This is a genomic window from Anaerostipes faecalis, from assembly GCF_018982945.1.
Taxonomy (GTDB): domain Bacteria; phylum Bacillota; class Clostridia; order Lachnospirales; family Lachnospiraceae; genus Anaerostipes; species Anaerostipes faecalis.
In genome coordinates, this window is the sequence record NZ_JABRXE010000003.1 from 57,672 (window position 1) to 115,342 (window position 57,671).

Below are 57,671 nucleotides of genomic sequence, written 5' to 3' on the forward strand. Positions count from 1 at the left end.
ATGTCTGATTATCTGCATAGGTTGATTGGAGAAAACGACCTTCACTCAGTCCTGATACAAAATCATTCAAATTATAAACTTTGGCAAAAGGCAATTTTTGGGCATTAATATATGTGCCCCGTTCTTCCATATATTCATCATAATCATACATAAACAATACAATCGGTTTTCTTGTAATCGAAAAATCAAAGAAAATACTTGAATAATCTGTAATCAATACATCTGTACAATTAATAAATTCATATTTAGGAATATTATTCGGAAAAGGTCTAATATGCTTAAATAATGAGTAGTCTACTGCAGCTCCAACATTCGGATGAAGATTTACAAAAAATATTTGATCATCAGTCAAAACTCCATCCACTTTTACAAGAATTTCCTGAATATCGTCTATATAATCTGCACCTATTCCCTGATAACTATTTTTCCCTCTCCACGTTGGCATATAAGTATACAGAGTTTTATCTTCATATCCTAATTCTTTTTTCAACTGTTCTCCAGCATCCTTATTCATAAAAATACTGTTTCTAGGATAACCACAAATCATAGTTTTTCCAGTAAATAATTCATTTAGGTTATAATCTTCCATCATATGCCTTTTTGTAAACTCATTTGGAAACAATAAATAATCAGATTGCAAAAAATTATGTTGAATATTGTGCATAGATTCAATACCTTTTTTCATATTTTTCCCTAAGGTTTTCAATGGAGTTCCATGCCATGTATTAATGCAAAGCTGGTTGTTTCTTTTTATAAAATACGGTGGAAAAGATACATTATTTACCAAATATTGTGCCGTTGCCAATATCTTCTGATATTTAAACGATTTTAGTGGAACTAAATGAACATCCATATGATTTTCTTCAACAAATTTCTTATGTTCTTTGTAATTATTTGTAGTTATATATATAGTATATTCTTTTTTCTCTTTTAATAGTTCCTGTAACATTGCTAAAGGAGAATCAGAAATGTCTTTTCCATGGAACGATTCAAACAACACTGTATTCTTCTTTACTGGTAAATATTTTCTGATCAATACATAATAATACCGATATAAATTTTTTCGCTTGTAGAGATGCTTATCTATCTTTTCTCCAAATTTTATCCAGGATAAAGGCATCAATGCCACTCCATACCAGTACCAGCTTTTTTTGTAAAGTTCTCTCTTTTTTACTCTATCCTTCGGTAAAGTAAAGTTCAAAAAATATCCTGAGTTTTCGCGCCAATCCGGAAAATATTTTTTCAACTGACGAAATGCTCTGTAGATAAATTTAAATTGAAATCCTCTCTTTTTATATTTATCAAACTCTTTAAATCGATAATAGGTATGTCGTAAATTTAAAGTAACCAGTTCATCATGGAAATTTTCAAATTCTCCCGCTTCTCTAAAACGTTTATTCAACAATTGAAATGAATCTAGCATCTGCATTTTTTTTGGAGAATAAACATTCATAATAGAACCTTCTCTCTCCTCAATATAATAATACAATTCCTCATCAACTTTTGAGACTTTATTGCAATAAAGAAGCAGGGGATACATAGTACAAATATCTTCAAAAATTATCCCTTTGGGAAAGAGGATCCCTGTCTTCTCAAAGATACTACGACGAATCATTTTATTCCATGCATATGGAGCCATTGTAATCAGCATGGTCGGATTATCACAGATATTTTTCCCATACAAATGCATTGTTCCCTTTTGCGCACTCTTTCTAGTCTGTTTTCTTTCATTTACCTTGAAATAAGCACAAGTCACTGCATCCGCATTTTCTTCCATAGCTTTATTATATAATTTTTCATACATAGTAATATCTACATAATCATCACTATCTACAAAAGCAATATATTCTCCCTTTGCATATTGCAGCCCATAATTTCTTGCATCTGACAGTCCACCATTTTCTTTCTGATATCCATATACTAATCCTGGATATCTTTTTACATAATCATCAATGATCTCCTGACTGTTATCTGGACTTCCATCATTTACTACGATAATTTCAATATCCTTTAACGTCTGATTAACCAGTGAGTCTAAACATCTTGCTAACCATCGTTCAACCCCATAAACGGGAACAATAATACTTACCTTCTTATTCAACATCATACCTCCATTTACTCCATATTCATAAACATATCATATTTAATTTTAAAAACTCTCTGGAATAATAAGAATGTCCTTTTTTCTGACAAAAGCACTAAAACAATTGCCGATACTATAACACAAAATACAAGTAATCCAACCCCTCCAACTGGAAGCAAATCATATATATTATAGTGCGAAAAGACTTGCCGAATCAATATATGCAATATGTAGATTGATAACGTCCTGCTTCCAATATAAGAAATTGCATTCCTTTTCTTAGGAATTAATGCCATAATTGCAAATGTAATAGTCAATGCCAGAACATACCAGAATAATCGAACCATCATTACTTTACTCTCTGATGCAACAGCATTCAAAATCACATATGGCCGGTTTCCATAAATTAATCCTTGCCATGTGCTGATTGTACCCACCTTAAAAAAAATACCTAGTAACAACACTAACAAAAAGACAACGGCAACATATTTATTTCTTTTTTTAGTTAATGCTTCCTCTTTTCCTTCTGGAAAAAAATATCCCGCCAAAAAAAACGGAAAAAACACAAAAATTCTAGACAAAGCAAAAAACGGACCTATCTGATTTGAAAATCCCACAATCAGTCCAGCACAAATTGCCATGGTCAGTGATACCCATGGTTTAAATTTTGCAAAAAGCGGTAAAAACATGTACCATGCAAACATACCTAACAGATACCATGGAGCTCCACTTTCAGAAAAAATATCAAAAGTTGCTATTTTCCCCTGTAACAGTGAATTCAATCCCCAGAGTAATCCTTTAAATATAATAAATAGAATCAAAAATCCTAATAATTTTGAAACATCAGGTACATTTTTTTTCATATAGTATTTAGCAAAATATCCGGACACAAATATAAAAGCAGGCATGTGAAACAGATAAATAAAATAATATACTGTTTGAATGCTTCTTCCATGATTCACGACTGGAATTAAAAAATGTCCTAGAATCACAAAAAAAATCAGCAGGCATTTTAAATTGTCCCAATAATATATTCGTTCTTTCATTTATTTTCTTACTACCTCGAAAAAACATTATTGTCAGTTTTTGATAATTCTTGCTTCAATATAATATCTCTTTTCCACATGCATGTCCCATGGAAAAAGTTTTTCTTGGAAGAACCCCTCCTGCCATAACACCTGGAAATAACTCCTGTTTTCCATCGTCCATGGCAAATATCATAGGCTTTTCACCAGATTCTTTATATCTGCTGGCTGTAGTTTTCTCATAAACATCTAGTCTCTGTTCTAATGATTCCGCCGCCTGACCTTGTACAAGCCATCCTTCCAATATTCCGGTTGAGATGAAAACTGATTACAGGCAATCACGGCCCATTTTTACATGAAATCTACCTGTGGCATAAGATATCTGCGGCTGAAAAAGCACTCATTTTCAATCTCCTATCATACTTTTGTAATAATTATCTTTCTAATTTAACATATTAACACATTTTTTACATTATGACCACTTAATTTAGAATAAAAGCAAAGCAAATAAGCCTGATTTCAGTTCTCTGTGAAAAAATGAAAAAGGGGAAATCAGCTACCCGTGTTTAGGATTTAGCACTAGCCTAATAATAAAAAAGGTACATATCTACAAATTTACGAAAGTTATTATGATCTGGCACGAAAAGGCGGAGCTCATCGTTCATACAAACCTCTTGGATATATTGGTTCTGAATACGAAAAAATCATTGAAATCTTCAACCATCAGGTCAGACAGAAATATCCGTTGGATACTTCCCAGACCTATTTTGACTGTACTGATTTTTATTTTGAGATCGATTTTCTTGGAAAGGGAGATATAAATAAAGTGCTAAGTCATAGGTTTTAATCTATGGCTTAGCATTACTTTTTTACTTCAACTCCGAAAGTCAGGTTACATTATAACATGTAACGGATAGGAGATGGTTATCGTTAACCATCTTTTTCTCTTTATAGGCATAATTTTAAGGGAGACAGATGACTCGTTCTGAGTCATCTGTCTCCCTTATTTAGAACTGTCATTAACCGACAGCACCTTCTTCTAATTATATATAATTATTATTAGATCCTATTTCATATAACCATCCGGATTCATTGACTGCCATTTCCATGAATCTGCACACATCTCTTTTATTCCTTTTTCTGCAATCCAGCCCAATTCCTCTTTTGCCTTTGTTGCATCACAATAGCATGTAGCAATATCACCAGCTCGTCTAGGCTTGATTTCATATGGAAGTTCTTTTCCACATGCTTCTTCATAAGCATGTAATACATCTAACACACTATATCCTTTTCCGGTTCCCAGATTGTAGATACTAACTGCCGGATCTTCTTCAAATTTCTTCAGAGCTTTCACATGTCCTTTTGCCAGATCCACCACATGGATGTAATCTCTTACCCCTGTTCCGTCCGGTGTATTATAATCATCACCGAATACCCCCAGTTTTTCCAGCTTTCCAACGGCAACCTGTGCGATATACGGAACCAGGTTATTTGGGATTCCTTTTGGATCTTCCCCGATCAATCCACTTTCATGGGCACCAATTGGATTAAAATAACGCAATAAAACAACATTCCATTCCGGATCTGCTACATGAAGGTCGGTAAGGATCTGTTCCAACATGCCTTTTGTCTGACCGTATGGATTTGTGATCTTTCCTTTTGGACATTCTTCTGTAATTGGAATAAATGCCGGATCTCCATATACCGTAGCAGAAGAACTGAAGATAATATTTTTCACTCCGTGGTTTCTCATAACATCGCAAAGGATCAAAGTCCCTGTAATGTTATTATGATAATATTCCAAAGGTTTCTGTACGGATTCTCCTACTGCCTTTAATCCTGCAAAATTAATCACAGATTCAATATTTTCGTTATCAAAAACTTCCTCTAAAGCATTCTTGTCCAAAATATCTGCTTCATAAAATTTTACAGCTTTCCCTGTAATCTGTTCTACCCTTTTTAAGGCTTCCGCACTGGAATTATACAAGTTATCCACTACGACAACTTCATATCCTGCATTTAACAGTTCCACACATGTATGACTGCCAATATATCCGGCACCACCTGCAACTAAAATAGCCATTTTATCTCCCTCCATAACTTTTATGTACTATTTGATCATTCTTGCTTCAATATAATATCTTTTTTCACATGCATGTCCCATGGAAAAAGTTTTTCTAGGCAAAACCCCTCCTGCCATTACACCTGGAAATAATTCCTCTTTTTTCATTGCGGGCAGTATAAATCCTATAGAGTTTTTTTCTGCTGATAACTGTTTTATAACATCTTCTCCATGAATGTAATCAATTTCGCCTGAATTTTCCTTCAAATATTCATCTAAAGCAATCTGCAGTTTTTCTACTGCAAGCTGATTTTTCCTTAGATCTATATGTAGAATACCTTTCTTCTTTCCTGAATACCATTCCAAAGGATATCCATCTTCACTGCAGATTGTCTCTTTTAGATAATCCAGCAATTCTTTCGTATCTACACTTTTTAGTATTCTGTGAATAGCCTCAAATTGCTGAGCCTCATCATGGATATTTTCCAGTTCCACCAATGCATAACGTGCAGGATGGTCAGATAAATCTTCTTCCGGATGATTCCTTTTCAGCCTTTCATAACAGGCCTTTGCCGTTGCAAGAGAATGATTTCCATCGCCCATGGCAAATATCATAGGCTTTTCACCAAATTCTTTATATCTGCTGGCTGTAGTTTTCTCATAAACATCTAGTCTCTGCTCTAATGATTCTGCCGCTTCACCTTGTACAAGCCATCCCGCGATATGACCGCCATTTTTCATCAGGTCAAAATCGTATAACTTTGGTAACTGTTTTTTCGTTTTTGAAATTGGCTCAATCAATGTATGTCTCTGATCATCACATAATAATATTACATGAGGCAGTTCAACTTCTGCATTATACCGGATTTTCATTCTTGGCGGAATCCGTTCCATAACAGTCTTTTCTGTGGCACGAATTTTTGCATCCTCACCAACAGTATAACTGTAGGCTTCTAAATCCACCACACCTACTATTCCTTTACGAATAAGTCCATTCTGCAAGGTTCTTTCTACATATATAAACGCATGATGATATGCTTTAAATAATTTATCCTGCCGATATTTATTCATGGACTTTTGAATCTTCTCAATATGTTCTGCTTCCTGCTCTGTTCCCAATTCAACTTCTGGTAAAATCAAATTTAATGCTGATGGTTCTTTGCCGACTATTCTTCGGACATCCTCCCAATATTCCGGTTGAGATGAAAACTGATCACAGGCAATCACGGCCCATTTTTCCATGGAATCTACCTGTGGCACTAAGATATCTGCGGCTGAAAAAGCACTCATTTTCAATCTCCTATCATACTTTTGTAATAATTATCTTTCTAATTTAACATATTAACACATTTTTTACATTATGACCACTTAATTTAGAATAAAAGCAAAGCAAATAAGCCTGATTTCAGTTCTCTGTGTAAAAAGGAAAAAGGACATTTAACATGTCCTTTCATCTCACTGTTTTTAATCGAAATCAAATGCCTGTATCGTAATTTCTTCGTCTGTCAGCATTCCTATCCACTTATGAAAAATATTATCTAATTGGTCTTTCGTCATATTCCTCATTCTTTCATTGGTTTGCCATGGTATAACTGCAGGAAAATAAATGATTTCATAATCATCATTACAACATAATTCCAGACCTTCTTTTTCGTTGATCATGGCAGTAATAAGTGCCGCCAGTCCATGGTGATTTCCTATCTGAAAATATCCCTTTATCCATTCTTCAAAGTTTACCTCTGTTTCCTCTAATCCTGTTTTCCTCAGATAATCTTTAAACGGTTCATACAATCCTGTCAGTTGTTTTGCAAGATTTACTACACGCATTTCTCCTTTGATGTCTGAAATCTTAAATCCGTATGCGTTCATTTGTTTTCTCCTTTTCTTCAAGTTTTTCATTCAAGTGATTTTATTATACTTCTTTTCTCCGTAAAGAATCTGACAAGATTGTCATTTTTACCACCATTCCAACAAATATAATCCATCCTGCGATTGAAATCCACATTCCTGTCCATAGACCTGGTGTCGTATAATGAAGCTCTATGTGATGGTTTCCTTTATCCACCATAACTCCCATGAACATTCCATTTGCCTTCTGGATAGGAGTCTTTCTGCCATCTACGGTTGCTTCCCATCCTCTTGAATAAGGAATTGCTATGCATACCGCCTGATCTTTTTCTCCCTGCACGTCACCGGAAAATGTATTGCCATCATATAAAATATTTTTTAATCCATGTTTTTTCAGACTGTTGATTTTCTCAATGGTCTGCTTTTTATCAGCCACTACCAGATAAAAATTATCAAATTTGTAGTTCCCGCGAGAAAGAAATCTCATCCTGATCTGCTCTTTGCCTTTCGTACCCCGGCAATCTACTTTCACCATATAATCTTTTCTGCCAAAATAATACGGGCTGAACTTACTTTGAATAAATATTTTTTTACTCAGCTCTTTTTGATCAATAATAATACCTTTGGTACTCTTCTTTCCTGAAAGAAATACATTTTCTGTACTGACTTTTGAATCATCATACTCGAGATTTTTAAAATACAGATATATTTCTTTTTTGGAATTAACCGGTACTGTTATCTCTGCATATTTTTCTCCCTTCGGAGAAGAAATTCTCTTTTCAGATAAAGGAATCGTTGAAACCTTAGGCTGATTATATACTTTTTCATGTTTCAGCTTTGTTCTTTTTGGTTCCTTTTCTAATACAATATTTCCAAGCATTGCCTGCTCACGTCCAACGCCATTTAATGCATTATACTGATTCTTTGTTATGAAAGATTCATATCCATATGCCATAGGAAGGCAATATGGGTTCTCATACAAAGTTATCCTGCCATTGGTTTTAAGTTTTTTAAAGCCGTATGGAACATCACCTTTTGATCTGTTCTTTTCATCAATGAACCCGTTTCCTGAAATTGTTACATATTTCACCCCTGCCAGTGACATGAGACCTGTCCTTTGATCCAATCCATGATATTTGTCCGCATACTGCATTCCCAATGTCTCATAACTGTTTACTGTTTTTGTAACATCTCCAGCGGTAATGCTGTAATAACCGCTGATAGTATTAAGATCATTGATCAGTCCATAATTTTTATATTTAAATTCTTCTGCATGGACACGATACAGGGAGGAATCTTTTACTGATTTCAGCATTTCTATTTCCTTTGGACACAAACGCTTTAATGCTGTATTCTGATCTAAAAACTGCTTTGTATAAGCACTTTGTTTTTCACTAAAACGATAATATCCATGTGTTCCTGCAGATATAATCAATAAGCATCCGATCACTACCTTTGTAATCGTCATTCTGCCATTGTATCCCTTTTTCTGAAACCACAAAAAACAGAAATAGAAAATCCAAAGGAGCCCGCATGCTGTATAAACTCCTCTGCTTTCAAACATCTTGCTGTCATATAATCCGGCACCTATGGCTAATAACTGATATAACAGAATTCCTGCTGCAATCCCGATTTTCTGCCTTTTTGTCATAATAAAAAATCTTGGATACATTTCTGCAGTTAATAACGCCACAATAAAGCTCAATACAAAACTCCAGCGATTGCTGGCATATGAGAAACCATTAAATGCAAATCCGAAGATCGGGAAAGCCAGTGCAATCAGCGAGGTGATATATGCCATTTTATATTTTCTATGTTTCATTCGATCTGAAAACAATGTAAACAGTACAGCAATTCCGGCTATTGGCAAAAATCCTGCGTTGGTATTATTTCCTATATTGCCATAACCAACAGAATTTTCTATAAACAAAACATAATATTTCACCGGATAAATAATCAAAGTTATCCAGTCAACTCCCACACCATTTCTTCCGTTTCCAAGAAATCCTATAACAGATGGAAGCAGGATTACTGCAGACATTGCAATACCCAGCATATAATATCCTGCAAATTTTCCAACAACCTGAAAGAACCGTTTGATACCCTGTCCTTTTTCATATTTGTAAAACCGAATCCATGCATAGATAACGGAAAATATCGTCAACATGTACAGGAAGTAATAATTACTTAATGCTGAAAGGCAAACTGCCAGCACAAACAAAAACGGCTTTTCCTTTTTAAATATTTTCTCTATCCCAAGATACAGAAGCGGAAAATAGATCATTGGATTTAAGAAAAATGGATGTCTTAGTCCTAATCTGAGGGTAAAGCCACAAAAAACATATACCACTGCCCCTATAATCGCTCCCTCATCACGCTTTTTCATCTTTCTGCTATACATAATAAATATAATTCCAGCCAGATACATTCGCAGAATAATCATAAAGTGATACATAATTTCCGTGTATTTTTCAGGGACAAATCCATACAGCAAATTCAATGGATCACCAATAGCGTAATAATTTAAGGTCTGGATAATATCTGCACCATAACCAATACTCATCTCCCACATTGGTATTTTAAACTCTCCAGCCAAAAAGCTGCCTGCCAGTTTTCTTAACCATTCTCCATAATATGCCAGAGCAGAAAAATGCTGACTTAACCCGTCTTCTACCCCAGCTGCCCAGATAAAACTTTTTCCTTCAATGATAAATGGAAGAAAAGTAACTGTACACAGGATAATAAACATTCCTGTATATATCCCATAACATTGGATTTTCTTTCGTTTCATCATAAAACTCCTCTAACTTTCTATACTAGAGGAATTATACCACAATATCAGTTGAAAAATTCTGAATAATGTCTTAAGATATTGGTTGAATGTAAAATGAAGGGAGTATTTTATGTTAAATTTTATTGGAAAGTTATATAAGGATTCTCGTATCCGCTATTTATTTTTTGGCGGTCTTACCACCCTTGTGAATATGGGGTTATTTGCTCTGCTAAAGGGCCCTGCAGGAATTGATTATAAAATCAGCAATTTTCTATCCGTTGCCGCTGCTATCTGTTTTGCTTTTATCGTAAATAAATTATTTGTATTTCAGTCAAAAACAACATCCTGGTCAGAAACTTTTCGGGAGTTTTGTAAATTCGTTCTTGGCAGGCTGGTTACAATGGCTGTGGAAGTTGGAGGCGTTCCTTTTTGTGTGGAAATCATAGGGCAGCCTGAGATGCTTTCAAAACTGGAGACACAGATTATTGTCACCGTGGTCAATTATTTTATCAGCAAACTTCTCGTATTTAAATCCGTAGACAAAAGCAAATAACCGGAAAAACCTTTACAGGTTTTCCCGGTTTTATTATTTTTCTGATTCAATTACTTTTGAAATAATATATCTTGGTCTCATTTTTACTTCGTCATATATCTTTGAAATATAGTATCCTATAACTCCAAGACTAAACATCAATATACTTCCAATCAATAACAGCAGAAGTATTACTGTAGTGAATCCTTCCATGGCATGTCCCGCGGCATACATATACAATGATTGAATTCCAAACACTACGGCAAACACAAAAAATATGATTCCACATACAGTTACAATCTGCATAGGTGCCGCACTGAAAGATGCAATATTTCTAATTGCATATCGAACCAGTGACTGGAAAGACCATTTAGAGTTTCCAGCTTCTCTTTCATGAACATCGAACTCTACATAAGTGGTCCTAAAGCCCACCCAGGATGATAAAGCACGAAAAAATACATTTCTCTCCGGCATCTTCAGATATTCATCTACCGCCTGTCGATCAAGAAGCTTAAAATCTGATGCTCTGGACATATCAATTCCCGTTGCATCACTGATAAGTTTATAAAATGTCTTTGCAAAAATTTTATGCATAAAACTTTCTTTCCCACGAGATGCTTTTACACCTTCAACAACCTGATATCCTTTTTCCCATAACCGATACATGGTCACCAGTGTTTCAGGAGGATGCTGCAGATCACAATCCATAACTGCCACACAGGCACCATCTGCCTGAGCCAGACCTGCTGAAACTGCAGCTTCCTTTCCAAAGTTTCTGGAAAAACATACTCCTTTGATATGCATATCTTTCTCTCTAATCTGTTTTATCTTCTCCCAGGTATCATCTGATGAACCATCATTTACAAAAACGATTTCGTAGGGAATATTTTCTTTTCTTAAAAGTCCTGTAATAACATTTGCTGTTTTTTCGATCATCTGCTCTTCATTATAAGCAGGAAGCACAACAGATAATGTCTTATCCATAGTAAGCCGCATCTCCTTATTCTACTGTTATTTTCACGCTGACGTTGTCTTCTATCGACATATTTTTAATCTTTGTAAGCTGTACCTGAACAGTATGAGTTCCCGGTTCATATATCTCCATATTAATTTTAGGATTCAAATCTTTTGCAACAATCTTATCCACCACAGATTTTAATCCGCTAATCTTCACTTCAAATACATCTTCATCAAATGTGACATCATAATTTTTCGTATTATTGATCAGGGTAATCTGATTGGTATTAATCGTTAAAGTCCTTTGTTTCCTTTTCTCAATACTGGCACGAATTACAATATCTCCGATTTCATCAGTTGATTTAACAAAATTGATACCTTCTGGAAGATTCACATCTGATGCTTTGATGGTCTTTTCAATACTTTTTGTACTTCCATCAATATCCAGACTTGCCAGATTAATCTGTTTAATTTTATCCAGCTGATCTTCATCACCCGTAATCTCTATTTCTTTAGGCTGATAATCAATACTTCCAAGAGCATATCCTTTTGCTGGTGTTCCTTTTGTCTTTACATGAAATGGAACTGTTTTAGTCTTAGATAAGCCAATCTTCACTTTTATTGTCTTTGTATCCAGTTTGATTCGATCCTGACTGACAATATCACCATCTGCATCATAACATTTTGCCGTTTTAGTCATGGTGACATCCTTGCTGAGTCCGGTTACATCCACTGTTGCCACTATCTGTTTGATCTGGCTGATCACACTCTTAGGTCCTGATACGGAAATAAGATTCGGTGTTGCTGTTTTGCTGCTGACTGTATATCCTTTCGCTGGTGTTCCTTCAACCTCCACAACAACCGGTATCTGATCATTCTTCAAATCCTCCAGTACAACTTTTACTGTTGCCCCGCCTGTATCAATATCCAGTTGTCCTTTATATCTCAAAGGTTCTACCTTGACTATGATTGCATGAACATTTGACATAGACGAAACATCTGCTGTTGCACGAAAATCTGTTTTTTTCAAACGATCAACAACGCTTTTTTTCCCTTTAACCGTAAAACTTACCGTATCTCCATCTTCGATCTTATATGTCTGATTTAAATCATCCAGCACCTGCTCATTAAGCATATCAACCGGTACATCAGAAAAAGTCTTCTTAATTACCGGATTATCAATATTTATTACAAATAACCAGAGCATAAATGCAAAAACAACGGAAAATATCTTCAATAGTAAATCATTCTCTATTTTTTCTCTCATTTCGATTCAGCCCTTTCCACAATTTAAATTTCCTGCTGGTAGTATTTTCTTCTCTCAATACGGAAAGTTCATCTCTAAGTCCCTGTGGATCCAGATTGTGAATAATCTTTCCACTTTTGGCAATTGAAATGGCACCTGTTTCTTCGGATACAATAACCGTAATACTGTCAGATACCTCACTGATTCCAACAGCCGCTCTGTGCCTTGTACCTAATTCTTTCCCGATTTCCACACTATCACTTAATGGAAGATAGCATGTTGCTGAGACCACTCTATTATTCCTGATGATAACTGCTCCGTCATGCAGCGGAGTATTATGTTCAAAAATATTAATCAGAAGCTGGCTGCTGACTTTTCCATCAATAGGAATCCCGGTACGCTCATATTCCCCTAACATCACTTCTCGTTCCAGTACCATCAAGGCTCCTGTCTTAACCTTTCCCATCTCAATGGCTGCTCTGGAAATCTCCTGAAGAGTTCTCGCTGTATATTCCTCTTCTACACCATTGGTATCTGTAGAAAAAATATTCGAAAACCAGTTTCCTCTTCCCAGCTGTTCCAGGGCATTTCTCAGTTCAGGCTGAAATACAATCAGTACAGCTGTGATTCCCACTCCCATAGTATTAGTCAGAATCCAGCTAATCGTATGAAGCTGCAGCAAAAATGCAACCAGTGCCACACATAGCAGCAATCCAATACCTTTTAATAAAACCCATGCTCTGGTTGTTTTAATCCATTTGATGACCTGATAAATCAATGCACTGACAATCAATATATCAAGCACATCATTATAGTTCATCTTCGGAATAGATGTCCAATATAGATATTTTTCAAGTACGTCTACGATATTATTCAAGATTTCTCTCCCTCGTTGTGATTATCTTTCTTTTTTAAATAAAATCTCCTTGCCGGCATTGTAATCTTCTTTATATTAATATCCTCTTCCTCAACAGAGATTTTTGGTATGGCCTTAACATAATAATAATACTCTTCGTCCTCAAATTCAAAAGTTTCCTGTCTGGTATAATCTATCACGTTATAGAAAAACTGAATGATCATTACAATACAAATGCTAAAGATTATCATAAATATCTGTGAAATAATGTTTATCTGGCTATCTATAAAATATCCCCCGATCATCATAGACAGGAGATATGTCACTCCTCCTGCAAGAATGGCTACATACCATCCATATGCAGTTTGAAGCTTTCGAATACCTGAAACTACTACTGTTACCAGCATAAATACAACAATACACAATAACAATTCTTTATTATTTGCCGTTCCTTCTAAAATCAGACTGTATATGGGACCGCTTACAGTTCCATTATCCATTTGAGTGACTGCATTTTTAATAATAATTGCCAGATAATAATTTACAGTTCCCATTAAAATTGCAGGCAACCCGCCCAGTCCCACAAAAACACCCAGAAAAATAGGCAGCACTGCCGGCACATGGAAAAAGTAAAATATCGGAGTCATTAAAAACAGTACTTTATTTTTAGGAAACATCCACTGATAAATCAAATGATATAATCCCATAATGAATATATACATCAAAGAAACCTCTATGGATATATTCAGCAACTGCAAAATCACAACAAGAAGAAACATCATATAAATAGCTGAAACAGGAACAAACACGCATATAAGTCCCATAATCAAAAGCATAAACGGTTCTCCAATTACACTGGCATAGCCATAGATATTGTTGATTACATAGAATAGAAGCAATCCGCCTGCAAATCTTCCAAAAAACTGAATATATTTTCCCTTTGATGATAAAAATTTCAAAAAACGTTCTCTATAGATTAATATTTTGTCCATCGTTTTCTTCCTCCGGAGCAATTGTAGGACTTACGTCCTCATTTTCCTTTTCTTCGTAGAGTTTCATAAGGTTCTCAAGATAATTATCATAGATCTTAATCCTTGCCTCTACCTCCTGATAATGTTTTACAGCCCTGTTTCTTATAAAATGCAAATATAATAAAAAACCAACCATATACATCACCATGATCAAAGCCAGCGGTGTGATAAAATTTCCTTCTCTGAGCGATGTAATAATCACATCCAGCTGAAAAAAACATAACAGTCCCATAATTCCAAAAAAAGCAACGGTTATTGCTACACTCATCTTCATTGTTTCCAAACGGATATAATCGTTTTCCGTATACTGATTTATTCGAAAATCCTCATTGCCATATTGTTTCTCATATCGTGCCATCTCCGTCATTATCTTAACTTTTTCTTCTGAAATCATGGTGTTCACCTCTATCTATGACTTTTTTACCAATTTTGAATCTATGGCATTCTTAAATTTATTATATCATGTACTTTTTGAAAAAAAAAGATTATAATACTTCTTATTAAATGTTAATCTTAAAATCCGGGAGGAACATCATTGAATCATTTACCGATCGACTATAAAAGTATTATTATGAGATGTGATAATATCAGGCATCAGGCATATAAGAATCTTCCTGAATCTGCGCAACTGGAATTCTATCATACGGGAATGGAATCTGTCTGGAAAGATATTCAAAAAGCATCTGGAGAATTTTCTTCTAAGTCAGATAAAGAGATACTTGATTATTTCCGTAATCGCTTTTGTCAAAATATTCCCCTCTTAGAAAAACAATGCCTGTTTCTGAAAGATAAATATACAAACCAGTATATAGGAACCTGCATGGCATGGGAATCAATGAAAGATAACCAGAAAATTCCTATACTGCACTGGCTGGCCGTTTCAAAACACTTTAGCGGACGTGGATTTGCCAGAATTTTGATCACCCAGATTCTTCAGTTATTTGAAACTTATTATCCTGGCAGAGCTATTTATCTTCATACACAGCCTTCTTCTTTTGCTGCTATTAAACTTTACCATGATTTTGGCTTCAATATCTGCCGGAAGGACACCTATGGAACCGCTGTAAATCAGTTCGAAGATGCTGTAAATATTTTAAAAGATATTATGTTTGAAGATGAATTTAAAGAATTGATTAATGACAGTGTTATATAAACAAAAAAGAAGACTGTTGAGATGACTGAACCAGCTCCCAAAAGTCTTCTTTTTTATTTTACTATTCTTCTTACACATGCAACTGAACGGTAATTTGCAGGTGATGTAATTTTAATCCCTGTCTTTGCACTGCTGGCATGTACTACCTTATTATTTCCAATGTAAATAGCAACATGTCCATAATAACAGATCAGATCTCCTGCTTTTTTACTTGACCAGCTAACCTTTTTTCCCGCACTTCTCTGTGCAGAAGATGTACGTGGAATGCTATATCCAAAATGTCTATATACAGATTGTGTAAATCCAGAGCAATCTGCACCTTTGGTCAGACTTGTTCCTCCATATTTATATGGATTCCCAACAAACTGTGTGGCATAATTGGCTACCTGCTGTCCTTTTGAAGATCCACTGGATGGCTTGCTTTTAGATAAATAACTGGTATATACATAGCAATATCTTCCACTTTTTCTTACCTTTGTCCAGCTTCCTTTGGTGCCATAACAAACAATCTTAGTTCCTCGTTTGTAGGAGCCCATCTTTTTGGACTTGGTGGATGTTGACTTTCGAATAGTCAAAGATGATGCTGTTACATATCGAGAATATGAAGCATATACTTCCTTTTCTTCTCCAATCCCAGTCATACCTGCAATCATCAGTAACGATAAGATTAAAACCACCGCTCTAGTATATAATTTTCGGTCCATCATCGGTTCCTCCCAATCTATTTGTTTCATTAGCTGTTTATAATATACCACACTTATTACGGTTTGTAAATATTTTTGTAACATTTCCGTAATAAATTTTTGGTATTTTAACCAGAATATTCATATTTTTCAAAGAACTAGACTCGTCTCGCTTCACAATATATAATATAATGGTTTATTAGAATTCAATGTTAAAGGAGAACAAAAACATGGATAACCAGAATGTACTGGCAATGGTTGCCGGTGAAGCGATTACTCAGGAAGATTTAGATTCTCTTCTTCGTGCTCTTCCAAAAGAACAGCAGGCTTATGCTGCAAATGAACAGTTTAGACAACAGTGTCTGGATCAGCTTATTACCATTCATTTGTTTGCAAAATTAGGAGAAGATCTGAAACTTGAGGAAACAGAGCCTTTCCAGAAAGCTATGGATCGTACAAAAAAAGAAATTCTTGCTCAGATGGCTATTGCAGAATCTATGAAAGATATTTCTGTTTCAGAAGATGAAGCTAAAGATTATTATAATGCCAATAAAGAACAGTTTATGACAGGTGAAACTGTACAGGCAAAACATATTCTTGTTGCTGAAGAAGACAAGTGTAATGAAATTCTTGAAATGATTACAAATGGTGATTCAACTTTTGAAGATGCTGCGAAAGAATTCTCAACCTGCCCTTCCGGACAAAGCGGAGGAGATCTTGGAGCATTTGGTAAAGGTCAGATGGTAAAAGAATTTGAAGATGCCGCATTTGCTGCAGAAATTGGACATGTGGTAGGACCTGTAAAAACTCAGTTTGGATACCATTTAATTAAAGTTGAACAGAAAAATGATGCTCAGCTATCTGCTTTTGAAGCTGTTGCAGATTCTATCAGGAATAATCTTATTCAGCAGAAACAAAACAATGTGTATACAGAAAAAATAACTGAATTAAAAACTAAATACGTAGAAAAATAACAATAGAAAGTCCGAAGGATATATATGCTTTTCCTTCGGACTTATTTTCATTTAAATATTCTTTTTATCACCTTAAAATGGACCGTATCCTATTTGTACTGCCAGTGTTAATGCTGCAAAAGCAACAATCCACCAGATTATAAACAATGGTATCAGCCATTTTGCCCATTTTCCCCATGGAATTTTAGCCATTGCGCAGGCTGCAAGAAGTTCTCCTCCGGTTGGCGCCATAACATTGGTAAATGCATCTCCCATCTGAAACGCCAGAACAGCGGTCTGTCTGGTAATTCCAATTAGATCCGCCAGTGGAGCCATTAAAGGCATTGTAATTGCCGCCTGTCCGGAACCTGACGGCACCAATACATTAAATAAATCCTGTACTACAAACATCCCACAGGCACTTAATTTTGGCGGAAGCCCATTTAACAGGCCTGCCAGGGCATGAATGACCGTGTCCATAATATTGGCATCTTCCATGATAATAATAGCTGCATTACATAAGCCGATCATCACTCCTGCAAACAGCAGATTCCCACAGCCTTTTAGAAATTCATCTGCAATTTCACCTGGCTTTAAACCGCCAACAAAGCCTGCAATCAAACCTGCAATCAAAAAGAGTGCTGCCAGCTCATCAATATAAAATCCAAATTTGACAATTCCAATCACCATTGCGATCATTACACCCAGCAATGTCAGAAGCACCAGTTTCTGCCTTGTTGTTAAGTTTACATCATCCTCTAATTTTAAATCATGCTTTTTATCTTTATCAAATTCATATACAAGACTCGATTTTGGATTCTTTTTAACCTTTCTTGCATAGAGCATTACGAAAATAATACTAACTGTCATTAATACAACAAAAACACCTGCACGAAAGCCTAATCCTGAGAACATTGGTAATCCTGCAATTCCCTGGGCCACACCAACTGTAAATGCATTGGTCATGGCTCCTGCATATCCTGAAGCTGCAGAACAAAAAATAATTCCGATTGCTGTCAGAGAATCAAATCCCATAGCAATACACACTGATAATACCAAAGGAACAAAAGCTAAAAATTCTTCGAAATTTCCGGCAAAACAGGATCCGCATCCAAAGATGATCATACATACCGGAATCATCAGAAGTTCCTTTCCAGCCATCTTCTTTACAACCAGAGACATCCCGTTATGAATAGCTCCCGTTGCCTCCATAATCTGAAACATTCCGCCGATAATAAACAAAAAGAATATAATATAACCAGCTCTTTGCAGGCCTAATGTAACCGACATAAACAAAGCAAATATTCCAACCGGATTCTGTTTGACATAATGGAATGTATTTGGATCGACAACTTCTCGATTCGTTGCTGCATCCATTACTCTTTCATATTCACCAGCAGGAACAATATAAGTGGCAATTGCACACAAGACAATAATAATCGCCAAAAGCACCATTGGATTTAAAGCTTTTATCTGTATTTTTTTCTTTTTCAAGTTTCTACCTCCCAAATCATACTATAATTTATGATAGGTGAAACAGATTTGTCTGTCAAATATAATTTTACTACATTAGCACTTTATCTTGATAATGTATCAGATTTTCTGATCGGATATTTGTTTAATGATCTTTTTCAATATCTGATACAATCTCTTAGTCGAAGAAACACTTAACCTTTCTTCTGGAGAATGAAGATTCCAGCAGTCAGGCCCTATGGAAATGACATCCAGATCCGGTTTTCCCATGAAAAAACAGCCACATTCCAAACCTGCATGTACACTATGGACTTTCGGTGTCATACTATAAGTCTCCTCAAATACCTGTAATGCTGTATTCCGAAGAAGTGAATCCGCATGATAAGCCCATCCCGGGTATGAAGAATGAATTTTGATACTTCCACCAAGCATTTTCCCAAGTCTTATAATTATATCTGCAATATGGTCCCTGACAGAATCATAGGCTGAACGTATCTCATATACCACACGATATCCATCCTGACTTAAATACATTTCCCCCAGATTATCTGAACTATTGACTGCACCTGTAATATCTGCATTCATTTCCCAAATGCCATCTGGTGAAAATAAAATCAATGAAAGAAAACAATCCATACTGCAGGCTTTATCAAAATGTTTTTTACACGGTTCAAAACGGATATATAAATCTTTTCCTGCACTCTGATACTCCTGTTTTAAATTTTTAAATATTTCCTGAATGATCTTCTTTGCCTGAGCTTCCTTATTTTTAGGAATAACACAGTCACATCTGGCTTCTCTTGAAATCGCCAAACGAAAATTCCCGCCTTTTAAACTACATAACTGAATTTCCATCTGCTTTTCCAGTTCCAGCAGAATTCTTGCCAGTATTCTATTGGCATTCCCGTTTCCTCTGTGAATATCTTCTCCGGAATGACCGCCTTTCAGTCCTCCGATTTCCAGACAATAAACTATCTGGTCAGAAGAAATATCATTCCAGCAGGCATTCAGATTTACTTCAACTGCTTCTCCTCCACAGCTTCCACAGACAATCTCCGTTCCAACTGCATGATCCAGATTAATAAAAAAAGAAGATTGAAGCAATGACGCATCAAATTTTTCTGCCCCTTCCATTGTTTCCTCTTCTGCCACTGTAAATACCACTTCTATCATCGGATGTTTCCAGGATGTTTCTTCTAAAACTGACATGGCAAGTGCCATTCCTATTCCATTATCTGCACCCAGTGTTGTCTCTCCACCAGTACTTAGAATATCTCCCTCCAAAACCCACGGAATCGGATCTTTCAAAAAATCATGGACTGATTCCGGTATTTTTTCACATACCATGTCCATGTGAGCCTGCAAAATAACCCCTTTTTTCTGTTCATATCCCTTTGATGCCTCTTTCCTGATATAGACATTTTTTAGTGAATCCTGTATCACAAACAATCCGCGTTCTTTTGCCCACTGAACCATATAATCACTGATTTGTTCTTCATGATAACTTCCTCGTGGAATCTGACTGATTTTATAAAAATTCTGAAATACTGAATCCTGTAGTAATTGTTTCATCTCTTGTTGTTCTTCCATATCGTTTCCTCTAATTAAACTGCGATTAACTTTTCCAATATCTGATTTTCAGCTACTTTTTGAATACGGTCCCCTGCTGTAAAGCATATATGATTATACATTCTTTTTATAAATCAAAAGTCGTGCTGCAATCTGCACTTTATTTACATTTAATAATTTTCCAGAACACCTTGCAGGTACTCTTTGTATTTCTGTTTTACATGCTCCGGACCTTCGATTCTCATATTCCTTCCAATACCGGTTACCCAGCCAAAAAACTGTGGACTAACAGATACAGTAACATGTGTCCGAAAATGATTTTCATCCATCGGAATAAGCCATACATCATGACCACCGTACATACCAAAGGTTTTCTTGGAAAAAGCTGCCAGATCAAAGTTCCGAAAAGAAACTTCTCCCTTGCGATCTGTTTCAAGAACCTTCATATGCTTCATCTTGTCCACACGATAATGCTTGATCTTACCAGCAACATCATCATAAGCCACCAGATAATAATTCTCGTCATCCCAGGTAAGTGCCCACGGACTGACCAGGTAAAAAGCACCATCCTTCTTCAAATGAAATTCTTTTTTCATGGTCCATTCTGCATACTGGAAGGCAATTTCCTTATTATCATGAATCGCTGTATGAATATAATCTACGTTGTAATAACCTGGATTCTTTCCCTTTTTCTGCTGAATATCCAGACCATACTTTTTCAGAATCTCCATTTCTGTATAGATGGTTCTGCGATCTGTGGTGATACTATGCTCCTGCTCAAGGATACTGCAGAGTTGAGATGCATTTAACATATGATTATCATCTGTACGCTCCAACATAATGTCCATTAGGTAAAGAGTACGGAGTTTCTGATCCAATGATGCCATAAACAATCCTTCCCCCTGTCAAAATAACTATAGAATCAAAAAATATTATCTTCATTATACTGCATCATTGGTTATTTGTGATAAATTGTTTGAATTTCCAAAACTTTTTATGTAGTCTCCAAGATTAAAACTCAAAGGTTCTGCAGATATCATTTTTTCTTTTTCATAACTCTGAATCTGAAATTCTGGATTAAGTTCCAGTTTTTTTATCAGTTTTGCCGTATTTAAAGCGTCACACAGGCCATCATGGAATCTTCCATCGGGATTTAAATCACAGAGCATTAAAGCTTCTTCAAGGCCAACCGGTCTTGAAAACTCATATCGTTTGGCAAAAATATTCTGATAATCAATCCAACGGGCAGGATTCATAAATTCTGCAATTTCAGGGTCGTCGATATTCTTGCTTTTAATTTCATGTTCCAACTGAGACAAATCATTTTTGCTCCAGGCGATTACTTTGTATTCCCTGTCACTTAGCCATGTAATCATATCCTTTAATACTTTCCCAATCAACGGTGCATTCTTCACATTCCTGTTGTTAATTCCTGTGAGATTAGAAGTGATAAAATAATCTATAACCCCAAACTTCGGATGAACATACTGGCTGATTGTTCCAATAGATTTATAATTCTCATCCAGCAGAACAGCTCCTACCTGAATGATTTCATTAGCATATTTGTAGTTTGGGTTAATATATTGTCAAAAATGCGTCTGACAGCCTCTTTATCCAGTTGTCTCATTACACGAATTTCAGACATCTGAATATCCGGAAGTATTCTTTTATTAACAAGCACTCCATAAAAACCGGCAATACTCTGTTCCAAAATATCATTTATGCAAATCTGTTCTATATGGAGTTTTTCATCTTGTATTGCAAGTAACGAACAACTGAATAGTTCTTCCGTAAGGGAACGCATTGAATCTGTACGCTCCCTTATCACATCAAGATACTTCTTCACATTATCACCTGATTCTTCTTGTTCCAACAAGTCAAGATATCCACAGATTGCAGTAAGCGGTGTCCGCAGATCGTGAGAGATATTAGTAACTGCTACTTTTAATTCCTGATTACCATGATTGAGATTTAATTGTTCTCTCCGCAGATCCCACAACTGTCTGTTTATCTGTTCAGCAAATAAACGTATTTTTCGATTTCCAGAAGAAACTGAAATCAGCGTGTTTGTATCCGTGTGAAGTTTCTCCTCCAATCCTTCTGTTATTTCCTGCAGGGAATTCTGAAAAGACAGTAAGTTTCCAAGCAAAATCAATATAACAATTCCCAATACAAGACATAACAGGCTCCACATTATTTCAAATCCTTCCTCTTAAAAATAAAAATCCCACAACTAGTTGTGAATATAAAAATTATTCTATCGTAGATAGCATATCTTCCCAGATGTTCCGCATTCATGCTGGAAAGCCTGAGCATCTGCCCACCTGGAAGAAATTCATTTAGGAACAAATAAACCTGCCTTTTTGTTCCTGATACATAATTTGGATTCGGTGTTTCATCTTCCTCCACCGTAACTCCTTCTGACATATAAGAATACGCATCATATGTTTCTGGTTCATTTAATGCTGCTGTTATACGGACACCGACAAATAACAGCATAAAAATCACTAATATACACCCTGCCACAGAATACGCTTTATTACTGCACAACATAGATATCAAAGTAAATATTGCTGTACATGCTGCTGTCATAGTAAATGTCACTAATCCATAAAACATAAGCATATGTGCATCTGACACGAACCATCCCAAAAGCGGAGTCCCTACACAGACATGTGACAACATGAATGCAACACACAGCGTAAAGGATGCCTGCACATTTGAGACGAGATTTGCAACATAAATTTTTCTTCTTACATGACCAGCAATCAGTTTATTTCTCATTGTACCATCGCTGTAATCAGTTCCAATAAACAGCGCAGTAAGCAGAGATACCATCAGTGGAACAAAAAGTGCATATATAAAAATAGTTGAATCCATGTTCCATCCACTATTCTCATCTATATTATCCATATAGTGAAGAATAGGAAATAAAGCTCCCAGAAATAATTCTGCACATGTTAAAATCCAAAATAATTTATTCTTCAACAGTCTCGCAAAATTGGCTCTTAATAATCTACGCATGCTTTCCACCTCCAACCAGATTCATATAAAAGCTCTCTAAGCTCTCTTCACAATCTTTGAGACTGTATATTTCGCAGTTACTGCCTGCAAGAGTTTCCACCAGCTTTGTAATTGATAATTCTACAAATATATCCGCTGTATGTTCGTCCACAATACGATATTCCAGCTTCATTGCATCCAAAACACACGCTAACGTCTTTGTACTGCTTACCTCTGCACGAATACATTTTCTGCAGTGCTTTTCTAATTCCTCAGCACTCATTTCTTTCAACAGATGTCCGCCATCAATGAATCCATAATTTGTTGCAAGTCTGGCAAGCTCATCTAAAATATGACTGGAAATCAGAATGGTGATCCCCTGCTGCTGATTCAGTTTTAATATGAGTTCTCTGATTTCGATGATACCCTGCGGATCCAATCCATTCACAGGTTCGTCCAATACCAGAAAATCCGGATTCCCGGCAAGTGCAATAGCAATTCAAGTCTCTGACGCATACCAAGTGAAAAGTTCTTTGCCTTCTTATTTCCCGTATCTGATAATCCAACAAGCTGCAATAATTCATTTATTCCATTTTCAGAAGGAGTGCCCAATATCTGATATTGCTGACGGATATTATCTCTTGCATTCATATCCAGATAAATGGATGGTGTCTCCACGACTGCGCCCATTCGTCTCCTGCTTTTTACAATTTGCGGATCCGTATTTTTTATGCCGTAAATTCTGTAACTTCCACTATCCGGCTCCTGTAAACCGCAAATCAATCGAATCATAGTAGTCTTTCCTGCTCCATTTCTTCCCACAAATCCATATATAGAACCTTTGGGTATGTGCATTGTCAAACCATTCAATGCCGTAAAATTTTTGTATTGCTTTGTTAAAGCATTTGTTTCAAGTACATATTGCATCATTCAATCCTCCTTTACTTGATGGCTTTAGTCTATCAGGCAAAGGTTGAGGAAGTAGTTAAGAAACCAGTTGAGAAATAGTTAAGATTCTGATTTTGCCATTCCACAAACTGTAAGTTGTCAGTCTACAATCTTATATCCCGCTGACTCCACATATTCCTTTCCTGATATCTCTCGCAATTTTCCTCGTAAATGACTGATGTGTGTCTTCAATGAATTTTCTGTACAATCTGGCGTATCTAAACTAATACGGTCTAATAAAACAGATTTAGCGATTACCTGTCCCGGATTTTGTACCAATAGTTTAAAAATTGCGAATTCCGTTCTTGTCAAGGTCACTGTTTTTTCTTCTAATGAAACTTTTCTTGATGTCTTATCTATATTTAACTCTCCATAGTTGTATATAGAAAATTCGGTTGTTCTCATGCTTTCACGTAACCTGATATTAGTACGAGCCAGCAATTCTTTCGTGTCAAAAGGCTTAGTTAAATAATCTACCGCCCCTCCAAGTAACAAATTCACTTTACTATCTGAATCAGTTTTTGCACTTACTACGATTATTGGAATCCCTCGTATCTGTGGCAACAACTTCTCACCAGACATTCCCGGCAGCATCAGATCCAGCAAAATCAGATCTGGTCTTTTTTGTTGCAATAGCAATAGTGCTTCCGTTCCAGAAAATGCACGTTGCACCAAATATCCTTTGCTTTCCAAAACTTCCTGTTCCATATTTCCTATTGACTCATCGTCATCAATAACCATAATCGTATACATCCAACTTATTGTTCCACCTTTCTTTGCTTTCTCCCTATATTGTCAATATTTTTCTGCAGCAATTCCAAAAACTTTCCAGCATGTGCACCGTCCATCTGCGTATGATGAAACTGAAATGATATTTTTAACATAGTCCGTCCAAAATAACTCCGATATCTTCCCCATATGATAAATGGATTATTAAAGATTCCACTATTCATACCTACAGCACCATCAATTTCTGTATTAACAATAGCCGATGTGCCAATAACCATGTATTCAGGCAAATCATGATTCATACAACTGTCTGCAACCTGTTTTGTTAATCTCATATAATCCCTATTAAAATCTAATAGTTTTTTACTAAATGGTACATCACAAGAACTTACCTCACCATTTTTGTTTCTAACAATGGTATTTACCGCTAATTTATTATACTGATACAATTTTCCTTGTACCGGAAGTATATAAAACTCTTTTACTTCTCTTGCCGCTTTACCAATGCACCAACATAAAAGCATATTGAATTTCAATTTATATTTTTTCCTTCATTTTCTGCTTCCATATACAAATCTTGATCCCTCTTCTCCCATCTTTCCTAAATCAACTGTATAATTCTTGCAATCTCCATAACTGCAACCTTTAACATCACTCCACTGGATATTACATAAAACCATATCTCACGCATATGCTGTGATTTTGCTATTGGTGTTGCAATTGCTGCAATAATTATGATTGCTGCTCCAACACATCCAATAATATTTGGAACGCTCACAAGCGAAAATATACCAGGATTACAGCTTCCATCTATCGTATACTGAATCGTTTTATCCAGTCCGTCTCTTGCAGCTGCAAAACAGCATATAACAAGACCATAAACCAGGACAAACAGACTTCGTCTACCCCAGAAATTTATGTTGCCTCTGTTACTTATTGAATATCCAATGAATCCTATTAAAGATAAAATCATCAGTGTAGTGACTGTTGTTACCATATTTCCAAAATAAAGTTTCATCCTTCTGCCTCCTGCTAATTAAAACTTTTATACCACTCAATAACTGACTTCAAATTTTGCCCTGACACTCGTTTACCACCGTTTACCATCATATCTAACATATCATCCTCTTCCGGAGTACGGTCTGTTTTTCCTGCTAATCCCTTCCCTGCAGTTTTGACCATAACATTCATCATAAAACGATACACTCCATGAAGTTTCTTCACATCAAAATTTCCTTGTAATGTAAATAATGGAATCCTCTGCGGAATTGCATTTTTATCTCTGACTTCTTTTAACTGCATACCGGTCTGTCCCATGCCAACACCACAGACTGCACACACTTTATACTTTTTCGCCGCCTCTTTATACCCTTTAATTCCGCCTGCCATAATCCATCCAAGATAAATGATTTCGGTGCCAGCAGATACCTTATTTTTTGCCTGCTGTAAACTAAGTACTGGCAGATTCAATTCCTTACCTAATATTTTTGCATATTCTGCTGTACTCCCAGTGTTTGATGTATATAAAACTGCTTTCATTCTGCTCTTACCTCCATAATATAGACAACGCAGTGCAAAATTGTTATATAACAATCTGCACTGCGTCTTAGCGTCTGGCTTAGGTCAGTTTACAAGGAACTACACGCAGACCGTGAAACGGGCTGCTGACAACAAACGGCGCTATGCTCCCGGCTGGGTGCATAGCACCTGTTTGTTGCGGGGGTTTCCAAAGGGGGCAGCGCCCCATTTGGCACACGACTTTGCGGAGCAAAGTGTAGTGTGTTATACGCTCTGTCGGCGTTGCCCTGAAAATACCGTTGCCGCCGGGGAGGGCAAGGGCATTTGACGCGGCAGGAAAGCAGGGCTTTGTTTGGGGCTGGTAAGCCGGAAACAAAGGGCTGATTTCAGCAGCAGACAGGGCGTATTATGAAAGCCCCCGTCCCTCGTCCTCCGCCCCCGGCCTATGGGACAAAAAGTCCCAAAGCTCTGGACACCGTGACCAGATGTGTGGCCACACTCCGGGAAAAGTAGCAGGACGGCAGGAAACCGTCAAGGCTGAAATGAATGGGCTGACGCCCGGCCTTGACCGTTCCCCGCCGCCCCGCTGGATGGGTGGACAAGGTGGCCAATCCCTAAAAGTGTTTGGCCGCACTCGTTCATTTTGGGGCCTTTCTTCTCCCAAAATTGAAATGGGCGGGAAAGCCCTAAAATGGCTTTCCCGCCTTGATTACCCATTAGCAAAGACGGGCGAGACTGTCAACGGCGGCGCTGAAAGCGCCGTTCATCTTGACCGTTGACTGGCTCGCCTGGCTTTGCTACTGCCCGTAAGAGATGGAAAAACAAGATGGAAAACAAGGTTAAAAATGGTTGACAAGTCTATCGGATGTGTGTTATACTGTGCGACAGTTTGAGATTGGAAGGAGGCTTACGTGTGTTAATTTGTGTACGCTAATAAGCAATAAAAAGTAGAAGTACCTTTCCACATGATGGTGGGCTTTTTTTGCGTGCGTATGCAAAGGAACACGTAGGTTTGACACGAGCAGTCTTTGAACTGTATCGTGGTGTTTTTTCGTGCTTTGTTGTTATGCAGGCGTCTGCCCTCTCTGTGGGACAACGCCTGCTTTTTATTGCAGAAACAAAGGAACAATGCAATAAAAAAGGAGGTTCGCATTATGACCCAAAACAACAATTCATGGAGAAAAACTTATTTTACACTTCTTGCCGGACAAGCAATATCCTTTATTAGCAGCGGTATTTTGCAAATGGCCATTATCTTTTATTTGGTTGCGAAAACTAATTCTGCAATCATATTGACGGCGGCAACACTGATTGGATTTTTGCCGCAAGCCTGTTTAGGCCCGTTTGCAGGTGCTTTTGTTGACCGGCACAGCCGTAAAAGCGTAATGATTGGTGCGGATTTGATAATTGCCGCCGCTGGCGGTATTCTGGCGCTGGTGGCGTTTTACATGGAATTGCCCGTATGGTCTATTATGGTTGTCCTGTTAATCCGAAGTGCGGGAACTGCTTTTCATTCTCCAGCATTCAGCGCAGCAACACCTATGATTGTGCCAAAAGAGGAACTTACAAAATGCGCTGGTTACACGCAGACCATGCAAGCAGTAAGTGCGATTATCAGTCCAGCTGCCGCAGCGTTTTTATATGCTGTTTGGCCTCTTAATGCAATTATATTGTTAGATATTGTGGGTGCAATCCTTGCCTGTGTGACTGTTGCGATTTCGTCCATACCAACGCCTGAACTATGTCCAGAAACGAAAAGACAACAGTTTTTACAGGATATGAAAGAGGGGTATGTGGTATTAAAGCAAAACAGGGGCCTCTTTGCTCTGCTCTGGATTGGTGTAATTTATATGTTCTTTTATATGCCAATCAGTACGCTTTTTCCTCTCATCTGTATGTCATACTTCAAAGGAACACCGGCCCATGCCTCTGCCGCTGAAATTGCTTTTGCGGTTGGTATGCTGCTTGGCGGAGTCATTCTGAGCATTTGGGGCGGTTTTAAGAAACGGCGGTACACCATCGGTCTTTCCGTTCTCCTGATGGGCGTTAGCAATATGCTCTCCGGGCTTTTGCCGCCAGACGCATTTCTTGTCTTTGTTGTGTGCTGTACTGTTATGGGAATTTCCGCTCCATTTTACGGTGTGCAAAATGCGATTTTTCAAGAAACGGTCAAACCAGAATATCTGGGGAGAGTTTTTTCTCTACTGACAAGCGCCGCTTCCCTCGCCATGCCGTTTGGCCTTGTCATTTCCGGGCCTCTGGCGGAGCGGCTGGGAGTTGAGAAATGGTTTGTCATTTGCGGAATTGGCATTATCATCGTTGCGCTTGCCGTATTTTTACTACCCGGTTTGAGAGAGATTGACAATACGCAATAATCAACTGCACCTTTTTCTATTACTAAACAAAATGCCTGGATGGTGGTTCTGAAAAACCAGAACCGCCGTTCAGGCATTTTTTATCTTCGTCCTCTCTGCGGTTTTGGATTCTTCAGCAAGTCGGATTTTTCCGCAATCTTTTTCAGCCACTTCCGTTCTTCTACTGACAGCTTCCTAAAATTCAGCTTGAGCCGTTTGCAGATAAACGCCAAGTACGCTTGTTCCGTGTCGCTGTCCTGGCTGACGATTTCACCAGCAGTTTCCAGCATTTCTTTTAGCGGGTTATCCTCTGGGACGCTGAAAAAATCGTCCTTGTGTGTTTCCCGCAGAGCAAGGGCAATCCCGTTTATGTCCCGTTGTATCACATAGCGGCAAAACTCGTCCTCATCAATATGGGCGGTGATAAGCTGTCTTAACTGCGTATCACTCATGCCAGGATTATGCTTTTTTATAACAGTTGCGCTCATCGTGTCCACTATGGCGTTTGCACCCTGCGCCTGTTTCAGTGCCGTTCCGTTCACATAGATTTCAAGGTCAGCCATCAGCCGGGGGAAATCCGGGTGCGCCGCCAGCTCACACAGCAGGGTATTGTCTATCCTCCCGCTTTTCAGCAGGTCAATCATTTCATCACTCAAACGCAGGTCTGCAAGATCGGCGTTTGGGTGATTTTTCATTTCAGACAGCCCCAGCAGATAATCAGCGGTCACACCGTAAAACTTCGCCAGCCGGATAAGGGCATAGTGGCTGATGTCCTTGAAGTCTTCCGTTTCGTAACTGCCCAGCGCAGACTTGGAAAGCCCGGTCTGCTCCGCAAGCTGCCCCAGCGTCAAGCCACGCTCCACACGTAGGTCTTTTAATCGCTCTTGTATGGATAAAGACATATTCACCCTCCTTGCTAGCTCAACGAAAGAGAAGCCGTTATGCTATGTACTATGCTCATAGCATAACGGCATAGGCATTTACAGTTTTATTTTACCATTTGCTACATCTTCACGAAATTTATCAACAAGCTTCGCTGTCAGCTTGGATTTACCGTAGTGTTCAAGTACAAAAGTACGATAACTTTTTCCATCTACAAGCACATCACTTTTTCTGGTCAACAACCAATTTCCGTTACCTCCTCCCTGTTCTCTAATATTCCAGTCTTTCCCATATCTTTTATAGATTTCATCTTTTTTACCTTGAACAGACATTGATTCGCTTGGAATATAAACAATTTGCATAATAGCTCCTCCTTTATTTTGTGCAAGAAGACCAGAAACCTGAATTTGTCTTTTATCTTTTTTTGATTATATCACAAATCCGAGAGCGTGGAAATAGGGAGTTTTTCAGGCTGATTTCCTACCTCTTGGATATACGGCACAGGCGGTCAAAAAGGTGTAGACTTGGGATAGTTCATCGATGGACAAGCACCTTGGAAACAGAACACGCCAAAGAAAACGGAGGGACGCATGAGCAAAAGACCCTATCAACACCTGCCGCCGCTGGAACACAGGCCGGACGGCTCCCCCTACCGCATAACCCCGCCCCAGAAGAGACGAGCCAGCGGCCTGATACGCCGGGAGTGCTGCAACTGCGAGGACGGAAACTGCCTTGCGCTGGACGATGGCGACACCTGCGCCTGTCCGCAGATGATTTCGTTCTCCGTCTGCTGCAAGTGGTTCCGCTGGGCGGTCTTGCCGCTGGACAGGACGCTGGAAGCGGAGATTTACCGGGACAGGGACTTGAAACGCTGTGCGGAGTGCGGCGGTGTGTTCGTCCCGAAGTCCAACCGGGGCAAATACTGCCCGGACTGCGCCGCCAGAGTTCACAGGCGGCAGAAAACAGAAAGTGAACGGAAAAGGAGGTCTGCTGTGGACAGTTAAGAGCGGGAAAAGCCTTGATTTGCAAGGCTCCGCAAGCCCTCAACCGGGGCGGCTGGTATCATTTATCATTCGCCCCGGAAAACGGGCCTCTAACCGTCCACAAAACACGCTATGACAAACACGATTTATATTCACCAGCCGGAAAAGGCGTTCAGTTTCACCCGGCTCCCCAATTTCCTTTTTGAAGCACCCACATTCCAGCCCTTGAGCAACGAAGCGAAGGTGCTGTATGCCTTTGTCCTGCGCCGGGCGGAGTTGTCCCGGAAGAACGGCTGGGCGGACGAGTACGGGCGGGTCTACCTGTACTACCCCATCTGCGAGGTGGTCGCTTTGCTCCGCTGCGGGCGGCAGAAAGCGGTCAACACCCTGCGGGAGTTGCAGTATGCGGGGCTGGTGGAAATCCAGAAACAGGGCTGTGGAAAACCCAACCGCATTTACCCGAAATCCTATGAAGCGGTTCCAAACACCGACTTCAAGAAATCCGGTTATGGTACGCCGGAGGGCTGAAAACCGTACTTGGCGAGTACGAAAATCAATCCTCTTGAAGTACGGAAATCTGACGGTATATAGAAATACAGAGATTAAAACCATCTATTTACATTCATTCCATTCCAATCCTATCAGAGATATTTTCGGCGGGAAAACCCGCCGGAAAGGAATGGAATGGGGAAAGGAGTTCAATGGCACAACACGCAATTTTGCGATTTGAGAAGCACAAGGGCCACCCGGCGGGGCCGCTGGAAGCCCACCATGAACGGAAAAAGGAGCAGTACGCCAGCAACCCGGACATTGACACCAGCCGGAGCAAGTACAATTTCCACATCGTCAAGCCGGATGGCCGCTACTACCATTTCATTCAGAGCCGCATCGAGCAGGCCAGATGCCGCACCCGCAAGGACAGCACTCGGTTTGTGGACACGCTGATTACCGCCAGCCCGGAGTTTTTCAAGGGCAAGTCCCCAAAGGAGATAGCGGCCTACTTCCAGAGGGCGGCGGACTTCCTCATTGACCGGGTGGGCCGGGAGAACATCGTTTCGGCTATGGTACACATGGATGAAAAAACGCCCCATCTGCACTTGGTCTTTGTGCCGCTGACAAAGGACAACCGCCTGTGCGCCAAAGAAATTATCGGCAACCGGGCCAATCTGACGAAGTGGCAGGACGATTTTCACGCCTGTATGGTGGAGCAGTACCCCGACCTGGAGCGTGGGGAAAGCGCCAGCAAGACGGGCCGGAAGCATATCCCCACCCGGCTGTTCAAACAGGCGGTCAACCTCTCCAAACAGGCGAGGGCCATTGAAGCGGTTCTCTCCGGCATTACCCCGCTGAACGCCGGAAAGAAGAAAGAGGAAGCCCTCTCCATGCTGAAAAAGTGGTTTCCGCAGATGGAGAACTTCTCCGGGCAACTGAAAAAATACAAGGTCACAATCAATGACTTGTTAGCGGAAAATGAAAAGCTGGAAGTCAGGGCAAAGGCCAGCGAAAAAGGCAAGATGAATGACACGATGGAACGGGCGAAGTTAAAAAGCGAACTGGACGATATGCGGCGGCTGGTTGACCGTATCCCGCCGGAGATTTTAGCGGAACTGAAACGGCAACAGCGGCAGCATGGAAAGGAAAGGTGATCTTATAAGTAATATCAGATACAAAAAGGAAATCGAAATCGTGACTTTTCAGGGAAAGGAAATCACACTGGAAAATCTCTCCCCGGTGTTCACGCCGGAACAGGAAGCAGCCAAACGCCGGGAACTGGAACAGCAGCTTTATGAGGTGTTCCGCAAGTACGCCGACAAGCGGGAGAGTGAGGAAGCCGGGACATAAGGTTTTCCAAACCCATCATTGATTTGCGGGGCTGCTGGCGGTATAATAGAACTGTCAGCAGCTCCGTTTCTTTTTTAAGAAAAGGAGCGACAATATGAACAATCGGATAGACGCAATCTATGCAAGACAATCGGTAGACAAAAAGGACAGCATTTCCATTGAAAGCCAGATTGAATTTTGCAAATACGAGTTGAAAGGCGGTAACTGCAAGGAATACACAGACAAAGGGTACAGCGGCAAGAACACAGACCGTCCGAAGTTTCAAGAACTGGTGCGGGACATCAAGCGGGGCTTGATTGCAAAGGTCGTGGTTTACAAGCTCGACCGTATCAGCCGTTCCATTCTGGACTTTGCCAACATGATGGAGCTGTTCCAGCAGTACAATGTGGAGTTTGTGTCCTCTACGGAAAAGTTTGATACCTCCACGCCGATGGGACGGGCCATGCTGAATATCTGTATCGTGTTCGCCCAGCTTGAACGGGAAACGATACAGAAGCGGGTAACGGACGCTTACTACTCCCGCAGTCAGCGGGGCTTTAAGATGGGCGGGAAAGCCCCTTACGGCTTCCATACGGAGTCTATCAAGATGGACGGTATCAACACAAAGAAGCTGGTGGTAAACCCGGAGGAAGCGGCCAATATCCGGCTGATGTTTGAGATGTACGCCCAGCCCACAACTTCCTACGGGGACATTACCCGGTACTTTGCCGAACAGGGGATTTTGTTCCATGGCAAAGAGCTGATACGCCCCACGCTGGCGCAGATGTTACGCAATCCTGTCTATGTGCAGGCAGACCTTGATGTGTACGAATTTTTCAAAAGTCAAGGTACAGTCATTGTCAATGACGTTGCCGATTTTACGGGCATGAACGGCTGCTATCTGTATCAAGGGCGAGATGTAAAGGCCAGCAAGAAAAACGACTTAAAAGACCAAATGCTGGTACTGGCTCCCCATGAGGGTATCGTCCCCTCCGACACCTGGCTGACCTGCCGCAAGAAGCTGATGAACAACATGAAAATCCAGTCTGCCCGGAAAGCCACCCACACATGGCTGGCAGGAAAAATCAAGTGCGGGAATTGCGGGTATGCTCTTATGAGTATCTACAATCCCTCCGGCAAACAGTATCTCCGCTGCACGAAACGGCTGGACAATAAAAGCTGTCCTGGCTGTGGGAAAATCATCACTTCGGAACTGGAAGCGGTTGTTTATCAGCAGATGGTAAAGAAGCTGGCAAGCTACAAGACGCTGACAGGAAAAAAGAAAGCGGCAAAGGCAAACCCGAAAATCACCGCCCTGCAAGTGGAACTTGCCCATGTAGACAGCGAGATTGAAAAGCTGGTGGACAGTCTGACGGGGGCAAACAATGTCCTGTTCTCCTATGTGAATGTGAAGATAGCGGAACTGGACGGGCGCAAGCAGGAACTTCTGGCAAGGATAGCGGAGTTGACTGTGGAGGCCATCAGCCCGGAACAGGTCAGCCAGATTTCCGGCTACCTCGATACCTGGGAGAATGTATCTTTTGATGACAAGCGGCGTGTGGTGGATTTGATGATCACCACCATAGCCGCCACAAGCGACAGCTTGAACATCACATGGAAAATCTGACTGGCGGCACCCCTCCCGTCAGATACCTACCCTGTGTAGTCCCTTGTAAACTGTACTTTCCTTAACTATAAATTTTTCTGCACTAATCAGGCTTTCCTCTTTGCATTTTGGACAAAACAAAGGGAAATTTGTAATCACTGTGTCTTTCCTTAATTTTAATCTTGTTTTACTTCCACATTTCGGACAAAGAATCCATTCCTGATGCTCTGATATTTCATTCAAATCACTCACCCTTTCAGTTGATCTGCATTTCCCGTGAGAAGTGGTCCATATGCTCTTCAAGAAGCTTTATCACCTGGCTCTTGTCATTCGTTCCATCATATATGCTGTAAAGTAAAAAAATGGGTCCATAAAAGTCAAGTGCCACCTGTCTGGCTTTCCCTGCATCTTCCAACATTCCTGAAAACAAAGCTTCAATATAAGATAACGGTCCACTCGCAAGGTAATTCTGATATAACTGCGCCATCTGTGGCTCTCTATACTGTTCCAATGTCAGCATCTTACGGAAACAGCAGGAAAACTCTTCTTCTGTCCAATGAAGAAACTGCACCTTTGTGAACTCCTTAATCTTATCAAATGCTGTTTCTTTATATTCGGCTATTACTTTTGTCATTTCACCTTCTGGCATTTCATACTGCTTTACTCTCTCAATATCTAATTCATTCATTTTTTCAATAATACTGTCTAATATCTCCTGCTTGCTTTTATAATGCTTATACAAGGCAGCCTTGGTCACTCCAAGTTTTGAGGCAATATCATTCATGGATGTTCCCATATATCCACTTTGTGAAAAGAGTTTTAAGGCTTGTTCCAATATTTTTTCTTTTGTATTTTTCTCTTTATTATTCATTTGCATCCTCCCATAATTATTCAGTTACCTCTCGGTTACTTAATATTATAGTTATCGAATGGTAACTTGTCAAGAGAGTTGCAAAAAATTAGATAAATTATTTTTTACTGAACCACGGAATACATCTATTTACACTGTGGAAATAAGCCTCATATTGCTTTCCATACAACTCTCTTAGCCATTTTTCCTCAGTGACTACCAATAATAGCGACATATAACTCCAGCAAATCATACCTACAACAACCAAAAGAAGAAGTCTGTTTGTCATGCAGACAGCTCCCATACTTATAAAAAATGCTGCACTATATACTGGATTTCTTACCCATCCATAAACACCATCCTGAATCAATATATTCTCAGATATATTTTCAAACAATTTTGATGTATACTTCGCTGAATAATTCAAGACTCGCTCGCGAGTCTTGGCGCGGAATTCGGATCTGCATAGCAGACATACTTCCAATCCGAATTCCTGCGCATCCTCGCGGAGCGTATATCAGATGGGGGATTGAAACCCGCCACTGATACATAATTGTTGCTCACCGCCTACAGAGGCGGGAGTCATCCCTCATCTGATATAAGTCTTACCTCTCTATCTTCCTCTCATGTATAAAATTACTTTTAACACAAAGAACAGAAATGCCAGTACCGTTGCATATGTCTCACCTGTCAATGCCAAGAACAGTACCGTTGCTACGCTTAACAGCATAGAGAATGTCATTATCATTTTGCATACTTTTGTAATCTTTAACTGTGTAACTATAATCTCGATTAGTCCAATTACTATTAATAAGAGAAATAATCCCCAATAACCCATCCAATTGAACGCCGTTGTTTCTGTATACGAAAACAAGTTTACGGATGAAATATAATGTTCTATTGATTTTGGTATACAGGAGCAAAACAATCAACAGAAAATAAAGTAAATCAATGGCTCCAGCAACCAGCCTTCCAATTACCATAAATGCTGAAAATATAACTGTCAGCACACATACTATTTCTCTTAAAACCGGATTTGTACTTCTGCGATTTACCTGGAATATCAATGTCGCATGACACTTAGTACAAGCAGCGTCGTAGATGATGGATAAGATGACTCAAGTATCCCCTCAATCAAAATCGGTCTGTAATTGTGGTTCTATACTGTTTCTAAAAACCATACAATGCATGGCTCTTTCCCATGTCTTTTCATCTATAATCTTATAATGGTCCTCCATAAGCTATTCCTCCATAAATCTTTCATCATAAAATAGTAGTTCCTAATTGATATGCTTTTTCCAAGCCATCTGTATTTTTCACATCGCCCTTATCTTTTGCACCTCTTACAAGCACTGCTCCTGCATCTTCAAGCTTGAAATAATTTAATACAAGCCGATACTGCACTTTAATTGCATCAAACAACTCCGGTAATGTTGCTGCACCAACTAATATCAGTGCAAGCTTTTTAAGCTTAAACTCATTACGCATAGGTGTATGTAGTCTGTCAATAAGTGCTTTTAACTGTGCACTCACACCATAAAAATATACAGGAGAAGCTATAACAAGCACATCTGCCACTTTCAGTTTTTCATATACTTTCGTCATATCATCTTTTTGAAAGCACTCATTCCCTTCTCTGTCAAAACACGTGTTACATCCTATACAGGGATTCACTTTATAATCTGCTACTGAAATTATTTCAACAGTGTTATTTTTCCCTGCTCCATCTGCAAATGCCTGTACAAGCTGATCTGTGTTGCCTCCTTTTCGCATGCTCCCTGCTAAAACAACAATATTACTCACTATCTGTCATTCCTCACTTTCCTGTATAATCCCAAAAGACGCAGGCAAGAAAACATTTTTGCACTGCGTCTTTGCGTCTGGCGTCTGTTACTATTAGTAATTAATCACTATCATTCTGCATTCTTCACAGCAGTTTGCTTCCACTCTTGTCCTGTGACTTGGTTTCAGTTTTGTTATCTCTACAAAACCCTCTGCTTTTTTTGCATTTTCAAAAACTCCCGGTACTTCATTTGCGAAGCTAAAGGCTCCATCCTTACTGCTGAATAAATATCCTTTTCTCATTTCTTTACCACATTTTGAACACTTCATCTTCTAATCCTCCACGCCTCAATCAGTTACCTATTGGTTACCATTATTATAGTAACCGATAGGTAACTTGTCAATATTTAATTCCACTTTATTTTAAAAATGCATTCATATAACTAATTAGAATATGACACGGTGCAAATATAGCTGCAAATATCAATAATAAAATGTTTCCGCTTATAATACCACTTCCGATAAATAGCAGAGAGGGTACAATTGATAAATATAAAGACTTTCGTATAGAATCCTCTTTCCAAAATATTATCCAGCCAAGACAATATAGTGCTACAAGTAGCACTCCTAAAATCAGATAAATCGTTTCTCCATGTTTAAACCAATACCCTTTACACATAAAAGGAATTGTAAGAAACATATTAAAAAAACATCCAAATCTACCAATCTGCTCAAGAATCTCAACCACTTTGCTATGATAACGATTTTCAAATCCATCTTTACATGTCATTGCAAACACAATATTGGGAACCAGAATTACAATAACAAAAATCAGTCCCCAATAATCCAAATACTTATTCATAACCTTATCTTCCAACCTCCAATCTAGCAACAGAGACAAAAAGACGTAGGCAAAAACATTTTGTTTCTTCTCTGCGTCTTAAGCGTCTGGCTCTTATATTACTTCTTTAAATTGTTTTTGTTATACTTTGCAATTTCTTTAAACTTCTTTTTCTTAGCAAGCATATAGTTTCCAGCATCTTCCATATATGAATTCTCTGCCTTTAACTTTTTATAGGATTTCAGACGTTCCTCATCAATTATCCCATCTTCCATTGCAGCTCGTACTGCACATCCTGGTTCAGATGTATGTGTGCAATTATGGAAACGACATTTTTCTGCCAATTTCTCAATATCAGAAAAAGTATGTTCGATTCCTTCTCCTGCATTCCACATTCCAAGTTCTCGCATCCCCGGTGTATCAATAACCATTCCCTTATCTGGAATCAAGAACAATTCTCTATGCGTAGTTGTGTGCCTTCCTTTGTCATCCTTTCTAAGTGTATTGGTTTTCAAACATTCTTCACCCAGCAATCTATTGATTAATGTTGATTTTCCTACACCCGAAGAACCAATGAACGCAACTGTTTTTGTTTCCTGCAGATATGGCTTTATTTGGTGTAAACCATCTCTTGTTAATCCAGAAGTTTCCACCACATGAACACCAACCGCTACTTTTTCAATCTCAAATATCTTTTCCTGTAAATCATCACACAAATCTACTTTTGTCAGAACCATGACCGGAACAGCTCCACTGTCCCATGCTATGGACAGATAACGCTCTAATCTTCTTATATTAAAGTCTCTGTTTAATGCCATGCACAAAAATACGGTATCTATATTAGCAGCTACTACCTGCTCCATACAATTTTTCCCAGCAGCTTTCCGAATAAAAACGCTTTTTCTCGGCAACACTTTGTGAATAACCGCCACATCACCTTTAAAAGAATATTCTACAAGAACAAAATCTCCTACAGATGGAAATTCTGAAATTGCAGAAACATTATATCTGAATTTTCCCGAAACTCTTGCCAGGCACTCTTCCTTATCCATGACCACACGAAATAAATCCTTTTCCTGTGATATCACTCTTCCAAGTTCATATTCCGGATGCACTGAAGCAATTTTATAATATTGCTCACTTGCTCCCCATTGTTCTAATCCCATTTCACATTCCTTTACCCAAAATACAATTACTGTTTCATTTCTTCTACAATTTTATCCAACATATGTTCAAACTGACTTTTTGCTTTCGCCTTATCTGCTGCTCCATCATACATGCTATAATAGAAAAACATATTTGCATAAAATTTAACTGCATTCTCTTCTGGATTTTTTATTTCCATATTTTTGAACAGATCCTTCACGTATTCTGCCGGTCCAGATACCAGATATTGCTGATATAAATTCTGCATCTCTTCACTGCGAAACTGCTCTATTGTCAGCATTTTCCGAAACGATGATGCAAAATCATCCTCTGTCCAGTATTCAAACATAGACTTGCTGTATTCCACAAAACCATCCAGTGATACTGTCTCATACTTTTCAGGCATTTTCTCTTTATTCTCTTCCGGCATATCATATTCTGCTGCCTGTTCGCCATCCTGCTGCTCCATACGCTGCACAATACAGTCAAAAATATCTCTTTTGCTTTTGTAATGACGGTACAATGCCCCTTTTGTCATATCAAGTTCTCCTGCTATCTGGCTAACGGAAACAGCCTCGTAACCATCTCTGGCGAACAGATGCAGTGCCACAATCAATATCTCTTCTTTTCTATTACCCACGCTTATAACCTCCAAGTTTAAAAATAAACGACCGTTTACATTTTAATAATAGTAAACGGTCGTTTATTTATCAAGACTTTTTTTGCTTATATTATCTTTTTTTATAAATCAACAGCTCTGGATTTTCCCCATCTTTCTCATAGGTACATACCATGATAAAATCCATATTTGCCAGAATTCCAAAACACCGGTTTTCTCCCAATTCTGATTCCAATTGGTTTCCAAGATAAGTTTTTTGATCATCAAGGAATTTCACTTTTTGTCCATTTGGCAGTGTATATTCCAGATTCACATATTTCCCCACAAGCGCATTGAGTTTGTCTACCCTTGGGAGTCCATCTATATGCAGATCATTTATTTCTTCTATCAATTGCTTTTTAAACTCTTCAAACTGCCCATTGTCACTAAGTTCATCATACCTTTTCCAGTAATCTAACTTTGGAAGCATTTCTTTCAAATAAGAGCGTGCCTGTTCTTCGGTAAAGTTTTCATTTACCATATTCTTTACACACACATCAATCAATTCATCCATATCATTATATGTGTATGTTCCATCTGCATAGCACCATTTACAATACTCCTCATTTAATGTGCCATCTTTATCACGTCCCAATATGGAATCATCATCAATTGGCATTCCGCAGCACTGGCAAATCAGCTTTCTGGGTTCTCCCAAAAGCGTATTGATTGAGACATCAAATTCTTTAGATAAGAGCTTAAGTGTATCAGTATTTGGAACTGTATCTCCATTTTCCCAACGTGATACTGCCTGCCTTGTAACCATGATTTTATCTGCCAACTCGTCTTGTGACATTCCTCTTTCAGTACGAAGTTTTAAAATAATATTTTTTGTTTCCATAGTCGTCACCTCCATAACCATATCATATAGACAAATTCATGTTCTGAAAAGCAACTTGCTGTTGCCATACTCTATCTATATGATTTGATTATCACTCTTTGGTCATGACCTTCTTGCACCAGGTTCTTGTCTTACAGTGAGGACATTTTAAATATCTTGTACTCACAATATGCATTCCCATAGTATATTGCACAAATGTTGGAGTAAACAGTTCATTACACAATGGTAACAGCAGTGATGCTTCTGGAAAACTATATACGCCCGTTGATATAGAAGGAAATGCAATAGACCTGATTACATTATCCATTGCCAGTTTCATAGAATTAAAATAGCAGTTAGCAAGAAGTTCCGGTTCTGCTGCTCTGTGAATCGCACCATCTACACCGCCTCCGCCAAGAAGGGAGTTGTTTGCTGCATTCACGATTGCCTGCACATCTGTTACTTTTGTTATGTCACCTTTTATCGTCTTAATCAAATACATTATTTAATATTCCTTTTCTATCTCACCATCTATTTCATACATTTTCTTGAATGCATCAAGGTCTGCCTGGTTTTTAATCAGCATAACCTCTTCTATCTTACCTGTATGAATGTCCTTAAAACCAGCTACCTGCTCGCCATTACATATGCTCGCTTTGATTACTGGTTTCTTATTTTCTTTATCATATGTCTTTGTAACTGTCTTTTTCTTAAATAGTCCCACTATGAGCACCTTCTTTTAACTTTGCCATCAGTATAAGTTTTTCAAAGGACTGTGCAAAGCATACATCATCTTCTTCTGTACGCTTTCTCGGTTCCTTCATATGATTCTTATGAGAGCTACGTCTTGCCTTCTTATTAAGATGACGCTCCATAAGCATCTGGTCAATATTCTCATTCGTGTATCACTTACCGGATTGGTGTATAGCATATGCTCCTTTACCCAGAGCCATCGTAGCGACACCATAATCCTGCAATACAAGCCCCTCAGACATTATTACATTACCTTCCAGCCTTGTAATCACATGCAGTCCAAACAGTTCTTCATAAAAATCAATTGATTCTTCAATGTTATCAACAATGATCAATACATTTTACAAACTCATGATTTTTGTTCCTGCCTCTCCATTTCTTTTTGAATCCATGTCATAATTACATCTACAAGATAATCCTGCTGCACCTGACTTAGTTCCTTGCCTGGTTGCATTTTATGCCACTTTCGGATGCACTCCCTGCAGCATGTTGCTGTTGCGTGCTGAGCAATAAATACTGGATGACCACGCATAAGTGTCTGCTTGCCATCATTTGCAATGTATGCCGGAGCTTCTCTCTTTGCAATAAAATCCTTTGCATGTTGTCTAATTGTATCCAGTCCTTTTTCATTTATGTAGTCAATATCTTTCTGCTTCAAATGAAAACTGCTTCGGAACTTTGTATTATCCAGTCGCTCAAATAACTGCCTGTACCATTCATCCTTAGTCATATCATCACCACAAATCGTATGGTTTCATGGTTTCTGAATTTCGATATTCATGCTTCTCATAATATCCTATCAGCTTACCCTCATCTCTGAGTGCCACCATATAAACATCTTTATTCTGTTTCTCATTGTGAAAAGTATAAACGATATTATGGCTTTCATCTGCTGCAAACCAGTCCACTACCTGCTGTATTTTATCTCTTGATTCCGGATTATGGCAATCCAACAGGCTTCTTCCAATAAGTTTATCGCCACCTCGCTTCGCATAGCTGATAACAGCTGCCGGATTCATGTAAATAATCTCATGCTTAAGATTGCATATAACAACGGATACCCTGTCCTGATCAACAATACTCTTATAAAAGCTGACATAGGATTTAAACTTAATCACCTTTTCATTATCCAGCCTCTTTTGAAGTTGTGGTTTCTTTCTTCGATAATAATCGTATATCTCTCCATCTGGTATCCAGATTTGTGCCTCATTTATCTTATCAAGTACAGCTTCAACAATCTGTTCATCTGCCAGTAAATCAGGTGCTTTATCATGTTCTGTTACATACTTTTTGTATTCCTCATACACCCAGCCTGTAATCTTATCCTTCTGTTTCATCTTGAGATTACTAAACTTCTTGTTCATCTGTAAAAGCTGACCATTAATCTTTTTATGTATTTTTGTCTTCTTACTTTTCGCCATTTTATGCCGTCCTTAGAACTTCACTACTTCCAGTTCATGTGTAAATGATGAGAATGTAGCTGTTGCATTCTTAAAATAGAACACCTCTGTGTTTCCATCATCTGCAGAGTACATATTCTGTAAAGATGGATAAGCATCAAGCATAGACTGTCTTGCTTCTCTTCTATCATCTTCTACAAGCTCTCCTGCTACACGGAGCCACTCTCCATTCTTAAATGCACAGATTTCGACCTTTGGGTTTGCGTGAATCTGCTTTGAAACATCCTTCACCTTTCCGGTCTGAATATACAGTTTTCCTTCAAAAATATGCGCTGTTCCAAAAGGTCTTACCCTTGGCTGATCACCTTCCACTGTTGCTAAATAATATGTCTCTGCTTCTTTTAAGAACTTTACTACTCTATCCATGATATAAGCCTCCTTCATTCACTTGGTAAATCCATAATAATAAATTTGCTTTCTTAAAAACTAAATTGCGGACTCCTTTTCCTCTGTCCAGCAACATGATTATATCATCACTTACTTCTCTTCGAAGTTTATAGTACCTGGTACTATAAACTCTTTCAACAAGCAATATAAAATTACACATAGTTATCCACCTATACATGTGTACTATTTATAATCTTAATGCAATTTTGCACCCGCTGGAATTGCATCATCTAACATGACAAGATTCAGCTTTTCTTCACCATCCACTTCTTTACTTCTAACCATATATTATATCGGCAAAAAACATATTCTCAACAGATATGCCAACCATTTCGCTTCTATTACTCATATATCTTGTCGACCTCAGCTTCATAGACCGACTCTGTATGAGAATCAAACAATACCCATTCCACCAAGTCAAAGCTATCAGGATTATCCTGTAAGAATCCATTAACTGTATGAACTGCTATCTTTGCAGCCAATTCTACAGGAAAACTATACACACCTGTAGATATAGACGGAAATGCAATGGTTCTTATTCCATTTTCCACTGCCAGCTTCATAGAATTAAAATAGCAGCTTGCAAGAAGCTCTTCTTCCCTACTCCTGCCTCCATTCCATATCGGTCCAACAGTATGTATCACATAATCACATGGCAGATTATAAGCTTTTGTAATCTTTGCCTCTCCAGTCTCGCATCCATGAAGAGTCCTGCACTCTGCTAAAAGCTCCGGTCCTGCTGCCCGATGAATTGCCCCATCACCTGAATACTTTTCAGATTACCAAATCCATCATACTTATCGTATATAGCAAGACATACATTTTCATTTGTAGTCTTCAGACACTTCCATAAACTCTCGCTTCCCACAGATATAATCTGCATATGCCAGTTCCGGATCTTTTCCTTTAAACACGATACATAAACCACACATATCACAATCCGCTATGCACCTGAAAGTGTCTTTTATATATTTTCTTCGTTCATCTTCCGTAGAAGTTGCTATCTTAGGTGTTCTCATTGTATCACCTACTTTACCATGCCGGATTTACTTCTATATTCCTCATTTAGTTGCCGCAGTTCCTTCTCTCCATTAATATATGGTTCATAAAATGTGTCAACAGAACCACCACCTAGATTGTCGCATCCATTGCAAAAATCACAGGCACCACCGCACTGGTTAAGCCCTTCCTGCACAATGTGAATGCGTTCTTCTTTTGTGGTATCCTTTATCAATAAACTTTTTATTTCCATGCTAGATTCCTTTCTGCCTATTGCTAATCATATGACTTCATATTTCCCTTCAATTCCCAGGAAAGTGCATCCAGACGAAGGAGAATCTACATCTGTAGGCACTGTTGCAGGTACTGATGCTGCAACTGATACCCTGAGAACACCAAGCCAGAACATTACAAACAAGACAAATAAAATACTTTTCTTTTTCATAATATCCCTCCGTTTTTCTTTAAGATATCCCCTTTATATGGGCGTTCCTGAGTGTCAAAGTTGATAAAGAAGTTTATGTTATCTGGTACTATAAACTCTCTGGTTGGTTCCTCTTGGCATAACACTCTTCCTCCAAGCATAACAAAATTATATAGACTATATTTAGTATACCATAGATAGAAAGAGTATTGTACACCAAACAAAGGATTAGCCTTCCGATACAAATACCACCTTATCTATCCCAGCACGTAAAAAGACACCACTGCCTATATCACTATAAGCAATGATGTCTTAAATTTTTATTTATCCAAACTCTTCATCGTCGGGAACAGTAATACATCTCTGATCGCTGATGAGTCTGTCAGCAGCATTACCATTCGGTCAATTCCGAATCCGATTCCACCTGTTGGTGGCATACCGATTTCCAGTGCATTCAGGAAATCTTCGTCTGTTGTATTTGCCTCTTCATCTCCCTGAGCAAGAAGTTCTTCCTGAGCTTTGAAACGTTCTCTCTGATCGATTGGATCATTTAACTCAGAGTAAGCATTTGCCATTTCCCATCCGTTCATAAAGAACTCAAAACGTTCTACATATTCCGGATTTTCTGGTTTTTTCTTTGTTAATGGTGAAATTTCGATTGGATGATCCATTACGAAAGTTGGCTGAATCAGCTTATCTTCTACAAATTCTTCAAAGAACAGATTCAGGATATCACCTTTCTTGTGACGTTCTTCATACTCTACATGATGTTCGTCTGCTAATTTTCTTGCTTCTTCCACCGTTGTAACTTCGTTCCAGTCAACACCTGCATATTTCTTTACAGCATCTACCATGGTAATTCTTTCGAAAGGTTTTCCAAGATCCATTTCAATACCATTGTATGTGATAGTTGTGCTTCCTGTTACTTCCTGTGCAAGGAAACGGTAAAGATTCTCTGTCAGATCCATCATACCATGATAATCTGTATATGCCTGGTATAATTCCATCAGTGTAAATTCCGGATTATGTCTTGTATCTACACCTTCATTACGGAATACACGTCCGATTTCATATACTTTTTCCAGTCCGCCAACAATCAGTCTCTTTAAGTAAAGTTCCAGTGAAATACGAAGTTTTACATCTTCGCTCAGTGCATTATAATGAGTTTCAAAAGGTCTGGCTGCTGCACCTCCGGCATTGGCTACCAGCATTGGGGTTTCCACTTCCATGAATCCCTGTCCGTCCAGGAAAGAACGAATCTTGCTGATAATCTTTGAACGCTTGATGAATGTATCTCTGGATTCTTCGTTCATGATCAGGTCAACATATCTCTGACGGTATCTGGTATCTGTATCTGTCAGGCCATGGAATTTTTCCGGAAGAGGACGTAAGCTCTTGGAAAGTAAAATTACTTCTTCTGCATGAATAGATTTTTCTCCTGTCTTTGTAGCAAAGACTTTTCCTTTAATTCCAATAATATCACCGATATCCATTTTCTTGAAATCTTTGTATTCTTCTACTCCGATTTCATCTCTTGCCACATATGCCTGAATACGGCCCTGAAGATCCTGAATATTACAGAAAGAGGCTTTTCCCATGACACGTTTGAACATCAGACGTCCGGCAACGGCTACTTCCTGTCCTTCCAGTTTCTCGAAATTATCTTTGATTTCCATGGAATGATGTGTCACATCATATTTCATAATCTCAAAAGGATTTTTTCCTGCTTCCTGCAGGTCAGCAAGTTTCTGTCTTCTTACTTTGATCAATTCGTTTGTATCTTTCTTCTGTTCTGCCACTTTTCCTATTTCCTCTTACTTTCTCTGTACGTCGATGACTCTGAATTCGTTCACCTGATTAATTCCTTCAACCTGAACTACATCTCCAATCTTAGCTCCTAATAAAGCTCTTCCGATCGGTGCTTCGTTGGAAATCTTATTCTTCAGGATATCTGCTTCTGTAGAACCTACAATGTGATATGTTACTTCTTTTCCTAATGTAATATCTTCCAGAACAACTTCACATCCAAGGCTGATAACACCTTTTTTGAATTTTTCATCAATTACTTCTGCATTTTTCAGAATCTTTTCTATTTCTTCGATACGTGCTTCAATATCACGCTGTTCGTCTTTTGCTGCATCATATTCTGCGTTTTCTGATAAGTCACCCTGCTCTCTTGCTTCTTTGATCTTCTGGGCAACTTCTTTACGTTTAACGACTTTTAATTCCTGTAATTCATCTTCTAATGCCTTCAAACCGGCTGGTGTTAAAATATTCTTCTTTGCCTCTGCCATGACACTCTTCCTTTCGTTCTTATTGTTAACTGATTTATTATATCTTAATTATTTAAAGAAATCAATTCCTTTTCTTCCCATTCCTTATGAACAGGATTCTGCTTCAGCTAAATACTGGTTAAGTAACTGCTCCAGTTCTTCATATGTTTTGGTGTGGTTTACTCTGTCTCTTAATTTCGCTGCTCCCGGAAACCCAAAAGTATACCAGGATACATGCTTACGCATCTCCCTGATTCCAATATACTCACCTTTAAATTCAATCATCATCCTGCCATGACGAAGCATCATCTCTACCACTTCTTTGAGCTCAGGTCTTGGAAGCTTTTCCCCTGTTTCAAAATAATGAAGCATCTCATGGAAAATCCAAGGATTTCCTTTGGCTCTTCGTCCAATCATAAATCCATCACAGTTGGTCTCTTCCTTCATTCTCACTGCATCTTCCGGACAGGTAATATCTCCATTTCCAATGACAGGAATATTTACTGCTTCTTTTACCTGACGGATAATATCCCAGTCTGCTTTCCCGGAATAATACTGTTCTCTTGTTCTTCCATGGACCGCTATGGCAGCCGCCCCATTTTCCTCTGCTATTTGTGCCATTTCAACTGCATTTACATGTTCATCATCAAAACCTTTGCGGATTTTTACAGTAACAGGAATATCAACGGCATCTGCTACCGCCTTAATTACCTGTCCTGCCAGCTTAGGATTTTTCATCAAAGCTGATCCATCTCCGTTATTAACAATTTTAGGAACCGGGCAACCCATATTAATATCAATGATCTGATATCTTCCATCATTTACCTTTTGTGCCATCTGCCCCATGATTTCCGGATCAGAGCCAAAAATCTGAATGGCTGCCGGCTGTTCCTGGGGACATGTTTCCATTAAAGGCGCTGATTTTCGGTTGCCATAATACAATCCCTTAGCACTGACCATTTCCGTGCACATAAGACCAGCTCCCTGTTCTTTGCACAAAATCCTGTATGGAAGATCCGTCACCCCTGCCATAGGTGCAAGAGCAAAAGGATGTTCAACTACAACATTTCCAATAACCAATGGTTCTAATTTACTGTTTTTCATAGATTATCTGTAATCCCTTCAGTGTCAAATCTTTATCATAGTAATCAATCTCATCTACTGTTTTTGCGACCATTTTTCCAAGTCCACCTGTAGCTATAACTTTCATATCTTTAAATCCAGTCTGTTCTTTCATCTGATGGATAATGTGTTTTGCTTCCCCTATGACACTGTAAAACAATCCGGCCTGCATGCTGCTGACAGTATTAGTTGCCAGAATTGTTTCCGGTGTTACAATTTCAATTTCAGGAAGTCTTGCCGCCCCCTGTACCAGTGCATTGGCTGCCGTACGGATTCCAGGTACGATAACTCCTGCCAGAAATGTTCCATCTTCTGTTACCACATCATATGTAGTTGCCGTTCCATAGTCGATGACAAGTGAAGGACCGCCGTACAGCTGATACCCTGCCACAAGATTTACGATCTTATCTGCTCCTACTTCTCTCGGATTCATTCTTCCAAGATTGATGCCTGTCTTCACTCCCGGCCCTACAATAATTGGTTTGATATTAAAATATTTCACCAGTCCATTAACCAGAGAATGCATGATATTTGGTACAACTGAGCAGATTACGATTGCCTTAACCTGATCCTTGTCCAGACCCTTTGCACTGAGCAGATCAGAAATAATCATTCCAAATTCATCAGAAGTCCTTGGAATTTTTGTTGTAATACGAAATGATTCGATAATTTCTTTTCTCTGAAAAACTCCTATTGTTATATTTGTATTTCCTACATCTAATGCCAATAACATACCTTATACCTCTTCCCCTAAAAAGAATACCTTGTAATACATTTCAAGAGATTCCCATAAATCTCTTTTTTCCTGCTGCATTTCTTTCATTTTCAATGCACTTCCAATTTCATCATAAAAAAAATCATTATCTTCTGCACGTGTTACAAAAGATAATGTGCCATCCTCATCAAATTCCAGTGTTAAAATCCCACCTACTTCTTCGGTGTAAAGGACGCATGCGATCTTCAGTTCATTTTTTACCTGTTCCGGCAATCCCTGAAAATCCTCATTAAGATAATATTTTTTCTGATATCCGTTGGAACCACAGAGTGTTACTTTATCCTGATACATAATCTGCCCTCCGATGGATGCTTTTATTAAACATATCCCAGTATTCCCCGGACAGAAACTTCTCCGGATAATACAGTTTGTTCTCTTCCAAAAGCATCTTCTACGATTAATTCTCCCTGACTGTTTATTCCCTTGGAAAGAAAGATCTCTTCTTTTGCTCCTCGAACAACTTTCACTTTCTGATTCATGTGAATCAGAAGTTTATTATATTCCTCTGTAAATTTTGATAAATCTTCTGTTTTTATGAATTCTTCATAATATTCTTCAAAACATTTCAGTACTTTTGCTGCCAATGGAGCTCTTTGAATTTTTTCTCCATATTCAATCTGCAGAGATGTTGCCTTATCCTTTAAATCTTCTGGGAATCCTTTCATATTTACATTAATTCCCAGTCCTACAACAATGTAATTTACCTCATCCATCTGCATACTCATTTCAGTAAGAATTCCACAAACCTTTTTTCTATTTATGATAATATCATTGGGCCATTTTATACTGCTTTCAATCCCGGTGATTTCATAAATAGCCCTTTCCACAGAAAGTGCTGCAAGCAGCGTGAGCATGGAACTGTTCTCAACTGCAATATCTGGACGAAGCAGAAAACTCATCCATATACCACAGCCTGCTTCTCCAAGCCAGCTTCTACCTCTTCTGCCTCTTCCCATAGTCTGTTCTTCACAAATAGCTACTGTTCCATGGGGTGCTCCTGCCTCTGCCAGGCGACGGATTTCAAGATTGGTAGAATCCAGAGCATCAAAACACTTTAGCTGTTTCCCAAGCCATTTTGTATTAAGGCAGCTGGAAATTGCTTCTGATGAAAGAAGATCCGGACTGCTTACAAGACGATATCCTTTATTGGTCACTGACTCGATCTCATATCCTTCTTCTCTTAAGGCTTTGATATGCTTCCACACTGCAGTCCTGGAAACATTAAATTTATTACAAAGCTCCTGACCGGAGACATATTCTCCGGTCGCTTTCAATTCTTTCAGAATTCTAGTTTTCATGATGTTTTGTTTTATTCTCCTAATGTTGCTACCATAACCGCTTTGATTGTATGCATACGGTTTTCTGCTTCATCAAAGATTACAGTTGCATATTCTTCAAATACATCTTCTGTTATTTCATTTCCTTTAACTGCTGGCAGGCAGTGCATAACAACTGTTGTGTCTTTTCCTGTCATATTCATCATTTCACGATTTACCTGATATGGTCTTAAAATTGCCATACGTTCTGCTGATTTTTCTTCTTCTCCCATAGATACCCATACATCAGTATAAATACAGTCAGCATCTTTCACACCTTCTTCTACATTATCTGTAAATGTAAGGGTCGCTCCTGATGCTTTTGCATATTCTTTACACTGTTCAACCAGTTCTTCTTCCGGCCACAGGCTCTTAGGTGCCAGACATATGAAATTCAGTCCCATTTTTGCACATCCGATCATAAGAGAGTTTGCTACATTGTTTCTTCCGTCTCCTGCAAATACAAAATTCAGTCCTTCTAATTTACCAAATTGTTCTTTTAATGTAAGAAAATCTGCCAGAACCTGTGTTGGATGATATTTGTCTGTTAATCCATTCCATACAGGTACTCCACTGTATTCTGCAAGTTTTTCCACATTTTCATGAGAGAATCCACGGAATTCAATTCCGTCAAACATTCTTCCCAGTACTCTTGCTGTATCTTCTACAGACTCTTTATGTCCAAGCTGGATATCATCCTTTCCAAGATATTCCGGATGTCCACCTTCATCTACGCACCCGATGGTAAAAGAACATCTTGTTCTTGTACTTGGTTTTTCAAATAATAATGCTATATTTTTACCTTTCAGGCTGTTACCTGTAATTCCTTTTTTCTTATCTGCCTTTAATTTTTCTGCCAATTCAATGAAATATCCAATTTCTTCCGGTGTAAAATCCTTCAATGTCAGAAAATTTCTTCCTTTTAAATCCATCTTTAGTTCCTCCGCTTTCTTACAATTCAGGCATTTTTTATGCCATATGCTTATATGGTACTTATTATATATGAACCAATCCTTGAAAACAACCCTGAGACCGCTAGATTTCAAGGATTTCTCGACATTTAACTGTAATTGCCTTTCCCAGTTTCTCATGTCCTTTGGCAGACAAATGACATGCATCAAGTTTTGACGGCTCTGCATATCTGGCTGCATCCATAAAATCTATTCCATACATATCTGCATATTGTTTATATATTGGTGCCAGACGTCTGGAATATTCAATTCCTCTTTCATATCCCATTTCTTCTCCACTGTCTATTTCACATAAATTATCTCCTAAATAAATAGGCGATACCAGAAGAATCTTTGCCGGCTTTTTATCCTGTCTTTTTTCCGGTGTTATAGATAAAATCATTTTAATTAATCTTTCTATAGCTTTCCCGATATCTGCAGGAGTGGCCTGAAATCTTATTTTCAGATCATTGGTTCCAAGCATTAATACCACCAGATCAATGGGCCCGTGACTGTGCAGGCAGGGATCCAGATATGTTACACCATTTCTACCCGGTCTGATCTCATCTTCAAAACATGTGGTTCTTCCATTTAATCCCTCTGGAATGACAATAGCCTTTCCGGAAACATTTTCCTGCAGGATACTGGTCCACCTTTGTTCATAAGGATACCGGAACCCATTTTCCGGGTTATATCCATAAGTATTAGAATCACCAAAACATAAAATTGTTTTCATATTGTATCTCCTTTCCTATGTAATGAAAAAGACATCCCAGGCAAAACAATCTGCACAAGCGCAGTGCAAAAGCATTTTGCGGGGATGTCTTTTAAATTTTTATAATACCTGATTAAGGAAGTTTATGGTTCTCTCTTCTTTTGGATTTCCTAATACTTCTGCAGGTGTTCCCTGTTCTACGATATACCCTCCATCCATAAAGATAATACGATCTGCCACTTCTCTTGCAAATCCCATTTCATGAGTTACCACAACCATGGTCATACCCTGTTTTGCCAGAGTCTTCATTACATTTAATACTTCTCCTACCATCTCTGGATCCAGAGCTGATGTAGGTTCATCAAATAACATAATATCCGGATGCATTGCCAGTGCCCTTGCAATGGCTACACGCTGTTTCTGCCCTCCGGATAACTGTGCCGGATAGGCATCTGCCTTCTCAGATAGTCCAACATCTTTTAACAGACTTTGACCTACTGCAATTGCCTGCTCTTTTGTCATTTTTTTTAGTTCCACAGGTGCCATGATTATATTTTCCATGACTGTCTTATGCGGAAACAGATTAAAATGCTGGAAAACCATTCCGATATTCTCACGGACTTTATTGATATCTGTATTCTTATCTGTAATATCAAAACCATCGATAATCACCTGGCCTCCAGTAATGGATTCCAGACGATTTAAACATCTTAAGAAAGTACTTTTACCAGATCCGGAAGGTCCTATAAGACAAACTACCTCGCCGTCTTTTACTTCCACATCCATTCCTTTTAATACTTCAAGCTTCCCAAAGCTCTTTACCAGTCCCTTGACAACTACTTTATTTTCCATATGACATTCTCCTTTCCAGAACCTTAGCCACCTTAGAAAGGATCGTACAGATTACTAAATAGTAGGCAGCTGCAATAACATAAACTGTTAAAACAGCAGCTGATTCATTGGCTGAAATCATCTTGGCATTCATTGTCAGTTCACGAATTCCAATAACAGAAATCAGTGATGTATCTTTCAATGAAATAATAAACTGATTGATGATAGATGGAAGCATAGTACGAATTGCCTGAGGAAGTATTACTTTGCTCATAGCTTTTCCATAAGGCAAGCCAAGGCTTCTTGCAGCTTCCATTTGTCCTTTATCTACAGATTCGATTCCTCCACGGACAATTTCTGCCATATAAGCACCTGCATTTAAACTTAATGCAATAGCACCAGCAGTAAATACTCCGCCAAGTTCGTTCCAGCTGATATTAAATACTGGCTTTAAAATACTCATACCAACACCATAATACATAATAAATACCTGTACGATCAATGGTGTTCCACGGATAATGTCAATATAAATGCTGGAAATAATATTTAAAATTTTTGTTTTGGCAATACTGAACATACCAAAAATGATTCCAAGAATACTGGCACATACCAATGATACTAATGTCAACTGTAATGTCAGAATCAGTGTTTCATTGAAGGTCGGTGCGTATTTTACTAATAGCTGTATAAAATTCATGTCCTAACCTCAGTTCTATTTTTCTTTTGCGTATTTATCAACAATTTTCTGATATTTACCGTTGTCTTTGATTTTCTTTAATCCGCTGTTAAATTTATCTAATAATTCACTGTTTTCACCTTTTTTAACTGCGAATCCATATTCACTACCTTCATCAGAGATAAATGGTACTTCTAATTTCTGTCCTTTTTCCTGAATTTCATAATTCATAACAGGGAAATCTTCAAAACATGCTACTGCATTACCAGATACAACTTCCTGATACATTGTAGGAGATGCATCGATCTGTTTTACTTTGAAATCATATTTCTTAGCCATTTTTTCTGCATAAGCTGCTCCAACAGTACCAACTTTAGCAACTACATTTTTTCCTTTTAAATCTTCTAAAGTGTCAATATCAGATCCTTTTTCTGTTGCAAAACATACTTTAGATGTATAGTAGGAATCAGAGAAATCATATTTTTCTTTTCTTTCATCGGTAATAGACATACCTGCAATCATTCCATCGCTCTGTCCTGATTCCACAGCTGCCATAGCTGCATCAAATCCTACAGCCTCAACTTCATATTTAAATCCTTCTTCTTTTGCAATTGCATCTAATAATTCCAGGTCAATTCCGACTCTTTCACCATCTTCATTTTCAAATTCAAATGGTGCAAATGTTGTATCAGAAGCGATTTTATATGTTTTTTCCTTTTTACTGTCATCTGATTTGCTTCCACATGCTACAAGACTCATTCCCATCACTGCTGCCAGTGATAATGCCAATACTTTTTTCAATCTCATGTCATATTCCTCCTAAATATTAATTCTTCGTTAAGCTTCTATTAGCTCATCGTAATATATTATACATTAATATTATCATTTTGTCCAATTTCCGTTACCGATTTCACCATTCCGGCTAAGCTTTGTATTTCTGAAGGAATAATAATCTTTGTTGCCTTTCCATCAGCGGCCTTAGCGAAAGCTTCCAGACTCTTAAGCTGGATAACCGCATCATCTGCTCCGGCATTTTTGATAAATTCAATTCCCTGAGCATTGGCCTGCTGGATTGTACGAATTGCTTCTGCCTGACCTTCTGCTTCACGAATGGTTGCTTCTTTCTGTGCTTCCGCACGTAAAATGGCAGATTCTTTTTCTCCCTGTGCCTGTAAAACAACAGATTCTTTCTGTCCTTCTGCACGTAAGATAGCAGACTTTTTCTCTCCTTCTGCACGTAGAATTGCTTCTCGTCGTTCTCGCTCTGCTTTCATCTGTTTTTCCATGGCATCCTGGATTGCTGCCGGCGGAATGATATTTTTCAATTCCACACGATTTACTTTAATTCCCCATGGATCCGTTGCCTCATCAAGAGTTGCCCTCATCTGCGTGTTGATGGTCTCTCTGGAAGTCAGTGTTTCATCCAGTTCCAGATCACCAATAACATTTCGCAGTGTTGTGGCAGTTAAATTCTCAATGGCCATGATTGGATTTTCCACCCCATAACTATATAGCTTTGGATCCGTAATCTGAAAATATACCACTGTATCAATCTGCATGGTTACATTATCTTTTGTTATCACCGGCTGAGGTGGAAAATCTACCACCTGCTCCTTCAGATTCACTCTTTTTGCAACTCTGTCGATAAATGGAACTTTAACATGAAGTCCCACTGACCAGGTTCCCTGATATGCCCCTAAACGTTCCACCACATAAGCATATGCCTGCGGCACGATTCGTATGGTTGACAGCATCACTAATACAATTAGTATAATAAGAATCGGTAATACAATAAACATTATAACTCCTCCTGTTTCTCCTCATCATTATCAGATATCCCTTCTGATTCCTCATTCTGCATTTCTTCTTCCACAGGTCCCTCCAGATTTTCTACCGGTTCTACTACAGGTTCATCTACCGGTTCTACTACCAGTTTTACACCTTGTATCTCATGAATCAGAACCTCTGTTTCTTCCGGAATTTCTTCCCCGTTAACAGATCTTGCAGACCAGTCCATTCCATTAATAAATACTGTACCCTTTCCCCTTTTATTATCAATACTATTCTTTACTATGGCATGCTTTCCTATCAAAGCTTCTGCATTGGTTTTTTCTACACTATTATTAAAAAATCTCTGTGCCCATGGACGTGTCAGCATAAATAAAACGCAGGTTACCACAATAAAAACAATCAGCTGAAAAAATAAAGGTGCTCCTAAAAATGCAGTAAATGACGCCACTAAAGCACCTCCTGCAAACCAGATACTGGTGAGACCAAGCGTAAGTATTTCCACAAGTAAAAATACTCCAACAGCTATCAGCCAGTAAATTGTATACATTTTACTCCCCTCCTTCTCCTCTTTGGCGCCTGGCTTCATAAACAAGTAATCCTGAAGCCATGGCAGCATTTAGAGATTCAACTTTTCCCATCATCGGAATTTTAATCATTTTATCTGCTTTTTCTGTTAACTGTCTGGTTAATCCATTTCCTTCATTGCCAATAAAAAAAGCTGATGCCCCTTTAAAATTCTCTTTTGTATAGGTTGCTCCGTCCAGATGTGCTGCATACGTAGTTATATCATTTTTTTTTAAAAAATCTACAGCATCTGCCATCTCCTCCACATAACAGAAAGGAACCCTGAATATAGAACCCATAGTAGAACGAATCACTTTGGGATTATAAATATCTACTGTATCTTTGCTCATAATCAGTCCGGTAATTCCTGCTCCTTCTCCGGTCCTGAGAATGGTTCCAAGATTTCCCGGATCCTGAATATTTTCCAGTACCAGAAGCAAAGGATGCTTCCCAAGAAATTCATCCAGGGAATACTCTTTCATTTTTACAAGCGCCAGAACTCCCTGCGGAGTCATGGTGTCTGAAATTTCTTTCATAACTGAATCCGATACAATCTCCGTATCTTTTTGCTGAAACAATTCGTTATGCTCTCCAAAAAAATCCTCTGTAACATAAGCTTTTACAAACTGATCTTCTGGTATTTCCCGAAACATTCGAATACCTTCCACAATAAACATTTTTTCTTTTTTTCGTTCTCTTGCATTTTTCTTTAATTTTAATATCTGCTTAATTTGTTTATTTTGATTTGTTGTTATCATAAATTTCCTATCGAAGCTTTTCTAAACACTCTTTCCTTCCAATCAAAATGAGATTATTTCCTTCTTTTAATGGTTCCATTGGATTTGGTGCACCGTCAACACCTTTTTTACTTTCAATGGCAATAACATTAACATGATATTTTCCACGAAAATCCAGCTGTGCAAGAGATTTTCCCGCCCACATTTTTCGTACCGGTATTTTTACAATACTTGTATCTGCAGATAGATCAAATAAATCCGTCATTCGTCCTCCAAGAAGATTGTTGGCAATTCTCGCACCCATCTCTTCTTCAGGATAAACGATTTCATCTGCTCCTATTCGTTTCAAAATCTCACCTTTTAATTTTCCATCGGCTTTCGCCATTACATAAGGAACTCCTATTTCTTTTGCAATCATAAGCGCCATTACACTGGCGTCCAGATGTTCTGCTGTGGCAATAACCATTGCATCCATCTCTTCCAGTCCGATACTATGCATAACCTCGTTATCAGAAACATCTGCACAAACTGCACATGTGACTTCTTCTGCAATTTCGCGCACAAGATCTTCGTTTTTATCCACAGCAAGCACCTCTGCTCCACCTTTCATCAGATTACGTGCAATACTGCTGCCAAATTTTCCAAGTCCCAGTACAGCAATTGATTTTCTCATTTTCCTACTTACCTCCAAACTTATAATATCAATTCTTCTTCAGGATAAGAGAATGACCGTTTCTTTTTCTTCTTCTTTCCAACAGAAAATCCAATAGCCATGGAAATCGGACCAACTCTTCCAAGATACATTGTAATAATGATTATTATTTTACCAAATAAATTCAACTCCGGTGTCATTCCTTTTGACAGCCCTACCGTTGCTAAGGCTGATACACATTCATAACAGGTTGTCATAAATGTCTGATCATCAAATAACAGTAAAAACAAAACCGCCGTCAGAAGAACTGAGAGATTAATCATGATAATTGCCAGTGCTTTTGGTACCAGAACATCTGATACTTTTCTCCTGAACAAGCTAATATCATCTTCTTGTTTTGCCACTGTGACAACACAATAAATAAGGATTGTAAAGGTAACTGTTTTTACTCCACCTGCGGTTCCCACCGGTGATCCTCCAATGAACATGAGAATCATAGAAATCAAAGATGAACCCTCTGACAGCCCGGCCTGCGGTATCGTTTCAAATCCTGCTGTACGAGTAGTCACAGACTGAAACATAGATGCCATTAATTTCTGTCCCACATTCAGATCTTTCATTGTTTCCGGATTATTAAATTCAAATATGAAGATTAAAACAGTTCCTGCAATAATCAAAAACAGCGTTGCCGTTATAGCAACTTTGCTGTGAAATCTTAATTTATCCCAGGCACGCTTCACAGTACACTTTCTGTATATTAAATCCTTTAATCCATGGTACATATCTTTCCATACAATAAATCCAAGTCCTCCAAGAACAATGAGTCCCATGGTTGTAAAATTAATGACCGGATTGGTGACATAGCTCCTTAAACTATCCAGCTGTACAATATCCATTCCCGCATTACAAAATGCTGAAATAGAGTTAAATATCGATGCCCAGATTCCATATCTCCATCCAAATTCCGGTATAAACTGTGTTGCATATAATAATGCTCCAATTCCTTCTACAATAAACGTCCCTACAAATATTTTCTTTACAAGAACTACAAGACCCGACAT

At 38.5% G+C, this 57,671-nt stretch carries 67 protein-coding genes and 4 pseudogenes (2 of these 71 cut by a window edge); 9 read left to right on the top strand and 62 right to left on the bottom strand.

Going from position 1 to position 57,671, the window contains the following annotated elements:
- The 7 genes from KTB61_RS04430 to KTB61_RS04460 form a co-directional block, all read right to left on the bottom strand.
- Positions 1–2,101, bottom strand: partial view of a bifunctional glycosyltransferase/CDP-glycerol:glycerophosphate glycerophosphotransferase gene (locus KTB61_RS04430; protein WP_216696902.1) — the 5' portion only. Its footprint begins 446 nt before the window's first position; only the first 2,101 of its 2,547 coding nucleotides appear in the window; its start codon is at positions 2,099–2,101; the stop codon falls past the left edge of the window.
- A 14-nt stretch (positions 2,102–2,115) separates the two neighbouring features.
- Positions 2,116–3,129: an acyltransferase family protein gene (locus KTB61_RS04435; protein WP_216696903.1), complete on the bottom strand. Its 1,014-nt coding sequence runs from the start codon at positions 3,127–3,129 to the stop codon at positions 2,116–2,118.
- Positions 3,130–3,184: 55 nt separating this feature from the next.
- Positions 3,185–3,412 (bottom strand): hypothetical protein, encoded by a 228-nt coding sequence (locus KTB61_RS04440; RefSeq protein WP_216696996.1) that lies wholly within the window; start codon positions 3,410–3,412, stop codon positions 3,185–3,187.
- Between the two features lie 762 nt (positions 3,413–4,174).
- Complete coding sequence (gene galE / locus KTB61_RS04445) at positions 4,175–5,191, bottom strand: UDP-glucose 4-epimerase GalE (RefSeq protein ID WP_216696904.1); 1,017 nt, start codon at positions 5,189–5,191, stop codon at positions 4,175–4,177.
- A gap of 27 nt (positions 5,192–5,218) precedes the next feature.
- Complete coding sequence (locus tag KTB61_RS04450; protein WP_216696905.1) at positions 5,219–6,460, bottom strand: DUF1015 domain-containing protein; 1,242 nt, start codon at positions 6,458–6,460, stop codon at positions 5,219–5,221.
- A 174-nt stretch (positions 6,461–6,634) separates the two neighbouring features.
- Entirely contained in the window at positions 6,635–7,039 is a 405-nt protein-coding gene (locus KTB61_RS04455; RefSeq protein ID WP_075759448.1) for a hypothetical protein, read from the bottom strand.
- A gap of 43 nt (positions 7,040–7,082) precedes the next feature.
- Positions 7,083–9,809 (bottom strand): YfhO family protein, encoded by a 2,727-nt coding sequence (locus tag KTB61_RS04460; protein WP_230973610.1) that lies wholly within the window; start codon positions 9,807–9,809, stop codon positions 7,083–7,085.
- Positions 9,810–9,921: 112 nt separating this feature from the next.
- Between KTB61_RS04460 and KTB61_RS04465 the strand changes: the two genes are divergently transcribed.
- Positions 9,922–10,344, top strand: coding sequence for a GtrA family protein (locus KTB61_RS04465; RefSeq protein ID WP_075759450.1), 423 nt, complete (start codon positions 9,922–9,924; stop codon positions 10,342–10,344).
- A gap of 33 nt (positions 10,345–10,377) precedes the next feature.
- Here the strand turns inward: KTB61_RS04465 and KTB61_RS04470 are convergent, their stop codons facing one another.
- The 5 genes from KTB61_RS04470 to KTB61_RS04490 are packed head-to-tail and all read right to left on the bottom strand — an operon-like array spanning position 10,378 to position 14,807.
- Positions 10,378–11,307, bottom strand: a complete 930-nt coding sequence (locus KTB61_RS04470) for a glycosyltransferase family 2 protein (RefSeq protein ID WP_075759451.1) — start codon at positions 11,305–11,307, stop codon at positions 10,378–10,380.
- Positions 11,308–11,323: 16 nt separating this feature from the next.
- The gene (locus KTB61_RS04475) at positions 11,324–12,547 is read right to left on the bottom strand and encodes a CdaR family protein (RefSeq protein ID WP_075759452.1); all 1,224 of its coding nucleotides are present in this window, start codon (positions 12,545–12,547) and stop codon (positions 11,324–11,326) included.
- Positions 12,525–13,394 carry a diadenylate cyclase CdaA gene (cdaA, locus tag KTB61_RS04480; RefSeq protein ID WP_075760544.1) on the bottom strand — a complete coding sequence of 290 codons (870 nt, stop codon included), beginning with the start codon at positions 13,392–13,394 and terminating at the stop codon, positions 12,525–12,527. Before cdaA ends, KTB61_RS04475 begins: the two co-directional genes overlap by 23 nt.
- Before the next feature lie 5 nt (positions 13,395–13,399).
- The gene (locus tag KTB61_RS04485) at positions 13,400–14,374 is read right to left on the bottom strand and encodes a hypothetical protein (protein WP_075759453.1); all 975 of its coding nucleotides are present in this window, start codon (positions 14,372–14,374) and stop codon (positions 13,400–13,402) included.
- Positions 14,352–14,807 (bottom strand): hypothetical protein, encoded by a 456-nt coding sequence (locus tag KTB61_RS04490; protein ID WP_216696907.1) that lies wholly within the window; start codon positions 14,805–14,807, stop codon positions 14,352–14,354. The genes KTB61_RS04485 and KTB61_RS04490 overlap by 23 nt, the downstream gene beginning before the upstream one ends.
- Positions 14,808–14,948: 141 nt before the next feature.
- On the opposite strand from KTB61_RS04490, the gene KTB61_RS04495 reads away from it, so the two are divergent.
- The gene (locus KTB61_RS04495; RefSeq protein ID WP_216696908.1) at positions 14,949–15,566 is read left to right on the top strand and encodes a GNAT family N-acetyltransferase; all 618 of its coding nucleotides are present in this window, start codon (positions 14,949–14,951) and stop codon (positions 15,564–15,566) included.
- Between the two features lie 53 nt (positions 15,567–15,619).
- On the opposite strand, the gene KTB61_RS04500 is transcribed toward KTB61_RS04495, so the two are convergent.
- Positions 15,620–16,270 (bottom strand): C40 family peptidase, encoded by a 651-nt coding sequence (locus KTB61_RS04500; protein ID WP_230973611.1) that lies wholly within the window; start codon positions 16,268–16,270, stop codon positions 15,620–15,622.
- A 209-nt stretch (positions 16,271–16,479) separates the two neighbouring features.
- Here KTB61_RS04500 and KTB61_RS04505 point away from each other — a divergent pair, with 209 nt between their 5' ends.
- Positions 16,480–17,223 carry a peptidylprolyl isomerase gene (locus tag KTB61_RS04505; RefSeq protein WP_216696910.1) on the top strand — a complete coding sequence of 248 codons (744 nt, stop codon included), beginning with the start codon at positions 16,480–16,482 and terminating at the stop codon, positions 17,221–17,223.
- 72 nt (positions 17,224–17,295) lie between these two features.
- On the opposite strand, the gene KTB61_RS04510 is transcribed toward KTB61_RS04505, so the two are convergent.
- The 11 genes and pseudogenes from KTB61_RS04510 to KTB61_RS04560 all read right to left on the bottom strand — a co-directional run bounded on the left by KTB61_RS04510 (position 17,296) and on the right by KTB61_RS04560 (position 26,463).
- Positions 17,296–18,696, bottom strand: a complete 1,401-nt coding sequence (locus tag KTB61_RS04510; protein ID WP_230973612.1) for a YfcC family protein — start codon at positions 18,694–18,696, stop codon at positions 17,296–17,298.
- 99 nt (positions 18,697–18,795) lie between these two features.
- Positions 18,796–20,265 (bottom strand): beta-Ala-His dipeptidase, encoded by a 1,470-nt coding sequence (pepD, locus tag KTB61_RS04515; RefSeq protein ID WP_216696911.1) that lies wholly within the window; start codon positions 20,263–20,265, stop codon positions 18,796–18,798.
- 149 nt (positions 20,266–20,414) lie between these two features.
- Positions 20,415–21,131: a helix-turn-helix transcriptional regulator gene (locus tag KTB61_RS04520; protein WP_216696912.1), complete on the bottom strand. Its 717-nt coding sequence runs from the start codon at positions 21,129–21,131 to the stop codon at positions 20,415–20,417.
- A gap of 54 nt (positions 21,132–21,185) precedes the next feature.
- A complete protein-coding gene (locus KTB61_RS04525) occupies positions 21,186–21,824 on the bottom strand; it encodes a 3'-5' exonuclease (RefSeq protein WP_075759459.1) in 639 nt (212 codons plus the stop codon).
- Positions 21,782–22,438, bottom strand: a complete 657-nt coding sequence (locus tag KTB61_RS04530; protein WP_216696913.1) for a sensor histidine kinase — start codon at positions 22,436–22,438, stop codon at positions 21,782–21,784. The genes KTB61_RS04525 and KTB61_RS04530 overlap by 43 nt, the downstream gene beginning before the upstream one ends.
- Positions 22,438–23,268 (bottom strand): ABC transporter permease subunit, encoded by an 831-nt coding sequence (locus KTB61_RS04535; protein WP_216696914.1) that lies wholly within the window; start codon positions 23,266–23,268, stop codon positions 22,438–22,440. Before KTB61_RS04535 ends, KTB61_RS04530 begins: the two co-directional genes overlap by 1 nt.
- A pseudogene (locus KTB61_RS13320) lies at positions 23,261–24,174 on the bottom strand (ABC transporter ATP-binding protein). The gene KTB61_RS04535 and the pseudogene KTB61_RS13320 overlap by 8 nt, the downstream one beginning before the upstream one ends.
- 120 nt (positions 24,175–24,294) lie before the next feature.
- Positions 24,295–24,948: a response regulator transcription factor gene (locus tag KTB61_RS04545; RefSeq protein WP_216696915.1), complete on the bottom strand. Its 654-nt coding sequence runs from the start codon at positions 24,946–24,948 to the stop codon at positions 24,295–24,297.
- A gap of 5 nt (positions 24,949–24,953) precedes the next feature.
- A complete protein-coding gene (locus tag KTB61_RS04550) occupies positions 24,954–25,460 on the bottom strand; it encodes a CatA-like O-acetyltransferase, family 2 (RefSeq protein WP_242946333.1) in 507 nt (168 codons plus the stop codon).
- Between the two features lie 65 nt (positions 25,461–25,525).
- A complete protein-coding gene (locus KTB61_RS04555) occupies positions 25,526–25,942 on the bottom strand; it encodes a hypothetical protein (RefSeq protein ID WP_075759463.1) in 417 nt (138 codons plus the stop codon).
- 14 nt (positions 25,943–25,956) lie between these two features.
- Positions 25,957–26,463 (bottom strand): flavodoxin domain-containing protein, encoded by a 507-nt coding sequence (locus tag KTB61_RS04560; RefSeq protein ID WP_075759464.1) that lies wholly within the window; start codon positions 26,461–26,463, stop codon positions 25,957–25,959.
- A 1,133-nt stretch (positions 26,464–27,596) separates the two neighbouring features.
- Between KTB61_RS04560 and KTB61_RS04565 the strand changes: the two genes are divergently transcribed.
- Positions 27,597–28,817, top strand: coding sequence for an MFS transporter (locus KTB61_RS04565; protein WP_002584949.1), 1,221 nt, complete (start codon positions 27,597–27,599; stop codon positions 28,815–28,817).
- Between the two features lie 80 nt (positions 28,818–28,897).
- Here the strand turns inward: KTB61_RS04565 and KTB61_RS04570 are convergent, their stop codons facing one another.
- Together KTB61_RS04570 and KTB61_RS04575 are read right to left on the bottom strand one after the other, a co-directional pair.
- Positions 28,898–29,698, bottom strand: a complete 801-nt coding sequence (locus KTB61_RS04570; RefSeq protein WP_002575858.1) for a helix-turn-helix domain-containing protein — start codon at positions 29,696–29,698, stop codon at positions 28,898–28,900.
- A gap of 78 nt (positions 29,699–29,776) precedes the next feature.
- A complete protein-coding gene (locus KTB61_RS04575; protein ID WP_002575859.1) occupies positions 29,777–30,040 on the bottom strand; it encodes a hypothetical protein in 264 nt (87 codons plus the stop codon).
- A 228-nt stretch (positions 30,041–30,268) separates the two neighbouring features.
- Here KTB61_RS04575 and KTB61_RS04580 point away from each other — a divergent pair, with 228 nt between their 5' ends.
- The 5 genes from KTB61_RS04580 (at position 30,269) to KTB61_RS04600 (ending at position 34,109) form a co-directional block, all read left to right on the top strand.
- Positions 30,269–30,682, top strand: coding sequence for a cysteine-rich VLP domain-containing protein (locus tag KTB61_RS04580; RefSeq protein ID WP_002575860.1), 414 nt, complete (start codon positions 30,269–30,271; stop codon positions 30,680–30,682).
- Positions 30,683–30,793: 111 nt separating this feature from the next.
- Positions 30,794–31,189, top strand: a complete 396-nt coding sequence (locus KTB61_RS04585; RefSeq protein WP_002575861.1) for a replication initiator protein A — start codon at positions 30,794–30,796, stop codon at positions 31,187–31,189.
- 173 nt (positions 31,190–31,362) lie between these two features.
- Complete coding sequence (mobV, locus tag KTB61_RS04590; protein WP_002575862.1) at positions 31,363–32,307, top strand: MobV family relaxase; 945 nt, start codon at positions 31,363–31,365, stop codon at positions 32,305–32,307.
- The gene (locus KTB61_RS04595; protein WP_002584948.1) at positions 32,291–32,503 is read left to right on the top strand and encodes a hypothetical protein; all 213 of its coding nucleotides are present in this window, start codon (positions 32,291–32,293) and stop codon (positions 32,501–32,503) included. The genes mobV and KTB61_RS04595 overlap by 17 nt, the downstream gene beginning before the upstream one ends.
- A 94-nt stretch (positions 32,504–32,597) precedes the next feature.
- Positions 32,598–34,109 (top strand): recombinase family protein, encoded by a 1,512-nt coding sequence (locus KTB61_RS04600; RefSeq protein WP_216696916.1) that lies wholly within the window; start codon positions 32,598–32,600, stop codon positions 34,107–34,109.
- A gap of 18 nt (positions 34,110–34,127) precedes the next feature.
- Here KTB61_RS04600 and KTB61_RS04605 read toward each other — a convergent pair whose 3' ends face one another.
- The 36 genes and pseudogenes from KTB61_RS04605 to KTB61_RS04790 form a co-directional block, all read right to left on the bottom strand.
- Complete coding sequence (locus KTB61_RS04605) at positions 34,128–34,322, bottom strand: cysteine-rich KTR domain-containing protein (RefSeq protein WP_330656322.1); 195 nt, start codon at positions 34,320–34,322, stop codon at positions 34,128–34,130.
- A 22-nt stretch (positions 34,323–34,344) separates the two neighbouring features.
- Positions 34,345–34,959: a TetR/AcrR family transcriptional regulator gene (locus tag KTB61_RS04610; RefSeq protein WP_216696917.1), complete on the bottom strand. Its 615-nt coding sequence runs from the start codon at positions 34,957–34,959 to the stop codon at positions 34,345–34,347.
- A 97-nt stretch (positions 34,960–35,056) separates the two neighbouring features.
- Positions 35,057–35,365, bottom strand: coding sequence for a methyltransferase family protein (locus tag KTB61_RS04615; protein WP_216696918.1), 309 nt, complete (start codon positions 35,363–35,365; stop codon positions 35,057–35,059).
- A gap of 186 nt (positions 35,366–35,551) precedes the next feature.
- A complete protein-coding gene (locus KTB61_RS04620) occupies positions 35,552–35,776 on the bottom strand; it encodes a hypothetical protein (RefSeq protein WP_216696919.1) in 225 nt (74 codons plus the stop codon).
- 425 nt (positions 35,777–36,201) lie between these two features.
- Positions 36,202–36,741, bottom strand: coding sequence for a flavodoxin family protein (locus KTB61_RS04630; RefSeq protein WP_216696920.1), 540 nt, complete (start codon positions 36,739–36,741; stop codon positions 36,202–36,204).
- Between the two features lie 93 nt (positions 36,742–36,834).
- Positions 36,835–37,050, bottom strand: a complete 216-nt coding sequence (locus tag KTB61_RS04635; protein ID WP_075759470.1) for a PF20097 family protein — start codon at positions 37,048–37,050, stop codon at positions 36,835–36,837.
- A gap of 88 nt (positions 37,051–37,138) precedes the next feature.
- Entirely contained in the window at positions 37,139–37,582 is a 444-nt protein-coding gene (locus KTB61_RS04640) for a hypothetical protein (protein ID WP_075759471.1), read from the bottom strand.
- 98 nt (positions 37,583–37,680) lie between these two features.
- Positions 37,681–38,727 (bottom strand): ribosome small subunit-dependent GTPase A, encoded by a 1,047-nt coding sequence (rsgA, locus tag KTB61_RS04645; RefSeq protein WP_216696921.1) that lies wholly within the window; start codon positions 38,725–38,727, stop codon positions 37,681–37,683.
- Between the two features lie 26 nt (positions 38,728–38,753).
- Positions 38,754–39,347: a TetR/AcrR family transcriptional regulator gene (locus KTB61_RS04650; RefSeq protein WP_216696922.1), complete on the bottom strand. Its 594-nt coding sequence runs from the start codon at positions 39,345–39,347 to the stop codon at positions 38,754–38,756.
- Positions 39,348–39,438: 91 nt separating this feature from the next.
- Positions 39,439–40,206, bottom strand: a complete 768-nt coding sequence (locus KTB61_RS04655) for a zinc ribbon domain-containing protein (protein WP_075759474.1) — start codon at positions 40,204–40,206, stop codon at positions 39,439–39,441.
- A gap of 91 nt (positions 40,207–40,297) precedes the next feature.
- Positions 40,298–40,687, bottom strand: a complete 390-nt coding sequence (locus KTB61_RS13005; RefSeq protein ID WP_075759475.1) for a macro domain-containing protein — start codon at positions 40,685–40,687, stop codon at positions 40,298–40,300.
- 3 nt (positions 40,688–40,690) lie between these two features.
- Positions 40,691–40,909: an aspartate dehydrogenase gene (locus tag KTB61_RS04665; RefSeq protein WP_075759476.1), complete on the bottom strand. Its 219-nt coding sequence runs from the start codon at positions 40,907–40,909 to the stop codon at positions 40,691–40,693.
- Positions 40,896–41,273 (bottom strand): annotated as a pseudogene (locus KTB61_RS13325) (DUF188 domain-containing protein). The gene KTB61_RS04665 and the pseudogene KTB61_RS13325 overlap by 14 nt, the downstream one beginning before the upstream one ends.
- Positions 41,274–41,287: 14 nt before the next feature.
- On the bottom strand, positions 41,288–41,668 hold the full coding sequence (locus KTB61_RS04675) for a DUF4186 domain-containing protein (protein WP_216696923.1): 381 nt from the start codon (positions 41,666–41,668) through the stop codon (positions 41,288–41,290).
- Positions 41,669–41,672: 4 nt separating this feature from the next.
- Positions 41,673–42,359 carry a PAS domain-containing protein gene (locus KTB61_RS04680; protein ID WP_216696924.1) on the bottom strand — a complete coding sequence of 229 codons (687 nt, stop codon included), beginning with the start codon at positions 42,357–42,359 and terminating at the stop codon, positions 41,673–41,675.
- A 12-nt stretch (positions 42,360–42,371) separates the two neighbouring features.
- Positions 42,372–42,764 carry a pyridoxamine 5'-phosphate oxidase family protein gene (locus KTB61_RS04685; protein ID WP_216696925.1) on the bottom strand — a complete coding sequence of 131 codons (393 nt, stop codon included), beginning with the start codon at positions 42,762–42,764 and terminating at the stop codon, positions 42,372–42,374.
- 362 nt (positions 42,765–43,126) lie between these two features.
- Positions 43,127–43,546: pseudogene (locus tag KTB61_RS04695) on the bottom strand (macro domain-containing protein); the annotation flags it as partial.
- A 63-nt stretch (positions 43,547–43,609) separates the two neighbouring features.
- Entirely contained in the window at positions 43,610–43,804 is a 195-nt protein-coding gene (locus KTB61_RS04700) for a hypothetical protein (protein ID WP_075759483.1), read from the bottom strand.
- An 8-nt stretch (positions 43,805–43,812) separates the two neighbouring features.
- Positions 43,813–44,037, bottom strand: coding sequence for a hypothetical protein (locus tag KTB61_RS04705; RefSeq protein WP_075759484.1), 225 nt, complete (start codon positions 44,035–44,037; stop codon positions 43,813–43,815).
- A 27-nt stretch (positions 44,038–44,064) separates the two neighbouring features.
- Positions 44,065–44,229: a hypothetical protein gene (locus KTB61_RS04710; RefSeq protein ID WP_158024880.1), complete on the bottom strand. Its 165-nt coding sequence runs from the start codon at positions 44,227–44,229 to the stop codon at positions 44,065–44,067.
- 305 nt (positions 44,230–44,534) lie between these two features.
- Positions 44,535–46,007: pseudogene (lysS, locus tag KTB61_RS04715) on the bottom strand (lysine--tRNA ligase); the annotation flags it as partial.
- Positions 46,008–46,022: 15 nt separating this feature from the next.
- A complete protein-coding gene (greA, locus tag KTB61_RS04720; RefSeq protein WP_075759486.1) occupies positions 46,023–46,502 on the bottom strand; it encodes a transcription elongation factor GreA in 480 nt (159 codons plus the stop codon).
- A gap of 84 nt (positions 46,503–46,586) precedes the next feature.
- Positions 46,587–47,585 (bottom strand): tRNA dihydrouridine synthase DusB, encoded by a 999-nt coding sequence (dusB, locus tag KTB61_RS04725; RefSeq protein ID WP_075759487.1) that lies wholly within the window; start codon positions 47,583–47,585, stop codon positions 46,587–46,589.
- Positions 47,572–48,336 carry a type III pantothenate kinase gene (locus tag KTB61_RS04730; protein WP_075759488.1) on the bottom strand — a complete coding sequence of 255 codons (765 nt, stop codon included), beginning with the start codon at positions 48,334–48,336 and terminating at the stop codon, positions 47,572–47,574. Before KTB61_RS04730 ends, dusB begins: the two co-directional genes overlap by 14 nt.
- A gap of 3 nt (positions 48,337–48,339) precedes the next feature.
- On the bottom strand, positions 48,340–48,669 hold the full coding sequence (locus KTB61_RS04735; protein ID WP_075759489.1) for a DUF6145 family protein: 330 nt from the start codon (positions 48,667–48,669) through the stop codon (positions 48,340–48,342).
- A gap of 26 nt (positions 48,670–48,695) precedes the next feature.
- Positions 48,696–49,676, bottom strand: a complete 981-nt coding sequence (locus KTB61_RS04740) for a biotin--[acetyl-CoA-carboxylase] ligase (protein ID WP_075759490.1) — start codon at positions 49,674–49,676, stop codon at positions 48,696–48,698.
- Positions 49,677–49,687: 11 nt separating this feature from the next.
- On the bottom strand, positions 49,688–50,626 hold the full coding sequence (gene argF / locus KTB61_RS04745; RefSeq protein ID WP_075759491.1) for an ornithine carbamoyltransferase: 939 nt from the start codon (positions 50,624–50,626) through the stop codon (positions 49,688–49,690).
- 103 nt (positions 50,627–50,729) lie between these two features.
- Positions 50,730–51,380, bottom strand: a complete 651-nt coding sequence (locus tag KTB61_RS04750) for an SGNH/GDSL hydrolase family protein (RefSeq protein WP_075759492.1) — start codon at positions 51,378–51,380, stop codon at positions 50,730–50,732.
- A gap of 99 nt (positions 51,381–51,479) precedes the next feature.
- The gene (locus tag KTB61_RS04755; protein WP_075759493.1) at positions 51,480–52,211 is read right to left on the bottom strand and encodes an amino acid ABC transporter ATP-binding protein; all 732 of its coding nucleotides are present in this window, start codon (positions 52,209–52,211) and stop codon (positions 51,480–51,482) included.
- Positions 52,201–52,887: an amino acid ABC transporter permease gene (locus KTB61_RS04760; RefSeq protein WP_216696927.1), complete on the bottom strand. Its 687-nt coding sequence runs from the start codon at positions 52,885–52,887 to the stop codon at positions 52,201–52,203. The genes KTB61_RS04755 and KTB61_RS04760 overlap by 11 nt, the downstream gene beginning before the upstream one ends.
- A 15-nt stretch (positions 52,888–52,902) precedes the next feature.
- Entirely contained in the window at positions 52,903–53,667 is a 765-nt protein-coding gene (locus KTB61_RS04765) for a transporter substrate-binding domain-containing protein (RefSeq protein ID WP_334292854.1), read from the bottom strand.
- Positions 53,668–53,732: 65 nt separating this feature from the next.
- Positions 53,733–54,665 (bottom strand): SPFH domain-containing protein, encoded by a 933-nt coding sequence (locus tag KTB61_RS04770; protein ID WP_075759496.1) that lies wholly within the window; start codon positions 54,663–54,665, stop codon positions 53,733–53,735.
- Positions 54,665–55,204: an NfeD family protein gene (locus tag KTB61_RS04775; RefSeq protein WP_216696928.1), complete on the bottom strand. Its 540-nt coding sequence runs from the start codon at positions 55,202–55,204 to the stop codon at positions 54,665–54,667. The genes KTB61_RS04770 and KTB61_RS04775 overlap by 1 nt, the downstream gene beginning before the upstream one ends.
- 1 nt (position 55,205) lies before the next feature.
- On the bottom strand, positions 55,206–55,979 hold the full coding sequence (locus KTB61_RS04780; RefSeq protein ID WP_216696929.1) for a TrmH family RNA methyltransferase: 774 nt from the start codon (positions 55,977–55,979) through the stop codon (positions 55,206–55,208).
- Between the two features lie 7 nt (positions 55,980–55,986).
- Positions 55,987–56,631, bottom strand: coding sequence for a potassium channel family protein (locus KTB61_RS04785; RefSeq protein ID WP_075759499.1), 645 nt, complete (start codon positions 56,629–56,631; stop codon positions 55,987–55,989).
- Between the two features lie 20 nt (positions 56,632–56,651).
- A protein-coding gene (locus tag KTB61_RS04790) for a TrkH family potassium uptake protein (protein WP_216696930.1) crosses the window boundary here: on the bottom strand, positions 56,652–57,671 show its 3' portion. Its footprint extends 342 nt past the window's final position; only the last 1,020 of its 1,362 coding nucleotides appear in the window; its start codon lies off the right edge, out of view; the stop codon is at positions 56,652–56,654.

Bases quoted from the DNA above. Each gene is read 5' to 3' on its own strand.
- KTB61_RS04770 (WP_075759496.1), bottom strand. From the start codon at position 54,665: ATGTTTATTGTATTACCGATTCTTATTATACTAATTGTATTAGTGATG.
- KTB61_RS04485 (WP_075759453.1), bottom strand. From the start codon at position 14,374: ATGGACAAAATATTAATCTATAGAGAACGTTTTTTGAAATTTTTATCA.
- KTB61_RS04545 (WP_216696915.1), bottom strand. From the start codon at position 24,948: ATGTATACGATTATGGTTATTGATGACGATGAGTCAATAGGAAATATG.
- KTB61_RS04560 (WP_075759464.1), bottom strand. From the start codon at position 26,463: ATGAAAGCAGTTTTATATACATCAAACACTGGGAGTACAGCAGAATAT.
- KTB61_RS04575 (WP_002575859.1), bottom strand. From the start codon at position 30,040: ATGCAAATTGTTTATATTCCAAGCGAATCAATGTCTGTTCAAGGTAAA.
- KTB61_RS04680 (WP_216696924.1), bottom strand. From the start codon at position 42,359: ATGGCGAAAAGTAAGAAGACAAAAATACATAAAAAGATTAATGGTCAG.
- galE (WP_216696904.1), bottom strand. From the start codon at position 5,191: ATGGCTATTTTAGTTGCAGGTGGTGCCGGATATATTGGCAGTCATACA.
- KTB61_RS04570 (WP_002575858.1), bottom strand. From the start codon at position 29,698: ATGTCTTTATCCATACAAGAGCGATTAAAAGACCTACGTGTGGAGCGT.
- KTB61_RS04685 (WP_216696925.1), bottom strand. From the start codon at position 42,764: ATGGATAGAGTAGTAAAGTTCTTAAAAGAAGCAGAGACATATTATTTA.
- KTB61_RS04555 (WP_075759463.1), bottom strand. From the start codon at position 25,942: ATGAAACTTTATTTTGGAAATATGGTAACAACAGTCACTACACTGATG.
- dusB (WP_075759487.1), bottom strand. From the start codon at position 47,585: ATGAAAAACAGTAAATTAGAACCATTGGTTATTGGAAATGTTGTAGTT.
- KTB61_RS04675 (WP_216696923.1), bottom strand. From the start codon at position 41,668: ATGACTAAGGATGAATGGTACAGGCAGTTATTTGAGCGACTGGATAAT.
- KTB61_RS04730 (WP_075759488.1), bottom strand. From the start codon at position 48,336: ATGTTATTGGCATTAGATGTAGGAAATACAAATATAACAATAGGAGTT.
- pepD (WP_216696911.1), bottom strand. From the start codon at position 20,265: ATGGAAGAACAACAAGAGATGAAACAATTACTACAGGATTCAGTATTT.
- KTB61_RS04530 (WP_216696913.1), bottom strand. From the start codon at position 22,438: ATGTGGAGCCTGTTATGTCTTGTATTGGGAATTGTTATATTGATTTTG.
- KTB61_RS04740 (WP_075759490.1), bottom strand. From the start codon at position 49,676: ATGAAAACTAGAATTCTGAAAGAATTGAAAGCGACCGGAGAATATGTC.
- KTB61_RS04775 (WP_216696928.1), bottom strand. From the start codon at position 55,204: ATGTATACAATTTACTGGCTGATAGCTGTTGGAGTATTTTTACTTGTG.
- KTB61_RS04710 (WP_158024880.1), bottom strand. From the start codon at position 44,229: ATGAAAAAGAAAAGTATTTTATTTGTCTTGTTTGTAATGTTCTGGCTT.
- KTB61_RS04455 (WP_075759448.1), bottom strand. From the start codon at position 7,039: ATGAACGCATACGGATTTAAGATTTCAGACATCAAAGGAGAAATGCGT.
- KTB61_RS04750 (WP_075759492.1), bottom strand. From the start codon at position 51,380: ATGAAAACAATTTTATGTTTTGGTGATTCTAATACTTATGGATATAAC.
- KTB61_RS04735 (WP_075759489.1), bottom strand. From the start codon at position 48,669: ATGTATCAGGATAAAGTAACACTCTGTGGTTCCAACGGATATCAGAAA.
- KTB61_RS04520 (WP_216696912.1), bottom strand. From the start codon at position 21,131: ATGGCATCATTGGATCAGAAACTCCGTACTCTTTACCTAATGGACATT.
- KTB61_RS04565 (WP_002584949.1), top strand. From the start codon at position 27,597: ATGACCCAAAACAACAATTCATGGAGAAAAACTTATTTTACACTTCTT.
- KTB61_RS04785 (WP_075759499.1), bottom strand. From the start codon at position 56,631: ATGAGAAAATCAATTGCTGTACTGGGACTTGGAAAATTTGGCAGCAGT.
- KTB61_RS04490 (WP_216696907.1), bottom strand. From the start codon at position 14,807: ATGATTTCAGAAGAAAAAGTTAAGATAATGACGGAGATGGCACGATAT.
- KTB61_RS04535 (WP_216696914.1), bottom strand. From the start codon at position 23,268: ATGCGTAGATTATTAAGAGCCAATTTTGCGAGACTGTTGAAGAATAAA.
- KTB61_RS04700 (WP_075759483.1), bottom strand. From the start codon at position 43,804: ATGAGAACACCTAAGATAGCAACTTCTACGGAAGATGAACGAAGAAAA.
- KTB61_RS04640 (WP_075759471.1), bottom strand. From the start codon at position 37,582: ATGAATAAGTATTTGGATTATTGGGGACTGATTTTTGTTATTGTAATT.
- KTB61_RS04450 (WP_216696905.1), bottom strand. From the start codon at position 6,460: ATGAGTGCTTTTTCAGCCGCAGATATCTTAGTGCCACAGGTAGATTCC.
- greA (WP_075759486.1), bottom strand. From the start codon at position 46,502: ATGGCAGAGGCAAAGAAGAATATTTTAACACCAGCCGGTTTGAAGGCA.
- KTB61_RS04600 (WP_216696916.1), top strand. From the start codon at position 32,598: ATGAACAATCGGATAGACGCAATCTATGCAAGACAATCGGTAGACAAA.
- KTB61_RS04635 (WP_075759470.1), bottom strand. From the start codon at position 37,050: ATGAAGTGTTCAAAATGTGGTAAAGAAATGAGAAAAGGATATTTATTC.
- KTB61_RS04465 (WP_075759450.1), top strand. From the start codon at position 9,922: ATGTTAAATTTTATTGGAAAGTTATATAAGGATTCTCGTATCCGCTAT.
- KTB61_RS04585 (WP_002575861.1), top strand. From the start codon at position 30,794: ATGACAAACACGATTTATATTCACCAGCCGGAAAAGGCGTTCAGTTTC.
- KTB61_RS04500 (WP_230973611.1), bottom strand. From the start codon at position 16,270: ATGGACCGAAAATTATATACTAGAGCGGTGGTTTTAATCTTATCGTTA.
- KTB61_RS04580 (WP_002575860.1), top strand. From the start codon at position 30,269: ATGAGCAAAAGACCCTATCAACACCTGCCGCCGCTGGAACACAGGCCG.
- KTB61_RS04760 (WP_216696927.1), bottom strand. From the start codon at position 52,887: ATGAATTTTATACAGCTATTAGTAAAATACGCACCGACCTTCAATGAA.
- KTB61_RS04705 (WP_075759484.1), bottom strand. From the start codon at position 44,037: ATGGAAATAAAAAGTTTATTGATAAAGGATACCACAAAAGAAGAACGC.
- mobV (WP_002575862.1), top strand. From the start codon at position 31,363: ATGGCACAACACGCAATTTTGCGATTTGAGAAGCACAAGGGCCACCCG.
- KTB61_RS04610 (WP_216696917.1), bottom strand. From the start codon at position 34,959: ATGAATAATAAAGAGAAAAATACAAAAGAAAAAATATTGGAACAAGCC.
- KTB61_RS04620 (WP_216696919.1), bottom strand. From the start codon at position 35,776: ATGGGTTATTGGGGATTATTTCTCTTATTAATAGTAATTGGACTAATC.
- KTB61_RS04655 (WP_075759474.1), bottom strand. From the start codon at position 40,206: ATGGAAACAAAAAATATTATTTTAAAACTTCGTACTGAAAGAGGAATG.
- argF (WP_075759491.1), bottom strand. From the start codon at position 50,626: ATGGATTTAAAAGGAAGAAATTTTCTGACATTGAAGGATTTTACACCG.
- KTB61_RS04470 (WP_075759451.1), bottom strand. From the start codon at position 11,307: ATGGATAAGACATTATCTGTTGTGCTTCCTGCTTATAATGAAGAGCAG.
- KTB61_RS04595 (WP_002584948.1), top strand. From the start codon at position 32,291: ATGGAAAGGAAAGGTGATCTTATAAGTAATATCAGATACAAAAAGGAA.
- KTB61_RS04475 (WP_075759452.1), bottom strand. From the start codon at position 12,547: ATGAGAGAAAAAATAGAGAATGATTTACTATTGAAGATATTTTCCGTT.
- KTB61_RS04435 (WP_216696903.1), bottom strand. From the start codon at position 3,129: ATGAAAGAACGAATATATTATTGGGACAATTTAAAATGCCTGCTGATT.
- KTB61_RS13005 (WP_075759475.1), bottom strand. From the start codon at position 40,687: ATGTATTTGATTAAGACGATAAAAGGTGACATAACAAAAGTAACAGAT.
- KTB61_RS04505 (WP_216696910.1), top strand. From the start codon at position 16,480: ATGGATAACCAGAATGTACTGGCAATGGTTGCCGGTGAAGCGATTACT.
- KTB61_RS04755 (WP_075759493.1), bottom strand. From the start codon at position 52,211: ATGGAAAATAAAGTAGTTGTCAAGGGACTGGTAAAGAGCTTTGGGAAG.
- KTB61_RS04460 (WP_230973610.1), bottom strand. From the start codon at position 9,809: ATGAAACGAAAGAAAATCCAATGTTATGGGATATATACAGGAATGTTT.
- KTB61_RS04780 (WP_216696929.1), bottom strand. From the start codon at position 55,979: ATGATAACAACAAATCAAAATAAACAAATTAAGCAGATATTAAAATTA.
- rsgA (WP_216696921.1), bottom strand. From the start codon at position 38,727: ATGGGATTAGAACAATGGGGAGCAAGTGAGCAATATTATAAAATTGCT.